The organism is Bacillus sp. FSL R5-0593 (assembly GCF_038603755.1).
GTDB classification, from domain to species: domain Bacteria; phylum Bacillota; class Bacilli; order Bacillales; family Bacillaceae; genus Bacillus; species Bacillus velezensis.
This window is the reverse complement of the sequence record NZ_CP152011.1, coordinates 3,172,501-3,230,171: the sequence shown is the minus strand read 5'-3', so window position 1 is coordinate 3,230,171 and position 57,671 is coordinate 3,172,501. Positions and strand designations below refer to the sequence as shown.

At 46.6% G+C, this 57,671-nt stretch carries 55 protein-coding genes, 1 tRNA gene, 2 rRNA genes, 1 pseudogene and 1 riboswitch (2 of these 60 only partly in view); of the genes and pseudogenes, 36 read left to right on the top strand and 23 right to left on the bottom strand.

All coding sequences use genetic code 11. From position 1 onward, the window contains the following. From NYE36_RS16040 to malK, 3 genes are all read right to left on the bottom strand, one after another. Positions 1-70 carry the 5' portion of a BMP family protein gene (locus NYE36_RS16040; protein ID WP_047936073.1) on the bottom strand. The gene continues 1,004 nt to the left of window position 1, outside the view, so only the first 70 of its 1,074 coding nucleotides appear in the window; the start codon lies at positions 68-70; the stop codon falls past the left edge of the window. Positions 71-471: 401 nt separating this feature from the next. Further along, the gene (locus tag NYE36_RS16035; protein WP_003152077.1) at positions 472-1,179 is read right to left on the bottom strand and encodes a response regulator; all 708 of its coding nucleotides are present in this window, start codon (positions 1,177-1,179) and stop codon (positions 472-474) included. Beyond that, the gene (malK, locus tag NYE36_RS16030) at positions 1,172-2,773 is read right to left on the bottom strand and encodes a malate sensor histidine kinase MalK (protein ID WP_047936071.1); all 1,602 of its coding nucleotides are present in this window, start codon (positions 2,771-2,773) and stop codon (positions 1,172-1,174) included. Before malK ends, NYE36_RS16035 begins: the two co-directional genes overlap by 8 nt. Before the next feature lie 174 nt (positions 2,774-2,947). On the opposite strand from malK, the gene NYE36_RS16025 reads away from it, so the two are divergent. Beyond that, positions 2,948-3,505, top strand: a complete 558-nt coding sequence (locus tag NYE36_RS16025; protein WP_007408662.1) for a YufK family protein — start codon at positions 2,948-2,950, stop codon at positions 3,503-3,505. 14 nt (positions 3,506-3,519) lie between these two features. Here the strand turns inward: NYE36_RS16025 and NYE36_RS16020 are convergent, their stop codons facing one another. The 3 genes from NYE36_RS16020 to NYE36_RS16010 all read right to left on the bottom strand — a co-directional run bounded on the left by NYE36_RS16020 (position 3,520) and on the right by NYE36_RS16010 (position 7,163). Next, positions 3,520-3,933 (bottom strand): thiol-disulfide oxidoreductase DCC family protein, encoded by a 414-nt coding sequence (locus tag NYE36_RS16020; RefSeq protein WP_007408661.1) that lies wholly within the window; start codon positions 3,931-3,933, stop codon positions 3,520-3,522. A gap of 21 nt (positions 3,934-3,954) precedes the next feature. Next, entirely contained in the window at positions 3,955-5,829 is a 1,875-nt protein-coding gene (locus NYE36_RS16015) for a transglycosylase domain-containing protein (protein WP_012118304.1), read from the bottom strand. 89 nt (positions 5,830-5,918) lie between these two features. Further along, entirely contained in the window at positions 5,919-7,163 is a 1,245-nt protein-coding gene (locus tag NYE36_RS16010; RefSeq protein WP_007408659.1) for a multidrug efflux MFS transporter, read from the bottom strand. Between the two features lie 151 nt (positions 7,164-7,314). On the opposite strand from NYE36_RS16010, the gene kapD reads away from it, so the two are divergent. Next, complete coding sequence (gene kapD, locus NYE36_RS16005) at positions 7,315-7,932, top strand: 3'-5' exonuclease KapD (RefSeq protein WP_003152084.1); 618 nt, start codon at positions 7,315-7,317, stop codon at positions 7,930-7,932. 24 nt (positions 7,933-7,956) lie between these two features. Here kapD and NYE36_RS16000 read toward each other — a convergent pair whose 3' ends face one another. From NYE36_RS16000 to NYE36_RS15990, 3 genes are all read right to left on the bottom strand, one after another. Beyond that, complete coding sequence (locus NYE36_RS16000) at positions 7,957-8,343, bottom strand: kinase-associated lipoprotein B (RefSeq protein ID WP_015240473.1); 387 nt, start codon at positions 8,341-8,343, stop codon at positions 7,957-7,959. Positions 8,344-8,390: 47 nt separating this feature from the next. Then, the gene (locus NYE36_RS15995; protein WP_015240472.1) at positions 8,391-9,674 is read right to left on the bottom strand and encodes a HAMP domain-containing sensor histidine kinase; all 1,284 of its coding nucleotides are present in this window, start codon (positions 9,672-9,674) and stop codon (positions 8,391-8,393) included. A 122-nt stretch (positions 9,675-9,796) separates the two neighbouring features. Next, positions 9,797-10,960, bottom strand: coding sequence for a MalY/PatB family protein (locus tag NYE36_RS15990; protein WP_094032823.1), 1,164 nt, complete (start codon positions 10,958-10,960; stop codon positions 9,797-9,799). A gap of 86 nt (positions 10,961-11,046) precedes the next feature. Here NYE36_RS15990 and NYE36_RS15985 point away from each other — a divergent pair, with 86 nt between their 5' ends. Continuing rightward, positions 11,047-11,307, top strand: coding sequence for a DUF1871 family protein (locus NYE36_RS15985; RefSeq protein WP_113766678.1), 261 nt, complete (start codon positions 11,047-11,049; stop codon positions 11,305-11,307). Positions 11,308-11,331: 24 nt separating this feature from the next. Here NYE36_RS15985 and NYE36_RS15980 read toward each other — a convergent pair whose 3' ends face one another. Next, positions 11,332-12,153, bottom strand: a complete 822-nt coding sequence (locus tag NYE36_RS15980) for an alpha/beta hydrolase (RefSeq protein ID WP_007408654.1) — start codon at positions 12,151-12,153, stop codon at positions 11,332-11,334. Positions 12,154-12,305: 152 nt separating this feature from the next. Between NYE36_RS15980 and NYE36_RS15975 the strand changes: the two genes are divergently transcribed. The 3 genes from NYE36_RS15975 (at position 12,306) to yugI (ending at position 14,565) form a co-directional block, all read left to right on the top strand. Continuing rightward, on the top strand, positions 12,306-12,806 hold the full coding sequence (locus NYE36_RS15975) for an Lrp/AsnC family transcriptional regulator (protein ID WP_003152098.1): 501 nt from the start codon (positions 12,306-12,308) through the stop codon (positions 12,804-12,806). Continuing rightward, positions 12,807-13,976, top strand: coding sequence for an aminotransferase (locus NYE36_RS15970; RefSeq protein ID WP_072589508.1), 1,170 nt, complete (start codon positions 12,807-12,809; stop codon positions 13,974-13,976). A gap of 196 nt (positions 13,977-14,172) precedes the next feature. Continuing rightward, positions 14,173-14,565 (top strand): S1 domain-containing post-transcriptional regulator GSP13, encoded by a 393-nt coding sequence (gene yugI / locus NYE36_RS15965; RefSeq protein ID WP_007408653.1) that lies wholly within the window; start codon positions 14,173-14,175, stop codon positions 14,563-14,565. A 47-nt stretch (positions 14,566-14,612) separates the two neighbouring features. Here the strand turns inward: yugI and NYE36_RS15960 are convergent, their stop codons facing one another. Continuing rightward, positions 14,613-14,849, bottom strand: a complete 237-nt coding sequence (locus NYE36_RS15960; protein WP_003152104.1) for a DUF378 domain-containing protein — start codon at positions 14,847-14,849, stop codon at positions 14,613-14,615. 231 nt (positions 14,850-15,080) lie between these two features. Between NYE36_RS15960 and NYE36_RS15955 the strand changes: the two genes are divergently transcribed. Together NYE36_RS15955 and NYE36_RS15950 are read left to right on the top strand one after the other, a co-directional pair. After that, a complete protein-coding gene (locus tag NYE36_RS15955; protein ID WP_007408652.1) occupies positions 15,081-16,244 on the top strand; it encodes an iron-containing alcohol dehydrogenase in 1,164 nt (387 codons plus the stop codon). 86 nt (positions 16,245-16,330) lie between these two features. After that, positions 16,331-17,503: an iron-containing alcohol dehydrogenase gene (locus NYE36_RS15950; protein ID WP_015418091.1), complete on the top strand. Its 1,173-nt coding sequence runs from the start codon at positions 16,331-16,333 to the stop codon at positions 17,501-17,503. 280 nt (positions 17,504-17,783) lie between these two features. Here the strand turns inward: NYE36_RS15950 and ycaC are convergent, their stop codons facing one another. Together ycaC and NYE36_RS15940 are read right to left on the bottom strand one after the other, a co-directional pair. Next, the gene (ycaC, locus tag NYE36_RS15945; protein WP_014418745.1) at positions 17,784-18,428 is read right to left on the bottom strand and encodes an isochorismate family cysteine hydrolase YcaC; all 645 of its coding nucleotides are present in this window, start codon (positions 18,426-18,428) and stop codon (positions 17,784-17,786) included. A gap of 124 nt (positions 18,429-18,552) precedes the next feature. Further along, complete coding sequence (locus NYE36_RS15940) at positions 18,553-19,119, bottom strand: NADPH-dependent FMN reductase (protein ID WP_094032825.1); 567 nt, start codon at positions 19,117-19,119, stop codon at positions 18,553-18,555. Between the two features lie 397 nt (positions 19,120-19,516). Here NYE36_RS15940 and NYE36_RS15935 point away from each other — a divergent pair, with 397 nt between their 5' ends. The 3 genes from NYE36_RS15935 to NYE36_RS15925 all read left to right on the top strand — a co-directional run bounded on the left by NYE36_RS15935 (position 19,517) and on the right by NYE36_RS15925 (position 21,715). Then, a complete protein-coding gene (locus NYE36_RS15935; RefSeq protein WP_007408647.1) occupies positions 19,517-20,869 on the top strand; it encodes a glucose-6-phosphate isomerase in 1,353 nt (450 codons plus the stop codon). 65 nt (positions 20,870-20,934) lie between these two features. Beyond that, on the top strand, positions 20,935-21,288 hold the full coding sequence (locus NYE36_RS15930; RefSeq protein WP_033574923.1) for a hypothetical protein: 354 nt from the start codon (positions 20,935-20,937) through the stop codon (positions 21,286-21,288). Between the two features lie 22 nt (positions 21,289-21,310). Then, positions 21,311-21,715, top strand: a complete 405-nt coding sequence (locus tag NYE36_RS15925; RefSeq protein ID WP_015418088.1) for a YugN-like family protein — start codon at positions 21,311-21,313, stop codon at positions 21,713-21,715. Here NYE36_RS15925 and NYE36_RS15920 read toward each other — a convergent pair. Both NYE36_RS15920 and NYE36_RS15915 read right to left on the bottom strand, forming a co-directional pair. Continuing rightward, positions 21,712-22,698 (bottom strand): potassium channel family protein, encoded by a 987-nt coding sequence (locus NYE36_RS15920; protein ID WP_094032826.1) that lies wholly within the window; start codon positions 22,696-22,698, stop codon positions 21,712-21,714. The genes NYE36_RS15925 and NYE36_RS15920 overlap by 4 nt on opposite strands. Further along, positions 22,695-22,949, bottom strand: a complete 255-nt coding sequence (locus NYE36_RS15915; RefSeq protein WP_094032827.1) for a protein mistic — start codon at positions 22,947-22,949, stop codon at positions 22,695-22,697. Before NYE36_RS15915 ends, NYE36_RS15920 begins: the two co-directional genes overlap by 4 nt. Positions 22,950-23,081: 132 nt before the next feature. Here NYE36_RS15915 and NYE36_RS15910 point away from each other — a divergent pair, with 132 nt between their 5' ends. The 7 genes from NYE36_RS15910 to NYE36_RS15880 all read left to right on the top strand — a co-directional run bounded on the left by NYE36_RS15910 (position 23,082) and on the right by NYE36_RS15880 (position 28,992). Then, a complete protein-coding gene (locus tag NYE36_RS15910) occupies positions 23,082-23,345 on the top strand; it encodes a hypothetical protein (protein WP_015418085.1) in 264 nt (87 codons plus the stop codon). A gap of 46 nt (positions 23,346-23,391) precedes the next feature. After that, positions 23,392-24,069, top strand: coding sequence for a zinc metallopeptidase (locus tag NYE36_RS15905; RefSeq protein ID WP_003152125.1), 678 nt, complete (start codon positions 23,392-23,394; stop codon positions 24,067-24,069). Positions 24,070-24,111: 42 nt separating this feature from the next. Continuing rightward, positions 24,112-25,401 (top strand): hemolysin family protein, encoded by a 1,290-nt coding sequence (locus tag NYE36_RS15900; protein WP_052827778.1) that lies wholly within the window; start codon positions 24,112-24,114, stop codon positions 25,399-25,401. 89 nt (positions 25,402-25,490) lie between these two features. After that, on the top strand, positions 25,491-27,149 hold the full coding sequence (locus tag NYE36_RS15895) for an alpha-glucosidase (RefSeq protein ID WP_094032828.1): 1,659 nt from the start codon (positions 25,491-25,493) through the stop codon (positions 27,147-27,149). A 121-nt stretch (positions 27,150-27,270) separates the two neighbouring features. Beyond that, positions 27,271-27,687, top strand: coding sequence for a secondary thiamine-phosphate synthase enzyme YjbQ (locus tag NYE36_RS15890; RefSeq protein WP_061861492.1), 417 nt, complete (start codon positions 27,271-27,273; stop codon positions 27,685-27,687). After that, positions 27,684-28,715: a nitronate monooxygenase gene (locus NYE36_RS15885; protein WP_061860823.1), complete on the top strand. Its 1,032-nt coding sequence runs from the start codon at positions 27,684-27,686 to the stop codon at positions 28,713-28,715. The genes NYE36_RS15890 and NYE36_RS15885 overlap by 4 nt, the downstream gene beginning before the upstream one ends. A 25-nt stretch (positions 28,716-28,740) precedes the next feature. Then, positions 28,741-28,992 (top strand): hypothetical protein, encoded by a 252-nt coding sequence (locus NYE36_RS15880; protein WP_094032829.1) that lies wholly within the window; start codon positions 28,741-28,743, stop codon positions 28,990-28,992. A gap of 17 nt (positions 28,993-29,009) precedes the next feature. On the opposite strand, the gene NYE36_RS15875 is transcribed toward NYE36_RS15880, so the two are convergent. Beyond that, entirely contained in the window at positions 29,010-29,747 is a 738-nt protein-coding gene (locus tag NYE36_RS15875; RefSeq protein ID WP_007408635.1) for a protein-glutamine gamma-glutamyltransferase, read from the bottom strand. Between the two features lie 141 nt (positions 29,748-29,888). Between NYE36_RS15875 and NYE36_RS15870 the strand changes: the two genes are divergently transcribed. The 5 genes from NYE36_RS15870 to NYE36_RS15850 all read left to right on the top strand — a co-directional run bounded on the left by NYE36_RS15870 (position 29,889) and on the right by NYE36_RS15850 (position 38,872). Beyond that, on the top strand, positions 29,889-31,874 hold the full coding sequence (locus NYE36_RS15870; RefSeq protein WP_061581469.1) for a methyl-accepting chemotaxis protein: 1,986 nt from the start codon (positions 29,889-29,891) through the stop codon (positions 31,872-31,874). Positions 31,875-32,058: 184 nt separating this feature from the next. Further along, positions 32,059-34,047 carry a methyl-accepting chemotaxis protein gene (locus NYE36_RS15865; RefSeq protein WP_265451012.1) on the top strand — a complete coding sequence of 663 codons (1,989 nt, stop codon included), beginning with the start codon at positions 32,059-32,061 and terminating at the stop codon, positions 34,045-34,047. Positions 34,048-34,174: 127 nt separating this feature from the next. After that, positions 34,175-36,160, top strand: a complete 1,986-nt coding sequence (locus NYE36_RS15860) for a methyl-accepting chemotaxis protein (RefSeq protein ID WP_007408632.1) — start codon at positions 34,175-34,177, stop codon at positions 36,158-36,160. A 115-nt stretch (positions 36,161-36,275) separates the two neighbouring features. Beyond that, a complete protein-coding gene (locus NYE36_RS15855) occupies positions 36,276-38,282 on the top strand; it encodes a methyl-accepting chemotaxis protein (protein ID WP_039254117.1) in 2,007 nt (668 codons plus the stop codon). Positions 38,283-38,347: 65 nt separating this feature from the next. Beyond that, positions 38,348-38,872, top strand: coding sequence for a type 1 glutamine amidotransferase domain-containing protein (locus tag NYE36_RS15850; protein ID WP_003152143.1), 525 nt, complete (start codon positions 38,348-38,350; stop codon positions 38,870-38,872). Between the two features lie 31 nt (positions 38,873-38,903). Here the strand turns inward: NYE36_RS15850 and NYE36_RS15845 are convergent, their stop codons facing one another. After that, on the bottom strand, positions 38,904-39,890 hold the full coding sequence (locus NYE36_RS15845; RefSeq protein ID WP_015240454.1) for a Gfo/Idh/MocA family oxidoreductase: 987 nt from the start codon (positions 39,888-39,890) through the stop codon (positions 38,904-38,906). 179 nt (positions 39,891-40,069) lie between these two features. Between NYE36_RS15845 and NYE36_RS15840 the strand changes: the two genes are divergently transcribed. From NYE36_RS15840 to NYE36_RS15825, 4 genes are all read left to right on the top strand, one after another. Next, positions 40,070-41,230, top strand: a complete 1,161-nt coding sequence (locus NYE36_RS15840; RefSeq protein ID WP_007613339.1) for an AI-2E family transporter — start codon at positions 40,070-40,072, stop codon at positions 41,228-41,230. Between the two features lie 91 nt (positions 41,231-41,321). Further along, positions 41,322-42,152 (top strand): undecaprenyl-diphosphate phosphatase, encoded by an 831-nt coding sequence (locus tag NYE36_RS15835; RefSeq protein WP_007613337.1) that lies wholly within the window; start codon positions 41,322-41,324, stop codon positions 42,150-42,152. Positions 42,153-42,280: 128 nt separating this feature from the next. Continuing rightward, positions 42,281-42,353: transfer RNA gene (locus NYE36_RS15830), tRNA-Ala, on the top strand. A gap of 112 nt (positions 42,354-42,465) precedes the next feature. Beyond that, on the top strand, positions 42,466-42,786 hold the full coding sequence (locus NYE36_RS15825; protein WP_039254122.1) for a hypothetical protein: 321 nt from the start codon (positions 42,466-42,468) through the stop codon (positions 42,784-42,786). 186 nt (positions 42,787-42,972) lie between these two features. On the opposite strand, the pseudogene NYE36_RS15820 reads toward NYE36_RS15825, so the two are convergent. Continuing rightward, positions 42,973-43,488, bottom strand: a pseudogene (locus NYE36_RS15820) (cupin domain-containing protein); the annotation flags it as partial. Positions 43,489-43,707: 219 nt separating this feature from the next. On the opposite strand from NYE36_RS15820, the gene hmpA reads away from it, so the two are divergent. Continuing rightward, positions 43,708-44,883, top strand: coding sequence for an NO-inducible flavohemoprotein (gene hmpA, locus NYE36_RS15815; protein WP_094032834.1), 1,176 nt, complete (start codon positions 43,708-43,710; stop codon positions 44,881-44,883). Between the two features lie 141 nt (positions 44,884-45,024). Further along, positions 45,025-45,870 carry a glucosaminidase domain-containing protein gene (locus NYE36_RS15810; protein ID WP_007613332.1) on the top strand — a complete coding sequence of 282 codons (846 nt, stop codon included), beginning with the start codon at positions 45,025-45,027 and terminating at the stop codon, positions 45,868-45,870. Positions 45,871-45,903: 33 nt separating this feature from the next. Here the strand turns inward: NYE36_RS15810 and NYE36_RS15805 are convergent, their stop codons facing one another. The 3 genes from NYE36_RS15805 to NYE36_RS15795 all read right to left on the bottom strand — a co-directional run bounded on the left by NYE36_RS15805 (position 45,904) and on the right by NYE36_RS15795 (position 47,988). Next, positions 45,904-46,572 (bottom strand): TrkA family potassium uptake protein, encoded by a 669-nt coding sequence (locus NYE36_RS15805; RefSeq protein ID WP_007613331.1) that lies wholly within the window; start codon positions 46,570-46,572, stop codon positions 45,904-45,906. A 163-nt stretch (positions 46,573-46,735) separates the two neighbouring features. Next, entirely contained in the window at positions 46,736-47,275 is a 540-nt protein-coding gene (gene bslA / locus NYE36_RS15800) for a biofilm surface layer hydrophobin BslA (protein WP_015240450.1), read from the bottom strand. 158 nt (positions 47,276-47,433) lie between these two features. Next, complete coding sequence (locus tag NYE36_RS15795; RefSeq protein WP_265451011.1) at positions 47,434-47,988, bottom strand: GbsR/MarR family transcriptional regulator; 555 nt, start codon at positions 47,986-47,988, stop codon at positions 47,434-47,436. Positions 47,989-48,188: 200 nt separating this feature from the next. On the opposite strand from NYE36_RS15795, the gene betB reads away from it, so the two are divergent. The 3 genes from betB to NYE36_RS15780 all read left to right on the top strand — a co-directional run bounded on the left by betB (position 48,189) and on the right by NYE36_RS15780 (position 51,540). Next, a complete protein-coding gene (gene betB / locus NYE36_RS15790; protein WP_144463953.1) occupies positions 48,189-49,661 on the top strand; it encodes a betaine-aldehyde dehydrogenase in 1,473 nt (490 codons plus the stop codon). 17 nt (positions 49,662-49,678) lie between these two features. Further along, entirely contained in the window at positions 49,679-50,887 is a 1,209-nt protein-coding gene (gene gbsB, locus NYE36_RS15785) for a choline dehydrogenase (protein ID WP_053574148.1), read from the top strand. A gap of 71 nt (positions 50,888-50,958) precedes the next feature. Continuing rightward, the gene (locus NYE36_RS15780) at positions 50,959-51,540 is read left to right on the top strand and encodes an MOSC domain-containing protein (RefSeq protein ID WP_265451010.1); all 582 of its coding nucleotides are present in this window, start codon (positions 50,959-50,961) and stop codon (positions 51,538-51,540) included. 1 nt (position 51,541) lies between these two features. On the opposite strand, the gene NYE36_RS15775 is transcribed toward NYE36_RS15780, so the two are convergent. Beyond that, a complete protein-coding gene (locus NYE36_RS15775; protein ID WP_144463954.1) occupies positions 51,542-52,030 on the bottom strand; it encodes a DinB family protein in 489 nt (162 codons plus the stop codon). Positions 52,031-52,176: 146 nt separating this feature from the next. Between NYE36_RS15775 and NYE36_RS15770 the strand changes: the two genes are divergently transcribed. Beyond that, positions 52,177-52,707: an NfeD family protein gene (locus NYE36_RS15770; protein ID WP_007410165.1), complete on the top strand. Its 531-nt coding sequence runs from the start codon at positions 52,177-52,179 to the stop codon at positions 52,705-52,707. A gap of 19 nt (positions 52,708-52,726) precedes the next feature. Then, a complete protein-coding gene (locus tag NYE36_RS15765) occupies positions 52,727-54,256 on the top strand; it encodes a flotillin family protein (RefSeq protein WP_060675302.1) in 1,530 nt (509 codons plus the stop codon). Between the two features lie 29 nt (positions 54,257-54,285). Here the strand turns inward: NYE36_RS15765 and thiT are convergent, their stop codons facing one another. Next, entirely contained in the window at positions 54,286-54,867 is a 582-nt protein-coding gene (thiT, locus tag NYE36_RS15760) for an energy-coupled thiamine transporter ThiT (RefSeq protein WP_012118271.1), read from the bottom strand. 100 nt (positions 54,868-54,967) lie between these two features. Next, a riboswitch (TPP riboswitch) is annotated at positions 54,968-55,068 on the bottom strand. A gap of 365 nt (positions 55,069-55,433) precedes the next feature. Here thiT and NYE36_RS15755 point away from each other — a divergent pair. Together NYE36_RS15755 and NYE36_RS15750 are read left to right on the top strand one after the other, a co-directional pair. Then, positions 55,434-56,983: ribosomal RNA gene (locus NYE36_RS15755) — 16S ribosomal RNA — on the top strand. 233 nt (positions 56,984-57,216) lie between these two features. After that, positions 57,217-57,671: ribosomal RNA gene (locus tag NYE36_RS15750) — 23S ribosomal RNA — on the top strand; it runs 2,475 nt beyond the window's last position. Together the 16S and 23S rRNA genes form the textbook arrangement of a ribosomal RNA operon.

Genomic DNA, 57,671 nt, shown 5'->3' with positions numbered 1-57,671 from the left:
CGCATGCGCTTAATATGGTTCCGGCCGCCGCGATGAGCGCCATCGCCATTCCGATTTTGCGTTTTTTCAAAGATATAACCCCCCTGTAAAATATGGCTGTGCCGTTCAATTCAGACTTGAGTCCCCGTACCGGATGCAGAATCGAAAAAACTTTCTGATAATAATGATGAGACGTCTCTCTTTTTCCCGCCTTGAGCGGCTGTCTCTTCCGGGTTCGGGACTTATGACTTATCTGAAAAGATCTGCTAACCAATCATAATTTATCATTTTACCCGCCATAAATAAATAGAAATTTGCTTATTTTTTAAAAAATATCAATTTTATGAATCGGCTTCCTCATCTGGATAAAACAGAGGAGGAACAGCCGGGTCATTATCCTTATATAGCATACAAAAAAGGAATCTCAAGCCTTTTGTCACGGGATATGACAGTAAAAAAGCACCGTTCACAGCGGAACGGCGCTTTTTGACATTATAAATATTGTTTGATGCTGCTGACATTGCCGGTGTTGATATGATATTGGAAGACGGGTCTGCCGATCGTGCCGTACGCCATTTCTACATTCAGCACTTGTATGTCTTCCAGAAATTTAAGGTATTTCCGGATGGAGACTTGCGAGATTTCAGTATGCTTGGCGAGATCTTCTGTGGTAAAAGAGCCGTCACCGAAAGACTCAATGCTCGCCCAGATGAGTTTAAGCGTGCTTTTTGTCAATCCCTTCGGAAGGTGAACCTTTTCTGCCGCTTCTTTCTTTTGAAAAAGCTCGGCATCCAATTCTTTCTGTGTCATGCTTCTGTGTGATTGATAAACTTTCTGCTTGCGTCTGTAGTCGGAAAGAGCGGTTTGAAAGCGGTCAAATTCAAATGGTTTGATTAAATAATCGACGGCGCCGTACCGAAGCGTTTTTTTGATGACGTCCAGCTCGCTTGCGGCCGAAATGACGATGACATCAACCGATTCATTTTGTTTGCGGATTTCCGTTAAAAGCTCAAGCCCGTTTTTTCCCGGCATGTAAATGTCAAGAAGGATGAGATCGATATGATGCTCGCTCAGCACGTGCAGCGCGCTTTGAAAGGATGATGCGATCCCTTTCAGCTGAAATCCTTCAATCTGGCTGAGATAGCGTTTATTTAATTCACCCACCATGGGGTCGTCTTCAACTATGAGTACATTAATCATCATTTTCCTCCTTCGGTTCATACGGAATGCGAAGACTGAAAGTCGTTCCTTCATTCTTTTCACTTGTCACAATCATATGGCCTTTTAAATTTTCTGTTGCCTGCTGGGTGAAATAGAGGCCGAACCCCCGGTTTGTCCCTTTCGTGGAATAACCTTGTTCAAAAATACGGGCTTGGTCTGCCGCAGACATTCCGGCTCCCGTGTCCGTAATCTCTATATCAAGCTGGCGATCCTGAAACCGCATCGAGCACGTAATGTTTTTTTTCGGCATCTGCGCCACTGCATCGAGCGCGTTGTTTAACAGGTTTCCGATAATCGTAATGAGCTCATGGATGACGGCCGGATCTGCCGCATTCGGGATCAGGCTGCCGAGCTGAATGTCCAGATCAGCGCCCTGTTCGCGTATGTAGCTTTGTTTTCCTAGAAGAAACCCTGCGAGAACCGGACTTTTGACATCACTTATAATCTCGCTTGTTTCCGTCTTCTGCTGAATGGCAATGTCTTTAATGTAAGTGCCGAGATCATCGTATTCTTTTAACTGGACAAGCCCTAAAATAACATGAAGCTTATTCATGAATTCATGAGACTGGGCTCTTAATGCGTTTGCATACATTTTAACACCGGACAGCTGTTCTGCTAAATGTTTGACCTCCGTTTTGTCCCTGAAAGTGGCGATCGCTCCGACAGTTTGTCCTTTCAGATGAATCGGAACCTCATTAAAGACCAGCTCAAGCCCGTTAATGCGGATATCCCTGTCCTGAAGCGGTTTTTTCGTTTCAATCACTTGTTTCAGCCGGCTTTTCGGGAGAATATCGTTCACATCTTGATCGACCGGATTAGTCGGAATACCCATTTTAATAAAAAGCCGTTTCGCTTCCGCATTGGCAAGCTTGATTTTTCCCCGCGCGTCAACCGCCAGGATGCCTTCCTTCGTTGATTCGAGCATGGCGCTCCGCTCTTCGAGGAGGGTGGCGATTTCATAAGGCTCAAGACCGTACATAATGTTTTTGACGGTGCGGGCGACAATGACTGCTCCGATGACGCCGACAAAAATACTTACGCAGATGATGAAATAAAGCGGTCTCAAACTGTGGCTGACGACATCCTGTATTTTGTTAAGCGAAATTCCGACCGAGACGACGCCCACTTGTTTTTTATCTTTTCCATAGATCGGTACGAAGGCTCTCATGGATTTTCCGAGAGTTCCCGCTGATGTGCTCGTTTTGATATGCCCGTGCATCGCCGGCTGTTCATCTCCGCCGGTGAATTTCTTCCCGATTTTATTTACGTCGGGGTGGGTGAGGCGGATGCTGTTCATATCCATCACCACGACAAATTCGGTTCCTGTCGTATGCTGGACGTCTAATGTATAATCCCGGAGCTCTTTCAGCCCTTTTCTTGTTTGCAATGCCCGCGCGACACTCGGTGTTTCCGCGACCAGCTTTGCGGTGCGCAGCGCGGTCGTCCGTTCTTCTTCTTTCACGCGGTCTGCTGTTTGGACGCTGATCGTGAAAAAGGTGATACAAAGTGCGATAAGGACGACAATACAGACGAATATCGTTAATCGGGTTTGCAATTTTAATGTTTTTTTCATAACAGCCTTCCTTACGTTTATCATTCCCGCGTTCTACTTTACTCCGAAAAAGCCGGTTTGTGAAGATCAGGCCCTTATTTCGTAAAAGTGAGGAAAAATGGTATTTTTTATCTTGTCAATGTGTTTTAAGTCCTCCATAATAAGTGAGGTAGATTACAGAAAGGGACTTTTTATATGAAAAATACTTATTGGACGGGTTATTTTCCGCTCGTTGCGATTCTGCTTTTTAGTTCGTCATTATCCATTTCTACCTCGCTTTATGTCATGAAGATACTTCAGACGCTCGGCATGTATCAGGGGATGCTGGATTATTTCTCTGAGAAAGGGATCAGACTGGCGCTTTTTGCAGCGTTCGCCCTTGTGTATTTTATGCTCTTTTCGGCTTTGAAGCTGATTGCAAACACAGTGACAGAGCTGTCTCTTTTGTTTTTCACAAATGACCCTGAAGGGGACAATCTGAAAAAAATCAGATTAGGCTCTTTAATTTATGTAGGCGGAGGAATTCTTTCCTTTGCGCTCGTGCAGAATGGTTTTTGGATTGCGGCGTTATTTGCCGTTGTTACGCTCGTTTATTTGATTTTCATGGTGTACAGAATCTATTCGACACTCTCGATCGTTTCGCTGATCGGTTTTATATTGCTTGAGATTCTGTTTTGGTTTACTTTTGTTATCGGTATTTTGTACATCTTTATCAAGCTTTATAATAGCATAATGGCTAGCTTACCTGTGTAAGCTAGCCATTTTTGTTAAGACAGAAATCTGTTTTTGATCTCAGGGGAGGGGAGCATGCATGCTTCCCTTTTTCCGAACCATTTGTAACGGCGCCGGGCGATGAAAGAATAGGCTCTGTCCCTGAGGGGGCGGGGCACTGCGAAAAAAACCGCTGACAGCCGCCAGGCTCCGCGGAGATGACGGGAAACCTTTAACACGGCTGCGGATTTTTTGTATATCCGCCCGTTTTCGATAAAAATCATGCTGTCAAATTGTTCTGTCGGAAGTCCTTCTGATGCCAAAAGCTCCCGGGCGGTATCTGATTGCAATGAAGCAAATGAGATTTTGCCGGCCGGATCGCGTTTAATGATGAATTGAACGGCGCCGTTGCATAAGTTGCAGACGCCGTCAAACAAAAGCACGCGGTCCGGAAGCTGAGCTGGTTTCAAAGCGGATCCCCTCCGTTATCTTTAATAAGCTGCCTGCAGCGTGTTTTTCCAGATCGAAAGCTGAGGGCTTGCGTCATGAAGGTATTCGACGCTTGACGGTGTATCCTTTCCGACCCATACCCCCATCGTATAAGCGTCCGTCAGGCCGACAAACCACATATCGTGATAGTCATTTGACGTTCCTGATTTTCCGCCGACGTACGGAGCTTTAAAGTTCGCTTTTTTTCCTGTTCCGCTTTTGACGACGGCTTTCATCATTTCTTTGATCTGCATGTTGGTCCGCACGCTGAATACCTGCGTCGGCTCATCTTTCCATTTTAATATCGTTTTTCCTTTTAAATCAGTCACTTTTGTAATCGCGTGACTCGGCGTATAAACGCCGTTGTTGCCGAACGTGGTGTACGCATTGGTCATTTCAAGCGGAGTCATGCCGTTTGTAAAACCGCCAAGCGCCGCAGGCAGACGGTAATCCGCGCTGACCAGCTTCGCGAAATGAAACGGTTCAAGGTAGCTGAACGCCTTATTGACGCCGACGCGGTCCATGATTCTGATGGCCGGTGTGTTGTACGAGTATTTAAACGCCGTTTCCAGCGTGACCGTACCGTACGTGCGGTTATTGTAGTTTTGCGGGCAGTAATCCGCACTGCAGAATTTGCTTGCGTCAATCTTGCTGTGTGGCGTTGCGCCGGTCTTTTCAATGTAAGGTCCGTAATCAAGCAGCGGCTTAATGGATGAACCGGGCTGTCTGTATGCCTGATAGGCACGGTTGAAATCATATTTATGATAATCTTTCCCGCCTGAAAGCGCGATAATCTGATGTGTCTGATGATTAATCACGGCCGCTCCGCCCTGGACGCCTGCATACGGCAGATTTTGATTCACTTGGGCGACGACCTGGTTTTGCATATACGGATTCAGCGCCGTATAAATCTTTACGCCGTCTTTTAACAATGTGCTGACTCTGTCTGAAAGCTCACTCTGTATTTTTTGTTTCGCCTTTCCGGAAGCTTTTTCAAGACGTTTGTCATAGCCTTCGGATGATGAAACAAGCTGTGTGAATTCATCATTTACATAGGAAACATAGTCAGGATATTTATTTGTTTTTTCGTTTATATCAAGCTTGATCTTTTCCTTTTCGGCTTTTTTCAGCTGTTTCCCGGATATAACGCCTGCTTTTTTTAATCCGTTAAGCAATCTGACTTGTCGTTTTTTCGTATAATCAAAATGCTTGAGAGGATCATATAATGTAGGGTTATTAGGGATGGCGCAGATAAAGGCCATTTCTCCCAAAGTGAGAGATTTCAGCGGCTTGCTGAAATAAAATTGTGCCGCCGAACCGACACCGTATACGCCGTTATTAAAATAAATCGTATTTAAGTAGCCTTCTAAAATCTCATCTTTGCTGTATTTTTTCTCAAGCTGATAGGAATAGGCCAGCTCCGTCAGTTTTCGGCTGAAGGTGCGTTCATGGCTTAAATACACATTCCTTGCCAGCTGCTGGGTGATGGTGCTGGCGCCCTGATCAATTTTATGATCTTTGAAATTGGAGGCGGCCGCCCTGACCATCCCCATAAAGTCAAACCCTTTATGCTCATAAAAATGACGGTCTTCAGAGGTTAAAAACAGTTGTTTTACCTCATTCGGTATTTTATTAAAGGGCACGATCACGCGGTTCTCATGATCGCTGACAATCTCAGAAACAAGGCTTCCGTCCCTGTCATACATGTAACTGTTTTGAACCAGGTTGATCGCTTTTAAATCAATATGTTTATCGAGCACCTGATCAAAAGGCTTGATTTGTTTTACCTCTTTGCCGGAAGCAATAACTGTAAATGCACACAACGGGATAATGCCGAGCAGCAAAATCCATCCGATTATTTTACGTACCATGGTCACTCTCTTTTCTCCTGATTTCTAGCCATATCGTATCATTCTTTTAAGAATACGAGAAGGTTAAATTTAGAAGAAATCGTGATCGCTGCCGGTCAGCCCGCATTTGACGCTGTATCCTTTTGCAGATGTCCCGCCATCCATAAGAGCCCCGCGCCTATTAAAAAGAGAAAGGCGGTGACGTAGAAAGCAGCCGAAATGGAAAAACCGCTTGAGACCGCACCTCCGAGCAGAGGGCCGAGCACATTTCCGAGAAAACGAAAGCTGACGTTATAGCCGAGCACCTCTCCCTGGATGCTGCCCGGCGCCCTGACGCGGATTGCGGCCGTAATGCAGGGGAGCGTGCCGCCCATGACCATGCCGAACAGAAATCTGAAGACTAACAGAATGGAGAGGGAGGAGGCGAGCGCCTGCGGAATGAAAAACACCGCTGAGGCAATCAAAAGCACGATTAAGATCCGGCTGTGGCCGAAGCGGTCGCCGAAGTCCCCCCATTTCCGGGCAAGCAGTAAGCTTCCGAGTCCGGTAGCTGAAAACGCCATTCCGGAGAAAAAGGCTAAATTAACAGGTCCGTGCAGCTCATTGACATATAAAGCGAGCAGCGGCTGGATGCTGAAATTGCCGGTCTGCACGATCATAGTAAGCACCATCATCGCCCAAAGCGCGGGCTGGTGAAAAATATAGGAGAGCACCTGTTTTCTGGAATAGGTTTTCCGCTTGTTTTGTTTCTCGCCGAGCGGCTGCTCATTGACCTGAAATAAAACGAGAAGCACGGATGCGAAAATGACAAAAGACGTAATAAAAAATGTGTACGTAAACCCGAAGCTGTCAGCGAGCAGCCCGCCCAGCATCGGTCCGAATAAAGTGCCTGACACCTGACCCATCTGCAGCGTGCCGAGCGTCTTCCCGGCAGTCTCTTTCGGCGTCTGCGCCGAAATCATGGCAAGCGATGTCGGAACAAAGCCTGTTACTAGACCCATAAGCAGCCGGAGGACAAACAGCTGATAAACGGATGTCACAAACCCCATCAATAAAATGCTGACGGCAATGCCGGTTCCTGTAATCAAGAGAATTTTTTTGTATCCGCGCTTATCGCCGAATCTGCCCCAAAACGGGGAAATCACAAACGCCATTAAAAACGTGACGCCGAACACATACCCGCTCCATCTCTGCACATACCCGCCCGAATGGGGGCTGATCGTTTCGATATATAACGAAAGAAACGGAACAATCATGGTCATGCTGGCGGAAATAAAGAAATTTGTAATCCAAATGACGACGAAGTTCTTCTTACGGACAGAAATAACATCACCTTCTTTACTTTTCGTGTATCTAATCATTAGTATATAGGAATGAATCCGGTATTTGTATTTTCGATGCGGATATAGGAAAATTCATTATTTTTAGAAAATGAAGAAAGTTTCAGAGGGGAAACTGATATACTATCATAAAATATCATTTTTGATCGGAGGAAAGGCAGGTGTAAAAAAAGTGGATCAGCGCAGTCTGCTCATTATTGATTTTGAATTTACAATGCCTGACGGAAAATACAGCCCGCAAAATTTCTTTCCCGAGATTATTGAAGCGGGGATTGTCAAGACAGTGAATGATGAAGTGACTGAAACGTTTTCGAGTTATATCAAACCGAAAAAATTTCCGAAGCTGACGAAACGATGCAAAACCTTTCTGAACATCACCCAAAAAGACGTGGACGGCGGAATCACGTTTAATGAATTCATCCGCAAATTAAATGAGCTTGATCCTGATAAAAACTGCACGATCGTCACCTGGGGCAATATGGATATGAAAGTGTTAAAGCAAAATTGCATGTTTAACCACATCCCTTTTCCGTTCAAAGGAGAACTTCGGGATCTGTCCCTTGAATACAAAAATTTCTTCGGCGACAGAACATTGACCGGCCTTTGGAAAGCGGCAGAAGAGTATGGCGATAAAGGGACGGGCACGCATCATAAAGCGCTGGATGATGCGCGGACGACATACAAATTATTCAAGCTTGTCGAGCGGGATAAACAATATCTTGAAAAACCGAAACCTCCGACGATCGGTGATCGCGTCGATCTGACTGAACTGTTTCGCCGGGCCACATAAAAAAACCCAATCATGCCGACTGGGTCAAGTTCTTTTAAAATAGTCACGCTCTAACGCGGCCAAGTTGTCGAGCGAACGTTCCGCCCATTCTGAGCCGTCCGCTGTAAGCTGATCTTTCAGCCGGGCAGACGCCGCTTGTAAGGAAGCCGTATAATCAGGCACCTCGCCATCAAACGGTTTGACCATCTGATGCGGTATGTTTGTCTGTTCCCCGAATGCAAGCGCTCTTCTTTCATGAAAAAACGGAACATCCGCCTGCTTCGGATGATGAAGATCTCCTTGAGCGGGATGCGTCAGAACGGCTTTAATTTTCACTAAATAGTGATTGGGCCTGACGTCTGTCACTTCCCCTATGTATGCTCCTGTTTTATAAAACCCTTTTACGATTGTGCCGATTTCAAACGTATTCATAGCGTTCACCTCTCTCTAGTTATTCTATAAAAGATCAACGCGGTTGGCTAGTGAACAGCTGCCGGAAGCCTGACTGAGGCCGTTGTGCCCGAGTGCTCCCCGCTGGTGAAACAGACGGAGCCTTCATGATGCTGAATAATCGAGAATGTCACGGTAAGCCCGAGCCCGGTGCCGTTCGTTTTCAGCGTATAATACGGCTTGCCGAGTTTCTGCAGTTCTTCATCGGACATGCCGATTCCGTTATCCGTAATCTGAATGAGAATCATCTCTTCCTGTTTTTGGACGGAGACCTCGATTCGGCCGTTTTCAGAGGGCACGGCTTCAATACTGTTTTTAATCAGATTAATGAAGGCCTGTTTCAGTTTTTTTACATCGCCGAACACATATAAATCAGGCTCGCTTCGAACCGTAACGGTCACCGATTTAAAATTGGCATAAGACTCCATTAAGGAACCTGTTTCCTTTACGAGCAGAGAAATATCAAACTTTTCTTTTTCATAGTCATCCTGCTTCGCCATATCGAGATAATTCGTAATGATCGTCTGAGCCCGGTCGAGTTCGGACAGCACAAGTTTCTGATATCCGGAGTGGGATTTGTCCTGAAGCTGCTCGCCGCTGAACAGCAGCTGCACAAAACCTCTGACGACCGTAAGCGGATTGCGGACTTCATGGGCGACGCTTGCCGCAAGCTCGCTGACGACGGCCATTTTTTCTGAGTGAATCAGCCTTGCCCGCATGGACGCATTCTCATCAATGATCTCAATCAAATAAATGCACAGCAAAAGGGCGCTGACTTGAAAAAAAACAGATACTGCCGCCTCATAATAAACGGAAGATAGATTTTGAAAATTGAAAATATTGGTCGCGGAATAGATGAAGACAGATGCGGTTAATAAGGCGGTTTCAGTGCAGCCGATGAGAAGAGCGAAAAGCAGTTTCTTCCGCTTTGAAAAAAAAGGCCATTTCGTTTGGAGCTGGATAGGGATGATGATTAAAAAAGGAATTAAGGATAAGAAAAAAAGAGCGGAAGGTTCAAACCATATGAGCTGAAAAAAAACGGATGCCGCCCCTGCGGCAAGTCCTGCGGCGGTACCGGAATAAAGCAGGCAGACGATAATGGGAATCAGCTGCAAACCGTAACGGACGGAATGAAGCTCCTGGATGGGAAAAGCCGTACATAATAAGGAAGATGACGCTGCAAATACGGCGACCAGCAGGCGGTTCGCTCTCGGCACAAGCAAATCGGGCTTGCTGAGCCAGAAGACTTGATAAAGAAAAATAGGGAATAAAATAAAAGAGAAGTGAAGCAGGTAATCCTTTACGATCTCCATTTATGCGAAATCCTTTCCTATGTAAATATGAATCTATTATAACATCTTTACCGGAAAAAAAAGTATATATTTCTCTAAAGCGAACGCCCTTATCTCATCTGATAAAGGCGTTCTTTCCGCTGCTAAGCGAGCGCTGCTTTCATTCTCTCAAGCCCTTCTTTTACGGCGGCGGCTGAACAGCCGACATTAAGTCTCATAAATCCTTCGCCGCCCGGTCCGTATTTTGTTCCCGGCTCTAATATGATTTTCCCTTTTTTGAGCATTCTTTCTTTGAGCTCGGTATCCGAAAATCCGTATTCGCTGAAATCCATCCAGATCAAATAGGAAGCGTCAGGCTTCATCATGCGGACTTTCGGCAATTCTTTTCTTAAAAAGTCCTCAGCCAATTTCATATTCCCTTCAATGTAAGGAATCAGCGCGTCAAGCCAAGGGCCTCCCTTTGTATAGGCCGCTTCGATTGCTGCAACCGCAAATGTGTTGAGGCTGGAAACCCCGTTCTGATGCAATGCGGCGGAGAATTTCGCCCGCTTGTACCGATCGGGAATGATAATGGCGGATGCCTGAATCCCGGCAATATTAAACGTCTTGCTCGGCGCGACACAAGTAACGGAAATCCGCGCAAACTCCTCAGACAGAGAAGCGAAAGGCGTATGCGGCTTTCCGTACAGCATCAAGTCGGAATGTATCTCGTCAGAAACGACGGTAACGTTATGGGCGGCGCACAGCGATCCGAGCTTCATAAGCTCATCCCGGCTCCACGCTCTGCCGGACGGATTGTGGGGATTACAAAGAATCATCAGCTTGACCTCAGAATCGTTCAGCTTTTTCTCAAGATCCTCAAAATCCATACAGTAGACGCCGCTTTCTTCCCGTAACGGGTTATGTAAAACATGCCGTTTGTTTTCCTTGATCATCTGATAAAAAGGCGTATACACCGGTGATTGAATCAACACCGGATCGCCCGGTTCGGTAAAGGCTTGTACGGCCATGCTGATTGCCGTGACAACACCGGGACTGAACGCTATGCTTGCGGGATCGGGCCGGTAGCCGTGCCGCGTCTCAAGCCATGAAGCGACGGCTTCTCTTGTGTTTTCGTCAGGAGACGTATAACCGAATATGCCGTGGTCAAGGCGGGCTTTTAAGGCGTCAGTGACCGCTTCGGGAGCGCGGAAATCCATATCGGCAACCCACATCGGAAGCGCATCCGATACGCCGAATAACGCTTCCGCCTTGTCCCATTTCACCGATTGTGTGCCAAGACGGTTTTCTCGAAGATCAAAGTTCATGTATGTCACTCCTGTAGTATCATTATTTTGCACAGCGTATCTATGATAAAATAGAATTGCAAACTTTATTATAAGCGGTGATGAAAATGGAAGAAAGCCAAGCGGTCATGGAAATGATGAATATCATTGCCAAGTGGGACCCGTTTAAATATGGAGAAGATTTTTATGAGACAGAAGCCGTCGATATCGTTCAGGCCGTCTACAGTGAAGACCGTGCCGACAAGCTGGCAGCAGCCATTCAGGATATCTTTGAAGCTTCATTTGAGCGAAAGCTTCCGATCGAAGGCTGCCAAAAGGCCGCCGAGCAGCTTCTGTTCATAAAAGAAAGCAGCTCCTGCACCCCTTAAAAACCGGCGGTTCCGCCGGTTTTTTTATTGAATAAATTCAAAAATCCGCTCCGAAACAAACTCCGGGCGCTCTTCGGGTACGAGGTGCCCCGTATCCTTGAGTGAATACAGAATGGAATCCGGCAGGTCGTCATGAAGCCGTTTTCCGACTGAGACCGGAACGACACGGTCTTCTTCTCCCCAGATTAAAAGAGCGGGGTTTTGCACTTTCTTCAAATCCTCGGGCTCTAAATCACCCTCCCTATGTCTGATAAACCTTGTCATCGCTTTGAAAATCTGGCGGTCTGTAAATGGTTTTTCGTAACCGTCAATCATTTCCTGATCGATAAGCGTCCGGTCGTGAACGACATTTAACAGGTTGTTCAGCACGCCGTCTTTTGAAAGCCAATACTTAAGATACAGGTCAAAACAAGGGAGATGCGTCCCGAATATAATCGACGGGTGCGAGCGCTTTAAATACCCCGAGCTGCACAGCAGGACGATTTTAGAAAAAAGCTCGGGTCTGAGAAGAGACGCGGATAAGGAAATCTGGCCGCCCATTGAATGGCCGATGAGTGCGGCCCGGCTGATACCGAGCTTTTCCAGAAGTCCGATCAGAAGCTTGGCGAGGTTTGCGTAAGTATATACGAATGTCCGTGACTTTTCCGATTGCCCGAAAGGAGGCAGGTCAACGGCGATAATATCATAATGGTTTCTGAGCAGCGGGATCAGTTTTCTGAAGCTGAATGCCGAAGATAAAAAACCGTGTACGCAGACGAGTGTCTGTCTGCCGGGATTTTCATAATGCTCGTAATACAGCTCAACTCCGTCTATCGCGGCCCGTTTAATCGGTGAAACAGCTTCCATGAGAGCCTTCGCCGTCCTTTCTTTGTTGTAATGTAAAGGCTTTTTTGATTGTCAGATTTTAGCTCTGGTTTCTTTCGGGTTTTTCTTAGCATTTGTCGAAAATCGTGATATAATGTCATGAAGATTTTTGATAATGCAAAGGTGTGAAACGTATGAAGCTGACCGAAAAAGAAACAGAAATATTAGAAATTTTAGACGAAAACAGCCGCGTTGATGCGGAAACGATTGCGAAAATGGCAAACATTCCCGCCGAAGAAGTCAAAAGCATCATTGAAAAGCTTGAAAAAGAAAAAGTCATCATTGATTATGCGGCGATGATCGACTGGCGCAAAGTCGACGGTTTGGAAGGCGTCACGGCGATGATTGACGTAAAAGTCACTCCGAAACGAAATGTCGGCTTTGATGAAGTCGCTGAGCGGATTTACAGATTCCAGGAAGTTGAATCAGTGTACCTGATGTCAGGGGTGTATGACTTATCCGTCGTTATTCGCGGCAACACGATGTCAGACGTGGCAAGCTTCGTGTCTGAAAAATTGTCCACCCTTGAGTCCGTCGTTTCCACGACAACGCACTTCATCCTGAAAAAATATAAGCATGACGGCAAAGTCTTTGAAAGCGGAGACGATGACAAAAGAATCGTGGTGTCTCCGTAAATGGAAACGAAGACTTCTTATTTATCTGACTACGTGCAGCAGATTAAACCGTCAGGCATCCGCAAGTTCTTTGATCTGGCCGCCACGATGGAAGGCGTCATTTCACTGGGAGTGGGAGAGCCTGACTTTGTGACGGCCTGGAACGTGAGGGAAGCGAGTATTCTTTCTTTAGAACAGGGTTATACGGCTTATACGGCAAATGCGGGTCTTTATGAACTGAGAGAAGAAATCAGCCGCTACTTAGATCAGCGGTTCGGCCTGAGTTATTCGCCTGACAGTGAACTGATCGTTACGGTAGGAGCAAGCCAGGCGCTTGATCTCGCTGTCCGCGCCATTATGAATCCTGGAGAGGAAATGTTAATTCCCGAACCGTGTTTTGTCGCATATGAATCACTCGTGACCTTGACGGGGGCGAAGCCGGTGCCGATTCAGACTGTCGCTGCAAAAGGTTTCAAAGCATCAGCCGCCGATTTTGAAGCGGCCCTGACGGACAAAACAAAAGCGCTGCTTCTATGCTCGCCGTCAAATCCGACAGGTTCCGTCTATTCGAAAGAAGAGCTTGAATTCATCGCTGCTTTCGCTGAAAAACACGACTTGATCGTGCTTGCCGATGAAATTTATGCCGAGCTGACGTATGATGAGCCATTCACGAGCATGGGGGCCATCCGCGGCATGAAGGAACGCACGATTCTTATTTCCGGCTTCTCCAAAGCATTTGCCATGACGGGATGGAGACTCGGATTTACGGCGGCGCCTCCCGTGATCAGGGATGCCATGCTCAAAATTCATCAGCACGCGATGATGTGCGCGCCTTCCATGGCTCAGTACGCGGCGCTTGAAGGGCTGAAAAACGGCCAGGAAGACGTCGAAAGAATGAAGAAAAGCTATCGGAGACGCCGAAACCTGATTGTGGAGACATTGAACGAAATCGGACTCGGCTGCCACCACCCCGGCGGAGCATTTTACGCCTTTCCTTCCATTCAGTCGACCGGCATGAGTTCAGAAGAATTCGCGGAACAGCTGCTCATTGAAGAAAAAGTAGCCGTCGTTCCGGGGAATGTATTCGGCCCGAGCGGCGAAGGCTACATCAGATGTTCCTATGCGACATCCATTGAGCAGATTCAGGAAGCGCTCGTCAGAATCAAACGGTTTGTTGAAAAAAGGGCATAAAAAAAGATACGAACCCGGTTCGCATCCAAATAAAAGGGGGGAATACTAGAAAGCCTTCGTAATCATAGTATACCCTTCTTTATCTGTGCTTAAACATGATGATGTAAAAAAGTTCTCTTTGCGAAAAACAAACTTGTATGATATAATTTTAAATTGCGTATAATCTGTATTTAATTTAACTTAGGAGTTGTTATGAATGGCAGCAAAATTTGAAGTGGGCAGTGTTTACACTGGTAAAGTAACAGGATTACAAGCGTATGGTGCGTTTGTTGCATTAGATGAAGAAACTCAAGGACTTGTTCATATTTCTGAAGTCACTCACGGTTTCGTAAAAGACATTAACGAACACCTTTCTATCGGTGACGAAGTACAAGTAAAAGTACTTGCGGTTGACGAAGAAAAAGGCAAAATCAGCCTTTCTATCCGTGCGACTCAAGCGGCGCCTGAAAGAAAAGAAAGCAAACCAAGAAAACCGAAAGCGGCTCAAGCTTCTGAAGAAACATCTGCTCCGCAAGGTTTCAACACATTGAAAGATAAGCTTGAAGAGTGGATTGAACAGTCCAACCGCAAAGACCTTATCAAAAAATAATCATTAAAAAAAGCACCGGATATGTATGTTCGGTGCTTTTTTTATGTTTATCTGACTTCCGGATTTGCCGCTTCCTCGCGGGATGTTTCTTCGTTCGGCTTAAACAGCAGGCCGAGATTGATCAGACCGGCGATGCCGACAAGGCCGTAAATAATCCGCGACAGAGCTGATCCTTGGCCGCCGAAGATGGCTGCTACTAAATCAAATTGGAAAAACCCGATCAGTCCCCAGTTAATAGCGCCGATAATCGTTAATACGAGACAGATACGCTGAATAACACTCATGTAAACAACCTCCTCTATGAATTCGTGAAACAGTTATAGATTGTGACAAAGCAAAGAATCTATGCATACTACATTCTCCGCCGTGTAAAATCACACACTGTCTCAGGCTGTACAAGTGCCTTTCCCTGGAATTCGATGTCTGTAAACCATGTGATGCGCCGTCAAAAAAGCGGATTGCTTTACATTGAACGTCATCTTTCTGCATAATATAAATCCAAAGGAGGAGATGTCATGCAAAACTTTACATATTGGAATCCGACCAAATTGATTTTCGGAAAGGGAGAGGTTGAAAAACTTCCTGAAGAAATCAAACCGTACGGAAAAAACGTGCTGCTCGTATACGGAGGAGGCAGCATTAAGCGCAGCGGTCTTTATGATCAAGTAACCGAACTTCTGAAAAAAGCGGGAGTTACCGTACATGAATTGGCAGGCGTAGAGCCGAATCCGCGTGTCTCAACGGTGAACAAAGGTGTTGCGCTCTGTAAAGAAAACAGCATCGATTTCTTATTGGCCGTCGGCGGCGGAAGTGTCATTGACTGCACGAAAGCCATCGCGGCGGGCGCTAAATATGACGGCGACGCGTGGGATATCGTCACGAAAAAACACCAGCCGAAAGAAGCGCTGCCTTTCGGAACAGTGCTGACACTTGCGGCAACCGGTTCAGAGATGAACTCCGGATCAGTCATCACAAACTGGGAGACACAAGAGAAATACGGATGGGGGAGCCCGCTCGTTTACCCTAAATTCTCTATTCTCGATCCGGTAAACACATTTACCGTTCCGAAAGACCACACTATTTACGGCATGGTCGATATGATGAGCCATGTGTTTGAACAATATTTCCACCACACGTCAAACACGCCGTATCAGGACCGGATGTGTGAATCGCTTCTGCGCACGGTGATTGAAACAGCGCCGAAGCTGATCAATGATCTGGAGAACTACGAGCTTCGTGAGACGATTTTATATACAGGCACGATCGCATTAAACGGAATGCTGTCAATGGGCGCAAGAGGGGATTGGGCCACACACAACATCGAGCATGCGGTATCAGCGGTTTACGATATACCGCACGCCGGAGGTTTAGCGATTCTGTTCCCGAACTGGATGAGACATGTGCTCAAAGAAAATCCGGCCCGCTTTAAACAGCTTGCCGTCCGTGTCTTCGATATTGACGAGACAGGCAAATCAGATGAAGAGATCGCACTTGAAGGAATCAGCAGGCTGTCTGATTTCTGGACGAGCCTCGGTGCTCCGAACAGACTCGCTGATTATGATATTTCTGATGAGAAGCTGGATACGATTGCAGATAAAGCGATGGCAAACGGAGCATTCGGACAGTTCAAGTCACTGCAGAAAGAAGACGTGCTTGCGATACTGAAAGCATCATTGTGATAACATAAAGGGGGCGGCCGGATTGGCAGCTCCTTTTTTTCTGTGTTATAGTAATTCCCTTACGATTTTTTTGGAGGTCATGATAAATGGAGAACTTTACGTACTACAATCCGACGAAACTGATTTTCGGAAAAGGTCAAATCGACCAATTGAAAAAAGAGCTGAAGCAATACGGGAAAAACGTGCTGCTTGTATACGGAGGCGGCAGCATTAAGCGTAACGGCCTGTATGACCAAGTAACAGGCATCTTAAAAGAAGAAGGCGCAGCCGTTCATGAGCTTGCGGGCGTTGAACCGAACCCGCGTCTGGAAACGGTAAATAAAGGAATTGAGCTGTGCAGACAGCATGAGATAGATTTCCTTCTCGCAGTCGGCGGCGGAAGTGTCATCGACTGTACAAAAGCGATTGCGGCCGGTGCGAAATATGACGGCGACGCATGGGACATTTACAGCAAAAAAGTAACGGCGCAGGACGCGCTCCCGTTCGGCACGGTGCTGACGCTTGCGGCGACAGGCTCTGAAATGAACCCTGATTCCGTTATCACAAATTGGGAAACAAACGAAAAATTCGTATGGGGCAGCAATGTCACTCATCCGCGTTTCTCCATTTTAGATCCTGAGAATACTTTCAGCGTTCCGGAAAACCAAACCGTATACGGCATGGTGGATATGATGAGCCACGTATTTGAACAATACTTCCACAATGTTGAAAACACGCCGCTTCAGGACAGAATGTGTTTTGCGGTCCTTCAGACGGTAATTGAAACAGCGCCGAAACTTTTGGAAGACCTTGAGAACTATAAGCATCGTGAAACGATTTTATACGCGGGTACGATCGCATTAAACGGCACGCTGCAAATGGGCTATTTCGGCGATTGGGCTTCCCATACGATGGAGCACGCCGTATCAGCGGTTTATGACATCCCTCACGCGGGAGGACTTGCGATTCTGTTCCCGAACTGGATGAGATACACGCTGGATACAAATGTAGACCGTTTTAAAAACCTGATGCTCAACATGTTTGACATTGATACTGAAGGCAAAACGGATAAAGAAATTGCGCTTGAAGGGATCGATAAATTGTCCGCGTTCTGGACAAGCCTCGGCGCACCGTCCCGCCTTGCGGATTATGACATCGGTGAAGACAAGCTTGAGCTGATCGCAGACATCGCCGCAAAAGAAATGGAATACGGCGGATTCGGCAATTTCCAAAAACTGAACAAAGATGACGTACTTGCCATCTTAAAGGCGTCACTGTAAGATACATTCCCGGCCGGGGTGAAGATGAAATAGATTTTCAAGCTGCAGATGTAACCGTTTTGGGAGTCCCTTCATTAGTGCATCAAGAGCAAGTGAAACACCCCTTGCCATGAGACAACTATGGAAATCTCACATGATGCGGATTTGACTCCCTGTTTCTGTACATTTAGCAGAAAAGGATCAATTAACTTTGCGATTGCCGATCATCTATTTACACAAAATCTAAATCATGAAGAGCCGCGAATTTAAAAAAGGGGCGCTGATTCAATCAGCGCTCCTTTTATGCATTTTGTGTACTAAGATCCCGCTGCGCCCCCATATAGCTTCCCATTAAGTTTTGATAACCGGGAAGATGACTGGAGATTAATGCGCCAAAACCTTCAACATCGTTGCGCCAATCACGCTGAAGCTCGCACGCTACGCTGAACCAGTTCATAAGCTGCGCGCCGCCATGAGCCATACGCGTTAATGATGCATCTGCTACTTGCTTATTAAACGTCCCCGAAGCATCTGTCACAACAAACACTTCGTAGCCTGCTTTAATGGCAGAAAGCGCAGGAAAAGCAACGCAGACGTCTGTTACCACCCCCGCGATAATCAGCTGTTTTTTGCCAGTCGCTTCAATGGCTTTAACAAAATCTTCATTGTCCCATGCATTAATTTGTCCGGGACGGGCTATTTTCGGCGCATCAGGAAAGAGATCAACGAGTTCTTGCATGAGCGGTCCGTTGGGTCCATTTTCAAAACTCGTTGTTAAAATAACCGGTAAATCAAAGAATTTGGCCGTATCACCGAGAGCCAATACATTGTTCTTAAATTCATCAACGCCATAGTCACGCACGAGACCGGAAATAAGGCCGGTTTGATGGTCAACTAAAAGCACGGCAGCATCATCTTTTGAAAGACGGGAATAAAGATCAGACATTTTATCATCCTCCTTGAATTAAGGCAAGTAAGTTTGTGAATTGAAAACGGTAAATCTATTCATATGCTGTATAGATAGAAAGTTATTTCTGAGGTGACTTTTCGTGAGGGAGATGATCCTTCAATTAATTTGGAACGGGAACCGGAGCATGATCAATCCAATGGATGAACTGTTGTAAATAGCGTTGAAGATAACGTTTTGTTTGTTCATCCGTAAGTATGTTTTGAGCGGAATCAATTTTCTCATGGACTTGCGAAATCAGCATTTTTTGAAAGGGCAAAACATTGACTTGCATAGCTTCGAGTACTTCTCTCATTTGCGTTTGGCCAAAGGCGGTACCGAACCCTCCGGGGGTTGCTCCGATTAAGCCAACCGGTTTTCTGTTTAAAACAGAAGAGGTCCGCGGTCTCGATGCCCAGTCCAATGCATTTTTTAATACCCCCGGAATTCCGGAATTGTACTCTGGACTTACAATGATGACGCCGTCAACGTCTTGTATATCAGCTCTAAAGGATGTTACGGAGTCTGGTGCTCCGGCAATTTCTAAATCTTCGTTAAAAAAAGGAAGACTGTCTATTTCAACCCAGCGAAATTGAGCCGCATTATCGAAGTCAATCAGTGATTGAGCAATTGCTCGATTATACGAGTTTTTTCGTAAACTTCCACAAATAAGACCAATGGTTTTAATCATAAAATCACCTCCCAGTTTAAAATCACTTTCATCTTAACACGTTACCCCAAATATAGACACTATTTTTAAAAATGTACATTTATGCCTTAATATCCCTTCGTGGCAGCCTCTCAAGAGGAGTACTATATAAAAAGAACCGGCCCATCGGGATTGGCGATGGATGTCATCCTGCTCCAAAGTAAAGGTGATACGTTCCTGGATCACCAACATTCGATTCGTTATCCCTCTCACGATCATTACAAATATAACCATATTGAATCCGGGATATTGTATAAAAAATGAACGCATCTTTAGCGCAAATCCCGTATTCATCATGCCTTCTTCATGACTTGATTTAGCGGGTGAGTTCATATAAAGTGAAAGAGAAAACAATTCACCGTGATGGAGGGACAAGCAAATGACGCATGTACGCTTTGATTACTCAAGAGCGTTACCTTTTTTCAATGAACATGAACTTACATACGCACGTGATTTCGTAAAAACGGCACACCATAATATCCATGAAAAAACAGGCGCCGGAAGCGACTTTTTAGGATGGGTGGACCTCCCTGAAAACTACGATAAAGAAGAATTCGCGCGCATTAAAAAAAGCGCTGAAAAAATCAAATCAGATTCAGACGTGCTTCTCGTCGTGGGTATCGGCGGTTCATACTTAGGCGCCCGCGCGGCGATTGAAGCGCTCAATCATTCTTTCTATAACGTTCTGCCGAAAGACAAGCGCAAAAACCCTCAAGTTATCTTTATCGGCAACAATATCAGCTCAACTTATATGAAAGATGTTATGGATCTTTTGGAAGACGCTGATTTCTCTATCAATGTCATTTCTAAATCAGGCACGACGACGGAACCTGCAATCGCTTTCCGGATTTTCCGCAAACTTCTTGAAGAAAAATACGGAAAAGAAGAAGCGAAAGCGCGGATTTACGCGACGACAGATAAAGAGCGCGGCGCTTTAAAAACGCTTTCTAATGAAGAAGGCTTCGAATCATTCGTTATTCCTGATGATGTCGGCGGACGTTTCTCCGTTCTGACTGCGGTAGGTCTTCTGCCGATTGCGGTAAGCGGGGCTGATATCGATGAAATGATGAAAGGCGCTCTTGATGCAAGCAAAGACTTTTCCAGCTCGGAATTAGAAGAGAACGCGGCTTACCAATACGCCGTCGTCCGCAACGTTCTGTATAATAAAGGCAGAACCATTGAAATGCTTATCAACTATGAGCCTGCGCTGCAATACTTTGCGGAATGGTGGAAGCAGCTCTTCGGCGAAAGTGAAGGAAAAGATGAAAAAGGCATCTATCCTTCTTCTGCTAACTTCTCAACAGACCTTCACTCTCTCGGTCAATACGTGCAGGAAGGCAGACGCGATCTGTTTGAAACTGTATTAAACGTTGAAAAACCGAAGCATGAGCTGACAATTGAAGAGGCGGAAAATGATCTCGACGGCTTAAATTACTTGGCCGGCAAAACGGTCGATTTCGTCAACAAAAAAGCGTTCGAAGGCACGATGCTTGCCCATACAGACGGAAAAGTGCCGAACTTAATTGTCAATATTCCGGAGCTTAATGCATATACATTTGGATATCTCGTCTATTTCTTTGAAAAAGCGGTGGCGATGAGCGGTTATCTGCTCGGAGTCAACCCGTTTGATCAGCCGGGTGTTGAAGCCTATAAGGTGAATATGTTCGCGCTTCTCGGCAAACCGGGCTTTGAAGAGAAAAAAGCAGAGCTTGAAAAACGCCTTGAAAAATAAAAAAAAGGGCTGGCCCTCAGCATGACGGGTCAGCCTTTTTTAAACCGTGAAAGGTGTGATGATGAATGATACGACTCTTATGTAAGCATGCCGTCATTTCCGTCTGTTCCGCCGCTATTGTCTATTCGGCACTAAAACTGTCTCCTGAATCCCTCTTACAAACCATCCTGTTTTTCGCTTTCCCTCTCGGCTTGTTTACGGACATGGTCCGGCTGAAACTGAAGATTGGCCGGATGCAGTCGCTGATCACGAAGTGCTGTCTCTATGCCGTCGTTTTCTATATTTCAACGGAAGCCGTTCTCTCCGCAATTGTGACGTATGTTCTGATTGAATGCGCCGTTATCTCTTTCCGGCGTCTGTCTGCCGCTCCCGATTCTTCCCGGGCGCCGTATGAAGATGCCGCAGAGCGGGGACGCTAAAGACAAAAAGGAGCATATGCACATGATCAGCATTCCATCTTCACTTGAAGGGCAATCGTTTTTACTCCGCGAACTGGAACAGGTGCTGAAACCGATCGGTTATACCATCGGAGGCGGTTGGGAGTATGACCGCGGGTTCTTTGATTACAAAATTTCCGATCAGGACGGCTATTTATTTCTCCGCATCCCTGTTGAAGCAAATAAGGGACACCTGGATGAACGGGGGGCCGCCGTTACAATCGGCACACCCTTTTTGCTGAGGCACGTTTATCAGCAGGAAACGGATGATCACGCAGGCGGCGGTGTTTTTGAGTCATTATTCAACCAATTCTCCGAGCCGAAACGGCGGGATGCGGCAATTGACCGCTCATATACAGATATCGGCATCTCGCTTGTGAAAGAGCTGGAAGACGTCCTGCTGCATTAAAGAGCCAAAAACAGATCAGTATCGAGCACCTGGTATGACAGGGGAGGGGTCAGCATCGGCCCCTCTTCTTTTTGTATGCCGATGATCGTGGTATTCCGTTTGAGATAATAGAGCGCACAGTCATGATAAGATGAGTCCTTTAATTCCTCGGGGACGGGAATGATGCGCACCTTTTTCTCCAGCGTCAGATCTGACAGCGTTTGCGGTTTGGCAAGCTGCAGCTTGACCCGGTAATGCTCAAACATCACCCGGCTCGACAGGCGTGATGTGCACAGAATCTTATTGGCTCCTGCGCGCTCGGCGTTTTTGACATACCGTTCCGTTAAAATTTCCACGATACAATAAACGGACGGATGCAGCCCTTTGATGGCGAGAAGCGTTAATACCGACAGCATATCAGCTTCGGATTCATTTTTCTGCTGGTCCGCTGTCAAAATGACGGTATCGGCTTCCGTAATATTCGCCTTATTGAGCGTACTGTCATCAGCGGCATGTCCGCGGATGAAATGGACGTTTTCAATAAGCGGCCCTTCCCTTAATGAATCATCAATCAGGACGACAGTTTTTGACGGCGCGATGTGCTGCAGTTCTTTCAGCAGCATATGCGACTTCTCATTCCATCCGATAAGAATGACGTGCCCCTTGCCTTTAAAGGCGACCTTCCCTTCGACATAGCGGTGCTGTTTGCTGAACACGGCTGAAGAAAGCGTGGCGAAATAGGCGGTCACAAAACTCGCTCCGCTTAATACAAGCACCATGCCGGCAATCTGCCCGAGCGGTGTCTGGGGAACGTAATCGCCGTAGCCGACTGTGGCCACCGTAATAACCGCCCACCAAACCCCTTCAAACACAGACGTGAATTGCTTCGGCTCAAGCATGTAAATGAGTTGGCCGAACAATAAAATCAAAGCGATAATGATCAGTCCGATCCGAACATATAACGGCCATCTCAGCCAGGAAATAAAAATACGGTTTGATTTCATTCGTCCGGCTCTTCTTTCGTCAGAGAGATGGATAAAATCTGCTTAATAATGGTGTTTAGTTTTTCGTCCAGCTGTTCCTGGCCGTATGAGTTACGCGCATGTCTGATTAAATCGGCCGTCTCATCTTCAAACTGTATGAGAGGTTCGTCGTTTTCCGCCTCATTATAGAGCTGGATAAAGGCGTCAAGCCCCTCGTTCATTCTGTCTATCGCATTGCTCAGCTGTTCTTTCTCGCCATTTGTCACTTTCATGTCGATCACACCTGTATCTTTTTTTATACAGTATGTCCCAGTTCGTTTGATGTCTTTCAAAAATCGCCGAAAACATATTCACCCTCATTTTTTCATATGATAAAGAAAGCGGACCGAAAAAGGGTGAGTCAAATGACAGTCATTCAAAAACTGCTGGCGGCGCTGGCCGGAGCGCAGCTGCTCGCTTCGGCGGCCGTATTGCTTATTTTCGATTTGAATGGATACAATCATATGTCCGGCGGATTTTCATGGCTTGTTTTTGCAAAAGAGACCGCAGGCACGTTTCCGTTTTACATCGGATTGGCCGGGTGTATCCTCATCATGCTCGGAGGATTGATTCCTGTCAGAAAAAAGAAGCGGATTTCTGTACAGGAAAGCGGACAATCATTAAAATAATATATAAGCAGATCGTACGATATAAGAGAAAAAGGAAGAGGATAATATGCTGTTTATCTTTTTAACAATTGCTGCATTGGGATTGTCGTTTTGGGCACAATTTAAAGTGAAAAGCAATTTTCAGAAATACTCAGACGTAGAAGCTTCCAGTCAGCGGACGGGGGCGGAAACGGCAAGACGGATTCTTGATATTAACGGTTTATATGATGTGCCGGTAGAACCGGTAAGAGGCACTTTAACAGACCATTACGACCCGACGGAGCGGGTGGTGCGTTTATCTGAGCCGGTATATTACGGCCGCTCCATTTCCGCCATTTCCGTCGCTTCCCATGAAGTCGGACATGCTTTGCAGCATCAGGAATCATACGGCGCGCTTGTGCTGAGGCACAAAATTTTTCCGGTCGTCAATTTTGCCTCCGGGGTTGCCCCTCTGCTTTTCTTGGGCGGGATGCTCCTGGGCAGCTTGAACTTAATCGGACTCGGCATTATTTTGTTTTCGGCCGCTGTTTTTTTCCAGCTTGTCACACTGCCTGTCGAGTTTAATGCCAGCGCGAGGGCGAAGCGGATTATCGTGTCGGAAGGATTCATTCGCAACAGTGAAGAACACGGCGTGAATAAAGTACTGAACGCCGCCGCGCTGACGTATGTGGCTGCGGCGCTCGTTTCATTATTCGAGCTGCTTCGTTTTGTGATGATTTTCTTAAATGGTCGTGATGAGAATTAACACGAAGGAGGTGGCCCCTTACCGTTTGCGGTAGGGGTTTTTTTGCTTATATTAAAACTGATTCTCATTATGCTGTTAATCGGATTAACGGCCATCTTTGTCGCTGCGGAATTTGCGATTGTCAAAATCCGCGGTTCAAAAATCGCGGAGCTGGTTGAAACCGGAGACAGCCGGGCGCTCGCGGCGCACAGGGTGATTTCAAATCTCGATGAATATTTATCAGCGTGCCAGCTCGGCATTACGATTACGGCGCTCGGACTCGGCTGGCTCGGTGAACCGACGATTCAGCGGCTTCTTCATCCTGTTTTCAGCCTGATCGGAATGCCGTCATCCATTACGCACGTCGTCACGTTTATTGCGGCGTTTATCGCCGTCACGTATCTGCACGTCGTCATCGGAGAGCTTGCGCCGAAAACGATATCCATTCAAAAAGCTGAAGCCGTCAGTCTGTGGACGGCGAAACCGCTCATTCTGTTTTATAAAGTGATGTATCCGTTTATTAAGCTGTTAAACGGTTCAGCCGGATTTTTGGTCAAGCTGTTCGGTTTTCATTCGGTGAAAGAACATGAGGTCGTGGTCAGTGAAGAGGAATTGCGGCTGATTTTGTCCGAAAGCTATAAAAAAGGTCAAATCAATCAATCTGAATTCCGTTACGTCAATAAAATATTTGAATTCGATAACCGGGTCGCCAGAGAAATCATGGTGCCGCGCACCGAAATCGCCGCCATCTCGCTTGAACAGCCAGTTGATGAAGCCATACATTTGATCATCAACGAACGGTATACGCGATATCCGGTTATTAAGGAAGACAAAGATCACATTCTCGGCATTATTAACAATAAGGATTTATTTAAGGCGTATTTTCTCGGCCGCTCCATTGAATTAAAAGAAATTATGCGTCCGGTCATCAGAGTCATTGAAAGCATCCCCGTTCAGGAGCTTTTGATCCGCATGCAGAAGGAGCGGATTCATATGGCGATTCTCGTTGACGAATACGGCGGCACGGCGGGACTTGTGACCGTCGAAGACATATTGGAGGAAATCGTCGGGGAAATCCGTGATGAATATGACCAGGATGAAATGCCCCACATCGTCAAAAAAGGCGAACACCACTATGTGATGGACGGCAAGGCGCTCATAGAAGAGGTGAATGATCTCCTTGATATCGCCATCGAAAATGAAGACATTGACACGATCGCCGGCTGGCTCTTAACACAAAAAATGGAGCTGAAAAATGGTGATGTGTTTCATGCCGAAGGGTGTGAATTTAAGGTGCTGGAAGCGGAAGACCATCATATCCGCTTCGTTGAAATTAAAAAAACTGATTTCTGAGCCTCCTGCTTTTGCAATGAGGCTTTTTTTATGGAAAAAATGCTTCTTCGTCCCGCTCCTTCATATAATGTAAAGAAAGGAGTGTCGGTATGAAAACGGATTGGTGGAAAACGGCGGCCGTCTATCAAATTTATCCTCGAAGCTTTATGGATTCGAACGGGGACGGAATCGGCGACATGAACGGCATCAGAGCAAAGCTTCATTACATAAAAGAGTTGGGGGCGGATGTGATCTGGCTTTGTCCCGTTTTTGACTCGCCGGGCGCGGACAACGGCTACGATGTTCGGAATTATAAACAAATTGCCGGCGAATTCGGGACGATGGAGGATTTTGACCGGCTCCTTGCGGATGTCCATGCGCTCGGCATGAAGCTGATTATAGACCTCGTCATCAACCATACAAGCGATGAGCATCCTTGGTTTATCGAATCACGCTCGGCGAAAGATTCCGAAAAACGGGACTGGTACATCTGGAGAGACGGAAAAAACGGCAAAGAGCCGAACAATTGGGAAAGCATTTTCGGCGGATCAGCGTGGGAATATGATCAAGAGACCGGCCAGTATTACCTGCACCTGTTTGACAAAAAACAGCCTGATTTAAATTGGGAAAACGAAGCGATGAGGCAGTCCGTTTATGAGATGGTCCGCTGGTGGCTTGATAAAGGCATAGACGGCTTCCGGGTGGATGCCATTTCTCACATTAAGAAAAAAGAAGGGCTCCCTGACATGCCGAATCCGGACGGTCTCCCGTACGTCCCGTCTTTCCCGTACCATATGAATGGGGAAGGCATAATGGATCTCTTAAAAGAGCTGAAACGGGAAACATTTTCACGCTATCCGATCATGACGGTCGGCGAGGCGAACGGAGTGGCGGCTTGGGAGGCGGCTGATTGGGCCGGTGAAGAAAACGGCGTCTTTCAAATGATTTTTCAATTTGAACATCTCGGCCTCTGGGATACGGAAGATGATCAAAGCATCTCCATTCCGGCGCTTAAGCGCGTCTTGTCCGGCTGGCAGAACAGTCTTGAAGGAAAGGGCTGGAACGCGTTATTTATGGAGAACCACGATCAGCCCCGTTCCGTCTCGGTATGGGGTGACGAACGGTTTTTGACAGAAAGCGCCAAGGCACTCGCCGCGATGTATATGCTGATGAAAGGCACGCCGTTTATTTACCAGGGGCAGGAGCTCGGGATGACCAATGTTTCGTTTCCGTCCATTGAAGATTATGATGACGCCGCAATGAAATATCTGTATGAAAAAGAGACGTCCCGCGGCGTTCCGCATGAAAAAGTGATGAAGATCATCTGGAAGAAGGGCCGGGATAATTCACGGACACCGATGCAATGGAGCGGTGAGGCGAACGGCGGGTTTTCTGATGCTTCTCCGTGGCTCGGAGTGAATCCGAACCACACATGGCTGAATGCTGCATCACAAATGCAGGATGAAACATCCGTATACCATTTCTACAGACGGCTGCTCGCCCTCAGAAAAGAACACGGCGTATTGATCAGCGGCACATATGAATTGCTGCTTCCGAATGACCGGCAGATTTATGCCTATCTAAGAAAAAACGGAACAAAAACCGCCCTGATCATCACAAATCTGTCCCGGACCCCCGCTTTATACAGGCATCCCGGTTATCCGCTTGACTCCGATACGCTCGTGCTCGCAAGCATGGAAACACCACCGCATCGGCATGTGACATCCTTTCTTTTAAAGCCTTATGAGGCCCGCGTATATATATGGTGAAAAACTTCAGTCCCGAGGCTGAAGTTTTTTGTGATCTGCGTTTATCATCGCGATCCGACAGGAAAAGACAAATACAGAAACGAATATGGGAAAGGAAGAGAAAAAGAAAGGAGGCATTCATATGCTGAAAAAAATGCAGATTCAAACAAACAGACGGGATGAAATGATCGACATCACACATGAAGCTGAAGCGTTTCTCCGCAAAACAGGCGTGAAAAACGGTTTGGCGCTCATATACTGTCCCCATACAACCGCCGGCATTACCATAAATGAAAATGCCGATCCGGATGTGAAGAGGGATATGCTCAGAAGGTTTGATGAAATGTATCCGTGGGAGCACGAACTGGACCGGCATATGGAGGGAAATACGGCTGCACATATGAAAGCGAGCACAACCGGCGCCTCCCAGCATGTCATCATAGAAGACGGCCGCCTGATACTCGGAACATGGCAGGGCGTTTATTTTTGCGAATTTGACGGTCCGCGAAACAGAACATGTTATATCAAAATACAGGCTGAAACGGAGGAAAACAAATGAGTGAGTGGATGAGTCCGTTATCATTAATAAAGCCCGTCATTCAGGCGCCGATGGCCGGCGGGCTGGTCACGCCGCGTCTGGCTTCGGCGGTATCAAATGAAGGGGCGCTCGGAAGCCTCGCTTCAGGATACGTCAGCCCGCAAGCGCTTGAAAAACAGCTTATCGAGATGAAAGAGCTGACGGACCGCTCCTTTCAAGTAAATCTTTTCGTCCCGGAAGAAAGACAGATGCCTGAGGCGGAACTTGTTGAAAAATGGAAAGCCCGCATTCCGAGGGCAAAAGACGCCAAGCCGTTCTCTGATCTGAAAGAAGAATGGAATGATTTCGAGGAAAAAGCGGAGCTTCTGATCCGTTACGGAGTCAAAGCGTGTTCATTCACCTTCGGCCTGCCGCCGGAAGAAACGGCGGAAAAGCTGAAGAAAAGCGGTTGTTTCCTTTTCGGCACGGCGACAACGCCGGAGGAAGCGAAGGCTTTTGAAGAACGGGGAATGGACGCCGTTATCCTTCAGGGAATAGAAGCCGGCGGACATCGCGGGTCGTTTCTGCCGGTTAAAGGAGAACCGGCTCTCGGCCTTATGGCGCTGATTCCGCAGGCTAAAGACGCGCTGAATATCCCGGTGATTGCGGCAGGCGGCATTTTTGACCGCCGCGGGGTGCAGGCGGCCCGATGTTTGGGTGCGGACGGCGTTCAAGTAGGAACACCGTTTCTCCTTTGTGAAGAAAGCAGCGCTTCACCGGCATATCAAAAAGCCATTGCCGAATCAAAAGGAGCCGATACGCGGCTGACCACCCTGTTTTCGGGAAAACAGGCGCGGGGAATCGTGAATCAGTTCATGAAAACATATGAAGCTGACGAGGGGAAAACGCTGCCTTATCCGCTGCATAATACGCTGACAAAGCCGATGCGCGGGCATGCGGCTCAATCAGGAGACGCGGAATATATGTCTTTATGGGCCGGCCAGTCCGCCGCGAAACTTGAAGGGCCGACAGACGTGAAAACCGTTTTGGACGGATTGTGCGAATCATAATCCAGAAATCGTGAGGTGATGGATGATGAAGATTCTTCAAATGTCCTATAAAAAAAGAGGAACTATTGAGTTTGTCTTTGAAGATTTTCCGCATTCCAAAGTCACCATGGCGCCGATTAAAGGGTATTACTTTGTCCGCACCATTAAATGGAGCAGACGGGACAGAGCCGTCACCCGCCATGATTTAGAGAAGTTTGAATGGGCTGCAAACCAAGCGCTCGGCACGACGGCTTTTTACCGGAAAAGAAAAGCATTCCGCATCCCATCGTCACAATGACAGACGATGGGATTGTTTTAATGCATGATCTGATAAAGCGCGGGTGCATCAAGCCTTGTTGCCTGGTTAAGCAGATAAGCCGGCTGCACGGCATTTTTTTTTCTTAAAGAATTCAATCTCTGGATGATTTGTTCAGCGGTCAGAATCCCGAGACCGTGGGCGAAATATTGATCATTCCCCATCACAATGACATTCTCTCCCCGCCACTGAGCCTTTGCAGGATTAAAATCAGGGTTTTTAAAATATAAACAATCTCCCCGTAAAAAGTGGCTGCCGGTTTCCGTGTAGATCGGCAGATGCTCATAGTGCCAGTCATACAAAGTGATATCCCGGAAACGCCGGTTAAACCGTTCTTCACCGATTGTCTTTAAGACGGCCAGATAATAAATCACAACAATGGCGGTAGCGCATTCAAATGCGTAAAACGCTCCGTTTTCAATAATGTCCCGAATCGCTTTTGAAGCGGGGATTCTGTACTTCAGCTCCAAGGCTCCTTCCGGCGTCACTCTCCAATAAGCCGTATTTCCGTATGTTTTGGCGAAAGTTGCAAATTTCACCCCTGATCCGTGCAGTTCTCTTGCGGCTTCCACAATATGGCGGCGCAGCCGCACCTCGAACATCAGTTCAGCAATCGACCCGTAATCGAATTGTACGGGAGAATTGAGCAGTTCATTTATATACGGAACAAGGCTTTCTTCCGTCTGCCAGTTCGCGATGTCCTGAGGCCGAAGCACTTGGCCGGATATGATAATCATCTGCGCGCCCCCTATCTTTTTTTATAAGATATGCAGGAAGCTTGGGCAATGAAAATCAAGACATAAAAAAGGAGGAAATGTTAACAAAATGTGAAGACTGAGCCGATATATAAGGTATCACACTTGAGGGAGCAGCTTAATATGAAAAAATTCATCAATTGGTGCACAAAGGCATCGATTTCACGTAAATTAATCATTTCATTTATCGTGATCTTAATCATACCGATTCTCGTGTTAGAATTCAGTTCATACCATACGGCGAGCAATTCGCTGGATGATCAGATTTCAGGCAACGCGAAAAATAACATCGAATCTTTTAACACAACCATTACAAATGATATCGGCGCAAAAGCAAAGGCGATTGAATTTTTCAGTGAAACGTTAAAAGGGTCATCCTTCTCAAAGAAAAACATGTCTGCTCTTGAAGAAAAGTTCGGGCAATACACGTCTATTCATAAGGACGTAGCCCGCGTTTACGGAGGAACCGAAGACGGCAGCTACGCACAGGCGCCTAAGGAGAATACTCCGGCCGATTACGATCCGAGAACACGCACTTGGTATAAAGACGCTGTGAAGGCCGGCGGCACGCTCGTTGTCACCGACCCTTACACCGCGGCAAGCGACGGCAGCATGGTCGTTACCGTGGCAAAGCAGATGCAGGACGGAACAGGCGTAGTGGCCATGGATATTACAATTGACCAGCTGCTGAAGCAGATGCAGGGAATCAAAATCGGGCAAAAAGGATTCGTGTTTATCACATCCAAAAATAAAACCTATGTCGCGCATAAAGACCACAAACCGGGCGACAAAGTTTCAACCCCGTGGCTGAATGAGGTATACAGCAAAGACAGCGGCATTATTTCATACAAGCTCGATGATCAAAATAAAAAAATGGCGTTTACGACAAATAAACTGACCGGATGGAAAATAGAGGGGAGCATGGAGCTCAACGAAATTAAAGACGCCTCACAACCGGTGCTGACGATGGGAATGATCGTCCTTGCAGCATCCATTATCATCGGGGGAATTTTAATTCTGTTGATTGTCAGATCCATTACGTCACCGCTGAAACGGCTTGTCCGCTCTTCTAAACAAATCAGCGGCGGAGACTTGACTGAAACCATTGATATCCGCTCGAAAGATGAATTGGGCGAACTCGGCGCGAGCTTTAATGAAATGGGAGAATCTCTGCGCGGACTGATCAGCGCGATCCAAAACTCTGTCGACAATGTGGCCGCGTCATCAGAAGAGCTGACTGCTTCAGCTTCGCAGACAAGCAAAGCGACGGAACATATTACAATGGCCATTGAGCAGTTTTCAAACGGAAACGAAGAGCAAAGCGAAAAAGTCGATTCAAGCTCAGCCAAGCTGAATCATATAAATGACGGACTCACCGCCGTTTCCCGCACATCATCATCCATTACGGAAGCATCTAAACAATCGAAGGAAGCTGCCGGCACCGGGGAAGAATATGTGCAGCAAACCGTCGGGCAGATGAATCTCATCAATCAATCGGTCCAGCAGGCGGAAGCGGTTGTAAAAGGCCTTGAGGCCAAATCAAAAGACATCACTCATATTTTAAGAGTCATCAACGGTATTGCCGATCAGACAAACCTGCTTGCTTTAAATGCAGCCATTGAAGCGGCAAGAGCCGGTGAATACGGGCGGGGCTTCTCAGTGGTAGCCGAAGAAGTGCGCAAGCTTGCCGTCCAATCCGCCGGTTCTGCCAAAGAGATTGAAAAACTCATTCAGGAAATTACGGCTGAGATTAATACATCACTTCACATGTTCACATCCGTTAATGAAGAAGTTCAATCAGGACTTGCCGTGACGGACCGCACGAAAGAAAGCTTCCAGAATATCTTCGGCATGACAAACGATATCGCCGAGAAGCTTCAATCGATGAACGGCACGGTTGAACAGCTGTCAGACAGCTCCCAGCACGTTTCAGCCGCAGTGACGGATATTGCGGACGTATCTAGGGAAAGCGCAGCAAGCATTCAGGATATTGCCGCATCCGCAGAAGAACAGCTTGCATCAATGGAAGAAATCAGCACATCCGCCGATACTTTGGCGCAAATGGCCGAAGAACTGCGGGAATTAACGAAACAATTTAAAATCAACTAGTAAAAAAGGACGCTTTCCGGAGGGAAGGCGTCCTTTTTTATAGTGACAGCCGGATAATTAAATAAAAAGTCTTGCATGCAAAGGGAGTACATAGAACTATTTTTCATTTATGACTTAATTTTCAATGTAATAAAAAGGGAGTCGGCCGATATAAACAGTAAATGATTGAAAGAGGTTTACAAAATTGAAAAAAACAGCAAAAAAAATCGCCAGAAAATCAATAGCCAAAAAACTGATCATTTCATTTTTACTGATCTTAATCATTCCGGTAGCAGTATTGGCTGCCGGCGCCTACCGTTCGGCGGCTTCATCCGTTGAAAAGCAAATGATGGAAAGCGCCGAAGGAAATGTGCAAATCTTAAACAATATGATTGATGACCGGATCGGAATGTTTACAAAAAGCTCAGCATATTTCAGCGAATGGGCGACAAGCGCTAAATTTAAAGAAAAAAACCAAACGGAAATGCAAGAAAGGTTCAAACAGTTTATTGAAAGCAATGATAAAGCGTCCGCCGTATTTTCAAGCAGCAAGGAAGGAACGTTTACCCGTTATCCGCATGCCGATATGCCGGCCGATTTCAATCCGCTTGAAAGAAGCTGGTATCAGGAAGCTATGGAGAATAAAGGCCAAACCATCATCACAGACCCTTATGAGTCCATCTCAAACAAAAAGATGGTCGTCACCATGGCCCGCGCGGCGCAAGACGGATCAGGCGTCGTCGCCATTGATATAAAAATCGACGATCTCATCACGATGACAAAAGAAGTGAACATCGGAAAAGAAGGATACGCCTTTATCCTCAGCAAAAATAAAAAAGCCGTTGCCTACAGTGATGAAAAAGCCGGCTCGGCGGTATCGGGAAAATGGGTTGATACATTATTCAGCGGGCAAAAAGGCGACTTTGAATATACGCTGAACGGGAAAGCGAAAAAAATGGCGTACGTGACCAATGAAGCGACGGGCTGGAAGATCAGCGGAACCATGTCCGTGGAAGAAATCAAAGATGCGGCAAGACCGGTTCTGACTCTGGCCGTTATCATACTGGCGATAGCCATTGCCGCAGGGATGATTTTCATTTATTTTGTCATCCGCTCAATTACCAAACCGTTAAAACGTCTCGTAGCTTCAGCGGAAAAAATCAGCGGCGGAGATCTGACGGAAACCATTGATGTCAGCTCTAAAGATGAGCTGGGCGTGCTCGGTAAAAGTTTTAATCATATGACAGATTCACTCCGTTCGCTTATTCAGGGAATTCAGGACTCTGTTGAACATGTCGCTTCTTCCTCAGAGGAGCTGACGGCTTCGGCTGAGCAGACGAGCAAAGCAACGGAACATATCACCCTTGCGATTGAACAGTTTTCTAATGGAACGGAAGACCAAAGTGAGAGTATTGATAAAGCGACAGCCCAAGTGAATGAGATGAAAGACGGGCTCAGTGATCTGGCGGAAGCGGCAGCCGTGGTGACGGAAACGTCAATTGAATCGGCGGAGATATCCGGCGCCGGTGAGCGGCTTGTCAAGAAAACAGCCGGCCAGATGGGCGCCATTGACCAATCCGTAAGTAAAGCGGAGCAAGTCGTACAAGGGCTTGAACTCAAATCGCAGGACATCACCAGCATTTTGCGCGTCATTAACGGCATTGCCGATCAAACGAATCTCCTTGCTTTAAATGCAGCCATTGAAGCGGCAAGAGCGGGAGAATACGGACGCGGTTTTTCAGTCGTTGCCGAAGAAGTGAGAAAGCTTGCCGTCCAATCCGCCGATTCAGCGAAAGAAATCGAATCCTTAATTCATGAAATCGTCAAAGAAATTCATACTTCGCTCGGAATGCTGGAATCCGTCAATCACGAGGTGAAAAGCGGACTTCAGTTAACGGACGAAACGGAAAAAAGCTTCCGGGACATTTCCGTTAAAACAAATCAGATTGCCGGTGAACTGCAAAATATGAATGCAACCGTGGAACAGCTTTCTGCCGGGTCTCAGGAAGTATCAAACGCTTCAGAGGATATCGCGGCCGTCTCCAGACAAAGCGCGGCCGGCATTCAGGACATCGCGGCTTCAGCTGAAGAGCAGCTTGCGTCCATGGAGGAAATCAGTTCCTCCGCCGTCACGCTGGAAAAAATGGCGGAAGAATTACGCGAACTGACAAAGCGTTTTAAGATAAACTCTTAATTAAGTCTAAAAGACTAATTTTAAGATAGGTAAAAAGTATGTTTCGTTATATTTCTTCTTTTTGGATGTGTATAATTACCCATAATTGCCGATATGAAGGGTAAACACGCAAGAGGAGATATAGCAGATGAAAAAAATTGTGCAAATCATCAAGCAGAGATCGCTTACAAGAAAACTGCTCATTTCTTTTTTGGCCATACTCATTCTTCCTATTTCAACGCTGGCTTTTATCGCCTATCAATCGGCGGTAAGCACGCTTGACAGGCAGATGATGGGAAGCGCACTAGATAATGTGCAGCAGATTAACGATATGATCAACACAAGCATCAGCCAAAAGGAAGACGGAACGGCATATTTCAGCGACTGGCTCACAAAGGATCGGTACAAGCCGAAAAACCAATCGCAAATTACCGATAAATTCACAGAGTACATGAAGATCAATAAAGACGTGGAATCCATTTATACGAGTGACACGGAAGGACATTTCACACGGTATCCGGATCTGCAGATGCCTAAAGGATATAATCCGCTTGAAAGAGACTGGTATAAAAAGGCCGTGGAAAATAAGGGGAAAGTTGTTGTAACAGATCCTTACCGCACGGCTTCCACCAATACGATGGTCGTGACGGTCGTTCAGCAGACGAAAGACGGCTCAGGAGTCGTCGCCATCAATATGAAAATCGATGAGCTTCTGAAAACGACAAAGAAAGTGAACATCGGAAAATCAGGCTACGCTTTTATCCTGACGAAAGACAAAAAAGTGGTCGCCCACCCGAACCGCACGTCAGGCACAGTATTAAACGGGGAGTGGGCTGAACAGCTGTTCACCAGCAAAAAAGGTGATTTTCAATACAAATACGACGGCCAGGAAAAGAAAATGGCTTATGATACAAACGGGCTGACAGGCTGGAAGATTACCGGAACGATGTATCTGGACGAAATTCATGAAGCGGCCCTGCCGATCCTTCATCTGTCCCTGCTCGTTCTCGTATTAGCGATTGTGATCGGAACCATCGTCATGGTGCTAATTATCCGTTCAATCACAAAACCGCTCAAGCAGCTTGTGACATCATCGAAACAGATCAGTGAAGGCGACTTAACAGAAACGATCGAGATTCAGTCAAAAGATGAATTAGGCGAGCTTGGCAAAAGCTTTAACAATATGGCCGCTTCGCTCAGGTCTCTCATCCATGCCATCCAGGATTCCGTGAATAACGTCGCATCTTCCTCAGAGGAGCTGACGGCTTCAGCGGAGCAGACAAGCAAGGCAACCGAACATATCACACTGGCGATCGAACAATTTTCTAACGGAAATGAAAGCCAAAGTGAAAACATTGAAAGCGCGGCGGAACATATTTACCAAATGAACAGCGGGCTTAAAGATATGGCGAAAGCATCTGCCGTCATTACCGAATCCTCCGCCACATCAGCGGAAGTCGCCAATTCAGGCGGAAAGCTCGTCCACCAGACGGTCGGCCAAATGAACGTCATTGACCGGTCAGTGAAAGAAGCTGAACAAGTGGTGCGCGGACTTGAAACAAAATCAAAAGACATTACAAACATTCTCCGTGTCATTAACGGAATCGCTGACCAGACAAACCTTCTTGCGCTGAACGCGGCAATTGAAGCCGCACGTGCGGGTGAATACGGGCGGGGCTTCTCAGTCGTCGCCGAAGAGGTCAGAAAACTTGCGGTCCAGTCTGCCGATTCAGCGAAAGAAATCGAAAGCTTAATCATAGAAATCGTCAACGAAATCAATACATCTCTCGGCATGTTCCAATCCGTCAACAAAGAGGTGGAGAGCGGACTGGATATTACGAATCAGACCGAAACGAGCTTCAAACGGATTTCTGAAATGACGAACCAGATCGCCGGAGAAATTCAAAATATGAATGCGACGGTAGAACAGCTGACAGCAGGCTCTCAGCAGATTTCAGGAGCTTCTGAGCAAATCGCGTCCATCGCAAAAGAAAGCTCCGCCAGCATTCAGGATATTGCGGCCTCCGCCGAAGAACAGCTGGCTTCAATGGAAGAAATCAGTTCGTCTTCGGAAACGTTATCCCAAATGGCGGAAGAATTACGTGATATGACGAAACGATTTAAAATAGATTAATAGGTCATAGAACACCCAAATGTGCTGTTTGGGTGTTTTTTTTAGTTTTTTTAATAAATCTTTTGTCCTATCTGACGATATTAGATTTAGCTTTTCAAAGAAGGAGACTGAAAAAATGAAACAACTGATACATTGGATCAAACAGCCATCCATCAGCAAGCCGCTGATCGCGGCATTTTTAGCCGTATTGGTGCTTCCGGTCGGCATACTCGCCTACTTCAGCTACCAAACGGCGGGGAGTACATTAGAAAGCGAACTGACCCACAGCGCCCAGGGAAATGTCAGCGAACTGAACAGCGTGCTGGAAAACATGCTCGAAGGCAAGCTGAAAGCGATTGACTACTACAGCGAATCAATCACTAAGGAAAAACTGAACACAAAAAATAAATCGGTACTGCTCGACAATATGAAGCAGTATGTCACCGTAAATGACGATGTCGCGTCAATTTACGCCGCGTCTCGCGACAAAGCGTTCGTGAAATATCCGTCCGTTGATATGCCGTCCGATTATAATCCGCTCACGCGCGAGTGGTACACAAAAGCGGTTGAAAAAAGCGGACAGCCGGTGTTTACCGAGCCTTATAAAGACGCTGCAACCGGACAGACGGTCGTTACGATTGCCCAGCAGACAAAAGACGGATCAGGCGTTGTGGCGCTTGATATTAATCTGGGCGACCTGCTGAACGCTTCCGAACGTGTGCAGATCGGTCATAAAGGATTTGCCTTCATTACAACGGGAGATAAAAAATACATCGCCCATCCGACTATAAAAGCGGGAACGGAGGGCTCCGGAGAGTGGATGAAAGAAGTATTTTCCAAATCAAGCGGATCGTTTGAATACATGTTTGAAGGACAGCAGAAGAAAATGGCCTTCACGACAAACAAACTGACGGGCTGGAAAATCGCCGGCACATTTTTTGTCAGTGAGATCCATGACGCAGCCTCGCCTGTCATGAAAATGGCGCTGATCATCCTGGCGGTTTCTCTTATCGTCGGCGGTATTTTAATCTTTTTTATCATTCGCTCGATTGCAAAACCGCTCAAAAAACTTGTTTCAACATCAGCTAAAATCAGTGACGGCGATTTAACGGAAGTCATTGACATCAAGTCAAAAAATGAATTCGGGCAGCTCAGCCAAAGCTTCAATGAGATGTCGGCATCACTCCGGTCTGTCATCGGCGTCATCCAATCATCCGTCGAACATGTCGCTTCTTCATCCGAAGAGCTGACGGCATCCGCCGGACAGACAAGCAAGGCGACAGAGCATATTACACTGGCGATTGAACAATTCTCAAACGGAAACGAATCACAAAGCGAGAAATTGGGAGAAAGTGCTGATCATCTTTCCCAAATGAATGCCGGCATTGCCGAGACGGCGAATGTATCGGCGGAAATCACTGAATCCGCCATCCAAACCTCTGAAACGGCCGGAAGCGGAGAAGAATTAGTGGCGAAAACGGTAGGCCAGATGAAAACAATTGATCGTTCCGTACAGCAGGCGGAAGCGGTCGTAAAAGGGCTGGAAACGAAGTCGCACGACATTAAGAGCATTCTCAACGTCATTAACGGCATTGCCGATCAAACAAATCTGCTTGCCTTAAACGCTGCCATTGAAGCAGCCAGAGCAGGCGAATACGGGCGGGGCTTCTCCGTCGTTGCGGAAGAAGTGAGAAAGCTTGCCGTACAATCAGCCGGCTCCGCGAAGGAAATCGAAACGCTGATTCAGGAAATCGTCAAAGAAATCGCCACATCGCTTTCCGTATTCCAAGCGGTGAATCAAGATGTGAAGGAAGGCCTCGATATTACGGATCAAACGGCCGAAAGCTTCAAAAAAATCTCAGAAATGACGACTCAGATTTCAGGCGCCTTGCAGCATATGAACGGAACGCTTGAGAAGCTTGCAGCCGGGTCGCAAAATGTGACAAACGCGGTGGAGGACATTACCTCAGTCGCCAAAGAAGGGTCCGCCGGCATTCAAGACATCGCCGCCTCAGCTGAAGAGCAGCTGGCCTCCATGGAAGAAATCAGTTCATCCGCCGAAACGCTTGCGCATATGGCTGAAGAACTGCAGCAGGTCACACGGAAATTTACGATTCAGTCTGAAGACGAAGAACAGCTGTAGCGAGCTGTTTCTTTTCCTCATTTAAAAAAAGCGATACACTAATATAAAAGAAGGGAGTGGCAGTGATGAGATTAGAAGGCAAAAAAGTCATAGCGCTTGTCAGTGACGATTTTGAAGACTTAGAGCTTTGGTATCCCGTCTACCGGCTGAGAGAGGAAGGCGCGATCGTTCATTTAATAGGAGAAGAAGCGGGCCGTTCATACAAAGGAAAATACGGCGTGCCCGCGACGGCGGATTACGATTTTAAGAGCCTGATTATCCAGGAGTATGACGCCGTGCTCGTGCCCGGCGGCTGGGCTCCTGACAAACTGCGAAGATATCCCGAAGTTTTGGACATCATCCGTACGATGAACGAGCAGAAAAAGCCGATCGGCCAGATCTGCCATGCGGGCTGGGTGCTCATATCTGCCGGAATTCTCGCAGGAAAAAAAGTAACGAGCACGCCCGGCATCAAAGACGACATGACAAATGCAGGGGCACAGTGGCTGGATGAAGCTGTCGTAACTGACGGACACATTGTATCAAGCCGCCGCCCGCCCGACCTTCCGCAGTATGCAAAAGCGTTTGCTGACCTGTTAGCGTCCAAATAAAAAACATCCGCCCGAATCCGGGCGGATGTTTTTAGTTTTGATCGGCGGGAAAGACAATTCCGATTTGTTTTCTCGCTTCTTCCATAATGCTTGCCGTAATGAAAGAACGTTCAAATGTATTTTCGGAAGACTCCCGCTGTCCGTTTCGAAGAAGATTGATGAATTCAGCCGTTTCGTAGTACATCGATGGTTTCAGATCAGGGACTGAAATGTCTTCCGTCCGGCCGTCACGATAGCGGATTTCCGCCCGTTCCGGTCCGTGAATGCTGTCCAGAACGATCGTGCCGTCTTCACCCTGAATTTCCGCCGGGGCAAACGAATTTGAGATTTTCGAATGCATCAGCACCGCTTCAAATCCGTCGTATGACAGAATGACCGTGCCTTCGCCGTCAACGCCGGATGCTAGTTTATGACCGGTCGCAATGACGTTTTTCGGTTTGCCGAACAGGACGACTGCCGGATAAATGCAGTACACGCCGATGTCCATTAACGAACCGTTCGATAATTCAGGCTTAAACGCGTTTAGCACCGTACCGTTCTTATATGCATCATATCGTGATGAATATTGGCAGTAGCTTGCCGTGAATCTCCTGACGGGTCCGATTTTATGTAAGTGGTTTTGAAGCATGCTGAAGTTCGGCAGGAACGTTGTTTTCATGGCTTCCATCAAGAGAACGCCGTTCGTTTTGGCTGCGTGAATCATTTCATCCGTTTCCCTTGCGTTAGACGCAAACGGTTTTTCGCACAGTACATGCTTGCCGTGTTCCATAAAAAGGACCGCCTGCTCTTTGTGAAATGCATTCGGGCTGGCGAGATACACCGCGTCATAGGCTTTGCTTTCCGCCATTTCTTTCAGGCTGGTAAAATAATGAGCAGCGCCGTGTTTGCCGGCGAATTCCGCCGCGCGTTCCTCAGTTCTGGAATAAACCGCCGTTAATTGAAAATCATCAATAGCAGAAGCCGCCTCCAGAAATCGTTCTGTAATCCAATTCGTTCCGACTGTTGCAAATCGAATCATTGCTATCGCTCCTTCTATGTATTGGCTTACATTATAGCTTTTTTTCTGAGAAACATAAATGGAAAAAAGGCTGCCGGCTAAAGGGATAGGAAAAATTCCCATAGAGACCGGTTATTATTTTTCATTACAGGAACGATAGTGTACAATTTAAGTAAAATACATATGATGGAGGAACAATAGTGGAAACATTGCAAACATGGGGCGGCAGATTTAAACAGTTTTTCTTAGACAATAAATTTGTCTTGTTTTTGCTTGTATTGCTGCTCATCGGTCTCAATATCCTTGTCTTTATGAAGACATCATTTATTTTCACACCTATTATCGTCCTGCTCAAAACGATTGCGCTCCCCGTCATTTTGACAGGAATTGTTTATTATCTGCTTAATCCGATCGTAGATATATTGGAAAAAATAAGAGTGAAAAGAGTCTATTCCATCCTGCTCCTTTACCTCATTATTATAGGGCTGATTACGATTACGGTCGTTTCAATTATTCCGTTTTTAAAGGAACAGATCATGAGCCTGATCGACAATCTGCCGAAATATGTGGACATCGTTGAAGATCAGACGAAAAGCCTGATCGGAAGCGATTTTGTAAATCAGGCGCAAAAGACGATGAATATCAACATTTCCGATCTTGCTAATAAAGTATCGGCGCAGGCGGCGACAATTGCAAACAGCACATTTACCGGAGTCGGGAATTTTATCGGCGCGCTGACGGAAGTGATTATTTCAATTGTGACCGTGCCGTTTATTCTGTTCTATTTGCTGAAAGACGGCAAAAAACTGCCGATTTATATCTTAAAGTTTGTGCCCACCCGTCTGAAAGAACAAACGTATACGATGCTTAGTGAAATGAACCACAGATTAAGTTCCTATATCAGAGGACAGGTCATCGTCAGCTTCTGCATCGGGTTTTTATTATTTATCGGCTATCTGATTATCGGACTTGATTATGCGTCACTGCTTGCGGTCATTGCCGCTTGTACGAGCGTTGTTCCGTATTTAGGGCCGACCATTGCCATCACGCCGGCGATTATTATCGCGTTGGTCACTTCGCCCCTTATGCTGCTGAAGCTTGCGATTGTATGGACCGTTGTCCAGCTCGTGGAAGGGAAATTAATTTCGCCGCAGATCATGGGGAAAAATCTTCACATTCACCCGATTACCATCATCTTTGTTCTTTTAACCGCCGGAAAGCTGTTCGGGGTTGTCGGCATTATTTTAGCCATCCCGGGGTATGCGGTCATCAAAGTGGTCACGACCCATCTGTTTGATTGGTTCAAAATGCGTTCGCATTTATATGAAGAAGAAAAAAATGATGCTGTATCGAAGTCATAAAATCGGAACGGACATGATATTTATTATAAGACAGGCTTTCCTTCAGAGGAGAGCTTCTCTTTTGTAAATGATGAATGAAGGGAAGAATGGGATGACACTATGGGAGATGTTCACAGCAGCCGTTTTGGGAATCGTGGAAGGGCTGACGGAGTACGCGCCGGTTTCTTCCACGGGACATATGATCATAGCGGATGACATCTGGCTGAAATCCGGAAGCCTGATGAATCCGGAAGCCGCCAATTCCTTCAAAGTGGTGATTCAGCTCGGTTCGATTCTGGCGGTGGCCATTGTGTTTAAGGATCGGATATTACATTTACTCGGCCTCAAAAAAAACGTCACGCGCGATCAGCAGAAGGGATACAGGCTGACCATCGCGCAAATCGCCGTCGGTCTTGTTCCGGCGGCGGTGCTCGGCTTTTTATTTGAGGATTTCATTGACCGCTATTTATTCTCCGTCAGAACGGTCGCTTACGGATTAATTGCCGGAGCCGTGCTTATGCTTATAGCGGACTGGATCAATAAAAGGAAAGAAACGATCGATACGGTGGACAGAATCACCTACAAACAGGCTTTCTGTGTCGGATTATTCCAGTGTCTCGCCTTATGGCCCGGATTTTCCCGCTCAGGCTCAACGATTGCCGGAGGTGTCATTGTCGGCTTGAATCACCGGGCAGCCGCAGACTTCACATTTATTATGGCTATTCCGATTATGGCGGGCGCAAGCCTTCTGAAGCTGGTGAAATACTGGAGCAGTCTTTCTTATGACATGATTCCGTTTTTTCTTGTCGGCTTTATCTGCGCCTTTGTCGTCGCCCTCTTAGTCGTCAAATTTTTTCTTCGGCTCATTAACCGGATTAAGCTTGTCCCGTTCGCCATTTACCGTGTCATCCTCGGCATCATTTTAATCATGCTCGTGCGATAAACGAAGAGGCCCCCCGGAGGGTCTTCTTTTTATGTTCGAAAAACGTCTCAGGAAAATATGAGCAAACTGAATTTTCTGCTTGAAATTCATAGAAGACTCGTCTATAATAAAACATGACGTTACAGCACGGGGCCATAGCTCAGCTGGGAGAGCGCTACGCTGGCAGCGTAGAGGTCAGGGGTTCGAGCCCCCTTGGCTCCATACCTTTAAACCCTTATTCTATAAATAAGGGTTTTTTTGTTTTTTCATCTTCTGCGGCAGCCTCTATGTTCTGCTTCATTTCTAACAATTCAAAATAAAGGAAAGAGAGAAAATGAAAAAGAAAATCTATCTTATATTATCTCTGTCAGCGGCACTGGCACTTCTTTTAACAGCGCTCCCGGCTCTTTCTCCCGTCGTCTTCACGTCTGCTTCAGAAAAAGGAGCCATCAGGCATGACATTTATAAAAAAGGATATCCGTATCAAAGCTACTTTGCGATTCTTCGAAAAGAAGAAGGCGGCGGAGAGGCCGGGAACCTTTATTATGTAAATTGGTTCAATTGGAAAGATGAAACCGGACAGACGCCGCACGTATGTTATTCAAAAAAATCGTCCGAAGGCGAGTACAAAGTAAGCTGCGGAACCGGACCGTGATGATCAAGAGCCCCTCTTCAATGAGGGGCTCTTTCTGTCAATGCCGCTCTGGCTCTCCGTTTAATATCCCCAATATAACGGCGTATCATAATGCCGATACGGATCATTCGGATAATGCGTATTTGGCTGATAAGGCTTATTCATATCATGAATACCCGTGTTTTCAGACTGTCCGCAGTATTTATCGGGACCTATCACAGTTGATTGCCGGATCGGTGAAACGGCTTTTTCCCACTCATGCTCATTCAGACAGTACGTATGCGCCATGATCTCAGGCGGCGTCAGACGGAGAATATCCGAGCCGTATATCACTTCAGGCGAAGGGGCGTCAAATATGGCCAAAAGGTGGGTTTTGTCTGAAGTGGCGACTTCATAATGCCACCACCCCTGCGGAACATTCGCCACTTGTCCTGAAGAGATCGGATAATTCCGTATTTTCTGGGTGAACGGATTCAGCATCGACACCACCGCGGAACCCGAAATACAGTACACCAATTCAGCGGCGTTTTGATGGGTATGCGGTTCAATCACATTTGTTTTGCTCAGAAAGATATCTAATAATGAAATATTTTCAAGCGTGTTTAACTGTTTAATCCCCAATACATTGATAAAGTTCCGAGCATCTTTCGTAAAAAAACGGCTCTCATTCACATCATAAGTGAATTGTGTATTCGGAGACGTGTAATCGATATCGGAAACCATGCACTCCCCCGCTTTCATCTTTAAACGTATATTCCCAAATATATGTGTCCCTGTTTCACCGGGTGATAAAAAAAAGGAGGTGAAATCCATAAATTCCAAATCCAACACAATATTGTGACGACTTTTTTAAAGATTCATTTTCAATATATCTTTTATTCGAAATATCTCTTACTATAAAGATATATTGAAAATACATCTTTAGAAGGGTTGAGGATTAACATGCTGGATGAGAGAACAATAGACATCATCAAAAGCACAGTACCCGTATTGAAAACACATGGAGAAAACATCACCGGACGCTTTTATAACCTGATGTTTCAAGATCATCCCGAACTGTTAAATATGTTTAACCAAACGAACCAAAAGAAACAGACTCAGCGCGCAGCATTGGCAAATACAGTCATTGCGGCTGCGGCGAATATTGATCAATTAGAACAAATCATTCCGGCGGTCAGACAGATCGGCCATAAACACACAAGCATCGGTGTAAAACCGGAACATTATCCGATTGTCGGAAAGTATCTGCTTCTGGCAATTAAGGATGTGCTGCAGGATGCCGCAACTCCTGAGATTATACAGGCATGGGAAAAAGCTTACGGTGTTATTGCGGAGGCTTTCATCGGCATTGAAAAAGACATGTACAATGAAGCCGGATGGCAGGGGTATAAAGAATTTACGGTTATACAGAAAACGAAAGAAAGCAAAGATATCACATCATTTTATATCAAACCGAGTGACGGCTCTTCGCTTCCTGGATTTGAAGCGGGACAATATATCAGCATTAAAGTGCTGATTGCGGATTCTCCTTATACGCACATTCGCCAGTACAGCCTGTCTGATGCTTCTCAAAAAGGGGCATATCGGATTTCTGTGAAAAAGGACGGAGTGGTTTCTTCTCATCTCCACAATGAAGTTCAAGAGGGAGATAAACTTGAAGTCAGCGCACCCGCTGGGGATTTCAAGCTGTCTTCTTCCGAAAAACCGGTTGTTCTTATCAGTGCCGGTTCCGGAATCACGCCGATGATGAGCATGCTGAAAACAGCCGCCGAAAAACAGCCGGAGCGTGCCGTTACTTTTATTCATGCCGCGAAAAACGGAGTGTACGCCGCGTTCCGCAAAGAGGCTGAACAAGCTGCGGAGAATCATCCGAATATTAACGTCATTTATGTATACAGTGAACCGGCAGAACAAGACCGCTCAGGAGACAAGCCTTTTCACAGGGGCAGGATTGATCAAACCTTTCTGGAGCAGCTTCATCTGAATCAAGATGCTGAATTTTACTTGTGCGGATCAGCACAGTTTATGACGGAAATGAAAGACATGATTCTTGCTCTCGGGTTTGACACTGATTCCATTCAATATGAATTGTTCGGCCCTCAGCTGAGCATGGCATAACAAAAAAGACTCCTCAAAGAGGAGTCTTTTTTATTTGCACAATGTGTTCTTTCTCCGTCTTTTTCCCTATTTTATTGAAATTTTCATCAATGACCAGTAAAATTATAAATCTAGTGATTCCGGAATTAAAGGAAGGTTGATATGAAAAAGAAAGCAAAGACCAAAAGGGTGCTTGGGTGCCTTTTTGCTGTATCTCTTATATTCGGATTATTTCTGGTATCAATGGTGTTTTCGAAATTCATAGTGACGGAAGAAAAACCGCCTGAAGAGGTGGACGAGCAGCAGGTCTTTATTGACAGCCTTTCGGGGCATGCTCAAATTTTATATGAGAAATATCATGTCCTTCCGAGCATCACCCTCGCACAGGCCATTCTCGAATCGGACTGGGGGAACAGTGAGCTTGCGGGGAAAGCGCGCAACCTGTTCGGTGTAAAAGGTGATTATAAAGGAAAACACGTCACGATGAAAACGGATGAATTTGAAAAAGGAAAAAGAAAAACGATTCGGGCAAAATTCCGTAAATACAGCACGTTTTTTGAATCAATGGATGACCATGCCAAATTATTTGTCAACGGAACGTCTTGGAATAAAAAGAAGTATAAGCCTGTCATTGAAGCGGACAATTATAAAACAGCGGCGGCTGCCCTTCAAAAATCCGGCTACGCCACAGACCCCGGCTATGCTGAAAAAATTAAAGATGTCATAGAAACCTATAACCTGAATGAATATGACAAAATCAATGCCTCTCTTAAAGCAGTTGATATGAAAGGCGCCATCAAAGACCACGCCATTGAAGACGTGTGGTCCAAGCCGTCAAAAGAGCGGCATTCTATTAAACTGGCATCGGCGCAAAAGTTTACCGGCGAGCATATTAAAGTCGTATCTGAAAAGCAAAACGGAGAATCCGTCTGGTACCAAATCCAAGTGAAAGATGAGCTGATCGGCTGGGTTGACCAAACCGCCGTCCAGTTAAGTGAAGAAACATAAGCATCAAAAAAAGCCGGCAGCCCGCCGGCTTTTTTACATTCCTTCAGTTTCAAACCTTTTAATATCACGTTTATGCCCCATCAGCACAAGGCAGTCACATTCATGAATGACAGTCTCCGGAGAAGGGGACAGCTGAATGTCGCCGTTATGTTTCAAGGCGAGAATGGTGCAGCCGAATCTGGCCCGGACGCCGAGATCAAGAATGGATTTTAAATGCAGCTTTTTCGTGGCTGAAAGCTCCACGATGCTGTATTCATCTGACAAATCAATATAATTTAAGACGTTTTCATCCGAAAGGCTTTGCGCAATCCGCACGCCCATATCCTTTTCGGGATGGATAATACGATCAGCACCGATCTTTTCAAGCACTTTGTGATGATAATAGTTTTGCGCTTTCACCCAAATATTAGGGATGTTCAGCTCCTTCAATAACAGCGTCGTCAGCGTGCTTGCCTGAATGTTGGCGCCGATTGCTACGATGACATATTCAAAATTTCTGATGCCGAGCGACTGAAGCTCGCTTTCTTCCGTTGAATTTGCCCGCACAGCATGCGTGGCATAAGAGGAGTATGCGTTGACCCGCTCTTCGCTGATATCGACCGCAAGCACCTCATGCCCCATTTTAAAAAGCTCTTTACAGATGCTTCCGCCGAAACGTCCGAGTCCGATGACGGCAAATTGTTTATTTTTGATTTTTCCCAATCCTCATAACTCCTTAAGAAACTGTTTTCGTCACTCCAAATACAACAAACAAGAATGTACTCCTGTTTCAAGGGTTTGTCAATGCGAGGGCTGGAAGAAAGAAAACAGCACGAAAAAAGACCGGCTGACAAGCGATGGGCTTGTGCCGGTCCGTTTTTCGCAATTATTTGCAGTTGCAAGGCTGTGTCGGCGGTGTGCTGCGTTTTTGAACAACAATTGTGTCCTCAGCATAGAATTTAGAGCCGATGCTTAATGATTTATTTTCTGCACGGAACTTATATGTACCTGCAGCAGGCAATGTTTTATTATTAAGAGAAAGCTTGAATTCCGCTGCGCCGAGCAAATCAATGTTTAACGGAAGTCTGACTGTTTTGCCGTTATTCAGAATCTGTCTTTCACGCAAAGCGTGTCCGTTGACTGTATCTTTTGTTGTAGCCGCAAATCCGCTAGGAAGGGTAAATTCCATAACGCCTAAGCTCAGGATCGTGTTCGGACGGTACGTCAATTCGATATCAGAAAATGACCATTCCTGCTGGCTGGCACCTGTATATTTTGCAAATAAGGTAGCAGTCGCTTTCGTGGACATTTCCGGTTCGTGAACGGTTGAGCCTGACTCAGCGGCGAATGACGCTGTCGGCAGAGAAAGAAGCAAAACCAGGCCGAATAAACTTGCCATGACAGTTGAGAAAAATTTCTGTTTCATTTTCATAAATCCCCCTAAAAAAATTTGTTGATTGTTCTTAAAAAAGAACGACCATACCTATAAAAATTTACCATCAATTTTAATGGAAGTAAATGGGGTTATGTTCCTATATTTTCTCAAAAATAATCAAATCACGACAAAAAACGCCTGATTTTGATTCAGGCGTTTTTTTCGTCCGTTTCTATCGGAATAAATTTAAAAATTTCCCCGCTCTGAACCGAGTCAGCGAGACGCTGCAGCCAATGATAATAAGCTTTCGAACTTTCAAGCTGATCATATAACTGCCGCGCTTCTTCCTGTAATTCCGTGTTGCCTTCCTCGGCCAGCAAAACGGACTGCAAATCCGCCTGGGCCTGTTCGATGGCGGACAAATTCACCTGAACTTCACGATCCCATTTCGGCGGGAAGAAATTCGTGAAAAACGTAAAGAAATCTTTTTCCGCTACAAACGTATGCTTCCGTGTGCCGCGGTGAAAGGTTTTTTTGACCACATTTAAATCCTGCAGCTTTTTTACGCCTGTGCTCATACTCGGTTTGCTCATCTGCAGTTCCTCACGCATTTCGTCAAGCGTCATTTCATCCCTCATATACATTGTTCCGTATAAAATCCCGACACTTCGAGTGATTCCGTAAAGATCCATCGTCTCTGCAATGGAATCAATGACAAGATCCCTAGCTTGTTCTATAGCTGCGAATTCTGGATTCTCATCCATACTGTCCCTCTTTTCCTCTTGAAGTTTAAATTTGTTAAGTCATTTCTTTATGTTCTTAATCTTAACGAATCATGACAAAATGTCAAAATCTAAACGGACTGACCGGGTTTTGACAGGCAAAAAAACATATGTTAAATTAATATTGTTAAAAACATTAAATTTTTATTTAACAAACTTACTTTTCGGTAAGGAGGACTCTTATGAGCAAAACGCTTTATATCGGCGGCGAATGGATCAGTGCAGAAAAAAAACAGACCCGCCGTATCATTAATCCATTTAATCAAGAAGAAATTGCAACGGTATGCGAAGGAGACCGGAACGATGCGGTGAAAGCCATCGCCGCAGCCAGAAAAGCATTTGATGAAGGGGAGTGGCCGGTGCTTTCCGGGCTCGAGCGCGGACAATTTGTTCTGAAAATTGCGGAATTAATCAGACGCGATCTGAACGAATTAGCTGAGCTGGAATCGCTCGATACAGGAAAAACGATTGAAGAAAGTAAAGCCGATATGGATGATATCGCAAATGTATTTCAATATTATGCCGGTTTGGCGGATAAAGACGGAGGCGAGGTCATTTCATCTCCGATTCCCGATTCCGTAAGTAAAATCGTCAGAGAGCCAATTGGCGTATGCGGACAAATTACGCCGTGGAACTATCCGCTCCTTCAGGCGAGCTGGAAAATCGCTCCCGCTCTTGCGGCCGGAAACACGATCGTTTTAAAGCCGAGCGAGATTACTCCGCTGACAACCATTAAAGTCTTTCAATTAATAGAAGAAGCCGGTATTCCGAAAGGGGTCGCCAATCTTGTGCTGGGGCCGGGCGCCTCTGTCGGCGATGAGCTGGCGAGAAACCTCGACGTCGATTTGGTCTCTTTTACGGGCGGAATTGAAACAGGCAAAAAAATCATGCAGGCGGCAAGCGGCAATGTGAAAAAGATTGCCCTGGAGCTTGGCGGCAAAAATCCGAATATCGTATTTCAAGATGCAGATCTCGAAACAGCTGCAGATCAAGCGCTGAACGCCGTGTTTTTCCATGCCGGCCAAGTTTGTTCGGCAGGGTCACGTCTTTTGGTGGACGAAGCCATTCATGATGAATTTTTAGCCGAGCTGATCAAGCGCACGAAACGCATCAAATTAGGAAATGGTTTTCATGAAGATACGGAAAGCGGTCCGCTGATTTCCGCCGAGCATCGGGCCAAAGTCGAAAAATACGTAGAAATCGGTATCGAAGAAGGGGCAAAACTGGAAACAGGCGGCAAACGTCCTGATGATCCCGCCCTTCAAAACGGTTTCTTCTATGAACCTACTATTTTCTCACACTGCAAGTCTGGTATGCGGATAGTCCAAGAGGAGATTTTCGGCCCCGTTTTAACAGTTGAGTCATTTTCATCTGAAGAAGAAGTGATCAGACTTGCCAACGATACCATTTACGGGCTGGCCGGAGCGGTATGGTCAAAGGATATTGAAAAATGCGAACGCGTAGCCGCCAAACTGCGGATGGGAACGGTATGGATCAATGATTTCCACCCGTATTTCGCGCAAGCGCCATGGGGCGGGTACAAACAATCGGGCTTCGGCCGCGAACTCGGCAAAATCGGTCTGGAAGAATACACGGAAATCAAACATATTTACCGCAACACGAAACCAGCGGCTGTGAACTGGTTTCAAGCATAACGAGGAGGAGATACAATATGACATTAAATATGAAAGTAGAAAGCATGCATAAATTCCATACATTCGAAATCCCGACAGTCATTAAACACGGAATCGGTGCGATTCAGCAAGCGGGAAGTGAAGTCAGAGCGCTTGGCGTCACAAAAGCGCTGCTCGTAACAGACCCGGGAATTTATAACGCGGGAGTGGCAAACCCGGTCATTGAATCTTTACAGGAAGCGGGCATCGAAGTCGTCCTGTTTAACAAAGTGGAGCCGAACCCGCCTGTACGTCTTGTAAACGAAGGATCAGAACTGTATAAAAAAGAAAACTGCAACGGCCTTGTGGCTGTCGGCGGCGGAAGCTCCATGGATACAGCGAAAGCGATCGGGGTAGAAGCGACACACGAAGGAAGCGTGCTTGATTATGAAGCCGCGGAAGGCAAAAAGCCGCTGGAAAACCGTATTCCTCCGCTGACAACGATCCCGACGACTGCGGGAACAGGTTCAGAGGTCACACAATGGGCGGTCATTACAGATGAGGAAAGAGAATTTAAATTCAATACGGGCGGACCGCTTATCGCCGCGCATTTAACGGTCATTGACCCTGAGCTGCACACGTCCATGCCTCCGCATGTGACGGCCATGACAGGTATTGACGCACTTGCGCACGCCATCGAGTGCTATACGATGAAATTCGCGCAGCCGATCACTGATGCCGTCGCTTTAATGGCCATTGAATATGCGGCGCATTATATTAAGCGCGCGTTTGCGGACGGAGAGGATTTGGAAGCAAGATACGGCATGGCGCAGGCGGCGATGCTTGCCGGCCTTTCATACGGCAGTGAATCAGCAGGCGCGGCGCATGCGATGAGCCAGACGCTCGGCGGCATCATCCCTGTCGCTCACGGACAATGCGTCGCAGCTATGATGGGGCCGGTAATGGAATACAACTGGAAAGGCTACCCGGAAAAATTCGCCCGCATCGCCAAAGCATTCGGAATCGATACAAGCAACATGACAACCGAAGAAGCGGCAAAAGCGTCCGTCAACTGGATGTATGATCTTGTAAAAGATTTAGAGGTGCCAAGTTTAGAAGAACAAGGTGTGTCTCCGGACATGATTGAACGTTTATCAAAAGAAGCCATGAAAGATCCGCAAACTTTCGGAAATCCAAGAGATTTGAATGAGAAAGCATACAACTGGATTTACAAACGCTGCTTTGATCTAACGCCGAAAACGGTATAATAAATGAACCCCGCTCCTTTACAGAGCGGGGTTTTTTAAGGATAATGTCAAGAAAAAGGCGGTGGCGGCTGATGTGGAAACGCATAACAGCAAAGACGGAAGGCGTATATATAGCGGATACCGAACAATTTGTTACCAAAAAGATGGACAAGCTTCGTGCGGAATACGGCGGGTTTCCCGGTGACCTGCATTTCGGACTGACAAAAAAGGCCGGCGCGCGTGAGCCGATGTATGAAAGAGGAACAGAGATTTTTAACCGGAGACAGATTTCAATCGTGTCCATGGAGGAATGTGATGACATTGCGGAGAAGATGGGGATTTCTCATATCTTTCCCGAATGGCTCGGCGCTAATATCGCAATCAGCGGTTTTTCTGCACTGACGCCGCTTAAAGAAGGAAGCAGAATGATATTTCCGAGCGGTGCGTCTCTGTTGTGTGAGGGAGAAAATGATCCGTGCATTCAGCCGGGAGAAGTCATTCAATCCTTTTATCCGGATCAGCCAAAACTCGCCGCGGCGTTTGTGAGGCACGCGATGGGCAGAAGAGGAATTGTCTGTATTGTTGAACGCCCGTGTGATATATGCACGGGCGATGCGGTCACCATCCATTCTTATGAACCGAAACGCGCCAAGAAAAAAATCGAGAAGGTCTGACTCAGACCTTTTCGATTTTTTGTTTGATTTCTTTTATTTGATTAATGTGACGCTTTTCATGATGGCCGATAAAATCAATCCACTGGCGGATCGTCAGTTCTTGAAAAACAGGATGCGGAAGCACACGTTCAAAGTCTTCCTCGTTTAATGATGAAATGACGGCGGTCAGCTGCTGTCTTGCTGTATCTAATTCTTGTTTTGCTTCAATGACTGATATTCGGTTTTGCTCAGGTTCGAGGTGTGACGGAGCCGGCCGTTTATTTGTTCTGTCCTCTATAAACTCCATCGGTTGTTCTTCTATTTCTTTTAACGGTGCGTCTTTTGCCTGCTTTGATAAAAGGGTCTGCGCTGTTTCGTCAATTTTCTTTAAATGGTCAAGGACTCCCCGCACGCTCCACTCATCAGCCGCGGGCTTTCGGTTGAATTCCTCATCAGAGAGTCCTTTCAGTTCTTCCCAGATCTGCTGTCTGGCTTCATTAAAAATGCTCATCCTATCTCCTCCTTTAGAGTAAACATATCATATCCGGATTGGATAATCATGTAATCAGCCTCCCTTATCAGAAAATTGAAACCATTTACCTTTACATCCGTATATAAAGTAACACTCCGACACATCGGCTGAAAGGAGGATAGAAGATGGACATATTTCATCTGCCGCTTGAAACGGTCTATCTTTACACATTGATTATTTCGGGAAGTCTCACGCTTTTGATTCTGTTTTTTCAAGATGTGTTTCACGGCCTCTCGGAAGCCATTCCTGTTTCATTTTTAAACCCTGCATTGATTCTGTCTTTTTTAACAATCTTTTCAGCCTCAGGTTATATCGGCGAAATCGCCGCTCCGCTATCAAGTTCTGTCATTGCGTTGCTTTCATTTGTTCTTTCGGTTCTTTTGGTCAGCCTGCTTCACTTCTTCGTCCTTGTCCCGCTTTCATCAGCGGAAGAATCGCTCGCTTATCGAGAGACGGATTTAAAGGGCAGAGTCGGCAGGGTCATTACTTCCGTCCCGAAAGACGGCTATGGAGAAGTGATCATAGAGGGAATAGGGGGCGCCATTTCTAAATCAGCCGTCAGCTTTGATCAAGAACAGATCAAGTACGGAACTGCCGTATTAGTGATTGACGTGAAAGACGGAGTGCTTTTTGTGACGCCGCATGAACCAATCTGATATCTAAGGGGGAACTGTTATGACTATGCCGATTATCATCGTTATCGGAATCGTATTCTTTTTACTCATCGCACTTATTGCTGTATTTATTACGAAGTACCGGACGGCGGGGCCGGACGAAGCCCTTATCGTGACCGGAAGTTATTTGGGAAATAAGAACGTCCACATTGATGAAGGCGGAAATCGTCTGAAAATCGTCCGGGGCGGGGGAACGTTCGTGCTCCCGGTATTCCAGCAGGCAGAACCTCTCAGTTTACTGTCAAGCAAACTTGATGTCTCTACACCTGAAGTCTATACAGAGCAAGGCGTGCCGGTAATGGCCGACGGAACCGCCATTATTAAAATCGGAGGCTCCATCGGTGAAATCGCCACAGCAGCTGAACAATTTTTGGGGAAATCCAAGGACGACCGTGAGCAGGAGGCGCGGGAGGTGCTGGAAGGCCATCTGCGCTCCATCCTCGGCTCCATGACCGTTGAAGAGATTTATAAAAACAGGGAAAAGTTTTCTCAGGAAGTCCAGCGGGTCGCGTCTCAGGATCTTGCTAAAATGGGGCTTGTGATCGTTTCTTTTACGATTAAAGACGTCCGCGATAAAAACGGCTATCTTGAATCATTAGGTAAGCCGAGAATTGCCCAAGTCAAGCGGGATGCGGACATTGCCACGGCAGAAGCGGATAAAGAGACGAGGATTAAACGCGCGGCCGCTGATAAAGACGCAAAAAAATCAGAGCTGGAGCGGGCGACGGAAATAGCTGAAGCGGAAAAAATCAATCAGCTGAAAATGGCGGAATACAGAAGAGAGCAGGATACAGCAAAAGCCAATGCCGACCAGGCATATGATCTTGAAACAGCAAAAGCCCGCCAGCAGGTGACAGAGCAGGAAATGCAAATTAAAATTATTGAGCGGCAAAAGCAGATTGAATTGGAGGAAAAAGAAATTCTGCGCCGTGAGCGCCAATATGACTCTGAAGTGAAGAAAAAAGCCGATGCTGACCGTTACTCGGTGGAACAAGCGGCCGCGGCCGCAAAAGCGAAGCAGCTCGCAGAAGCGGATGCCGAGCAGTACAGCATCGAAGCGATGGCCAAGGCGGAAGCGGAACGCGTGAGAATTGACGGTCTTGCTAAAGCGGAGGCTGAAAAGGCGAGAGGAGAAACCGAAGCGGAAGTCATCCGCCTGAAAGGTCTCGCAGAAGCGGAAGCTAAAGAAAAAATCGCCGAAGCATTCGAAAAATACGGGCAGGCTGCAATCCTTGATATGATTGTGAAAATGCTGCCTGAATATGCGAAGCAAGTCTCAGCGCCTCTTTCCAACATTGATAAAATAACCGTCGTTGATACGGGAGGAAGCGGTGAAAACGGCGGGGCCAATAAAGTCACAGGCTACGCAACCAATTTAATGGCCGGTCTTCAGGAAAGCTTAAAAGCATCTTCCGGAATCAATGTAAAAGAGCTTATTGAGAATTTTTCAGGCAAAGGAAACATAAAACAAAGTATAAATGAACTTACAAAAGAACTGAGTGATTCAAACGAACAGCACAGCCAGGAATAAAAAACAGCAGGCGTAAACCGCCTGCTGTTTCAGTTCGTCCGCTTAGCTTCAAGAAGCCGCGGCGCAGTCATGAATAATAAGATAAGGACAATGGCCGAAAGGATAAAAGAAGGAATCATATAAGTCGCGTTATAGACGGACGAATAAATCCATACCGGCGTGCCTTTCGGAGCATAGCTTCCGAAAAAGACCGCTCCGGAGACCACATGTGCCGCATAGCGCAGCACACTGCCGATGAAAACACCGCCTATAACATACATCGTTAAAGCGCCTCTTTTTTTATTCAATGCCGATTCTCGTACACCGGAAGCAAACAAGCCGCTGAAACCGAGAACTGCAAATGCCGCGATGTAATCAAGAAATAGCTGCACCGGGTGCTGCAAAAACAAATTGCCGATGGCGATCTGGACAATCCCTGTCAAAAAGCCTGTCGTAAGCCCGGCTTTCACTCCCCAGCGGAATGAAATCAAAAAAATCGGAATCATCATAATAGAGACCGAACCGCCTTGGGGCATCCGGAGAAACATACCTGAGACAATGTCCAGAATGACAGCCGCCCCGGTCATAATCGCTATTTCAATTAAGCGCACAAGCCGTGTTGAATGATTCATAGTTTTCCCCCTGGTCAGACAACCGTAACAAGGATAAACAAAAAAGCAGCGCGGGGAAGGATGGGAAAAGGCCCGCGCGCTGCTTACATAAACTGCAAATCATTTGGCTTTGCCACATCCCTACGCCAGCGTTAACTAACAGGTTCAAAGGGTCAGAACAAAACGTTCACTCTCAGCTTTAATGCTCCCCTTGTGGTCATCAAGTATTTAGTTCAATCTTACTATACAAGAAAATATGCCAATCCACAAGACAGCTTATCTTTCTATAGAAGAGAAACTGAAATAAGTATGAAAGAAAATAATTAATGATTTTTTTAAAAAAACTATTGTCATATTTTCAAAAGGGTGTTATATTATTAAACGTCGCTGATGAACAGCAGACAACAACGAAAAGCTTCGGAAACAACTTGAAAAAAGTTGTTGACATAAAAGAAGCTGAGTGGTAAGATAATAAAGCTGCTTCAACAAGCGGTAATGATCTTTGAAAACTAAACAAGACAAAACGTACCTGTTAATTCAAAGTTTTAAATAAATCGCACAGCGATGTGCGTAGTCAGTCAAACACTTTATCGGAGAGTTTGATCCTGGCTCAGGACGAACGCTGGCGGCGTGCCTAATACATGCAAGTCGAGCGGACAGATGGGAGCTTGCTCCCTGATGTTAGCGGCGGACGGGTGAGTAACACGTGGGTAACCTGCCTGTAAGACTGGGATAACTCCGGGAAACCGGGGCTAATACCGGATGGTTGTTTGAACCGCATGGTTCAGACATAAAAGGTGGCTTCGGCTACCACTTACAGATGGACCCGCGGCGCATTAGCTAGTTGGTGAGGTAACGGCTCACCAAGGCGACGATGCGTAGCCGACCTGAGAGGGTGATCGGCCACACTGGGACTGAGACACGGCCCAGACTCCTACGGGAGGCAGCAGTAGGGAATCTTCCGCAATGGACGAAAGTCTGACGGAGCAACGCCGCGTGAGTGATGAAGGTTTTCGGATCGTAAAGCTCTGTTGTTAGGGAAGAACAAGTGCCGTTCAAATAGGGCGGCACCTTGACGGTACCTAACCAGAAAGCCACGGCTAACTACGTGCCAGCAGCCGCGGTAATACGTAGGTGGCAAGCGTTGTCCGGAATTATTGGGCGTAAAGGGCTCGCAGGCGGTTTCTTAAGTCTGATGTGAAAGCCCCCGGCTCAACCGGGGAGGGTCATTGGAAACTGGGGAACTTGAGTGCAGAAGAGGAGAGTGGAATTCCACGTGTAGCGGTGAAATGCGTAGAGATGTGGAGGAACACCAGTGGCGAAGGCGACTCTCTGGTCTGTAACTGACGCTGAGGAGCGAAAGCGTGGGGAGCGAACAGGATTAGATACCCTGGTAGTCCACGCCGTAAACGATGAGTGCTAAGTGTTAGGGGGTTTCCGCCCCTTAGTGCTGCAGCTAACGCATTAAGCACTCCGCCTGGGGAGTACGGTCGCAAGACTGAAACTCAAAGGAATTGACGGGGGCCCGCACAAGCGGTGGAGCATGTGGTTTAATTCGAAGCAACGCGAAGAACCTTACCAGGTCTTGACATCCTCTGACAATCCTAGAGATAGGACGTCCCCTTCGGGGGCAGAGTGACAGGTGGTGCATGGTTGTCGTCAGCTCGTGTCGTGAGATGTTGGGTTAAGTCCCGCAACGAGCGCAACCCTTGATCTTAGTTGCCAGCATTCAGTTGGGCACTCTAAGGTGACTGCCGGTGACAAACCGGAGGAAGGTGGGGATGACGTCAAATCATCATGCCCCTTATGACCTGGGCTACACACGTGCTACAATGGACAGAACAAAGGGCAGCGAAACCGCGAGGTTAAGCCAATCCCACAAATCTGTTCTCAGTTCGGATCGCAGTCTGCAACTCGACTGCGTGAAGCTGGAATCGCTAGTAATCGCGGATCAGCATGCCGCGGTGAATACGTTCCCGGGCCTTGTACACACCGCCCGTCACACCACGAGAGTTTGTAACACCCGAAGTCGGTGAGGTAACCTTTATGGAGCCAGCCGCCGAAGGTGGGACAGATGATTGGGGTGAAGTCGTAACAAGGTAGCCGTATCGGAAGGTGCGGCTGGATCACCTCCTTTCTAAGGATTTTAACGGAATATAAGACCTTGGGTCTTATAAACAGAACGTTCCCTGTCTTGTTTAGTTTTGAAGGATCATTCCTTCAAAACATAGGAACACCTGCTAAATGCGCCACTTCCTGTGGCAACGCATGTGTTAGCATGTCCTATGCGTTGTTCTTTGAAAACTAGATAACAGAAGTAATTCACATTCAATTAGTAATGCAAGATATCACGTAGTGATTCTTTTTAACGGTTAAGTTAGAAAGGGCGCACGGTGGATGCCTTGGCACTAGGAGCCGATGAAGGACGGGACGAACACCGATATGCTTCGGGGAGCTGTAAGCAAGCTTTGATCCGGAGATTTCCGAATGGGGAAACCCACCACTCGTAATGGAGTGGTATCCATATCTGAATACATAGGATATGAGAAGGCAGACCCGGGGAACTGAAACATCTAAGTACCCGGAGGAAGAGAAAGCAAATGCGATTCCCTGAGTAGCGGCGAGCGAAACGGGACCAGCCCAAACCAAGAGGCTTGCCTCTTGGGGTTGTAGGACACTCTGTACGGAGTTACAAAGGAACGAGGTAGATGAAGAGGTCTGGAAAGGCCCGCCATAGGAGGTAACAGCCCTGTAGTCAAAACTTCGTTCTCTCCTGAGTGGATCCTGAGTACGGCGGAACACGTGAAATTCCGTCGGAATCCGGG

Bases quoted from the DNA above. Each gene is read 5' to 3' on its own strand.
- NYE36_RS16035 (WP_003152077.1), bottom strand. From the start codon at position 1,179: ATGATTAATGTACTCATAGTTGAAGACGACCCCATGGTGGGTGAATTA.
- malK (WP_047936071.1), bottom strand. From the start codon at position 2,773: ATGAAAAAAACATTAAAATTGCAAACCCGATTAACGATATTCGTCTGT.
- NYE36_RS16025 (WP_007408662.1), top strand. From the start codon at position 2,948: ATGAAAAATACTTATTGGACGGGTTATTTTCCGCTCGTTGCGATTCTG.
- NYE36_RS16010 (WP_007408659.1), bottom strand. From the start codon at position 7,163: ATGATTAGATACACGAAAAGTAAAGAAGGTGATGTTATTTCTGTCCGT.
- NYE36_RS16000 (WP_015240473.1), bottom strand. From the start codon at position 8,343: ATGAATACGTTTGAAATCGGCACAATCGTAAAAGGGTTTTATAAAACA.
- NYE36_RS15995 (WP_015240472.1), bottom strand. From the start codon at position 9,674: ATGGAGATCGTAAAGGATTACCTGCTTCACTTCTCTTTTATTTTATTC.
- NYE36_RS15990 (WP_094032823.1), bottom strand. From the start codon at position 10,960: ATGAACTTTGATCTTCGAGAAAACCGTCTTGGCACACAATCGGTGAAA.
- NYE36_RS15985 (WP_113766678.1), top strand. From the start codon at position 11,047: ATGGAAGAAAGCCAAGCGGTCATGGAAATGATGAATATCATTGCCAAG.
- NYE36_RS15980 (WP_007408654.1), bottom strand. From the start codon at position 12,153: ATGGAAGCTGTTTCACCGATTAAACGGGCCGCGATAGACGGAGTTGAG.
- NYE36_RS15975 (WP_003152098.1), top strand. From the start codon at position 12,306: ATGAAGCTGACCGAAAAAGAAACAGAAATATTAGAAATTTTAGACGAA.
- NYE36_RS15970 (WP_072589508.1), top strand. From the start codon at position 12,807: ATGGAAACGAAGACTTCTTATTTATCTGACTACGTGCAGCAGATTAAA.
- yugI (WP_007408653.1), top strand. From the start codon at position 14,173: ATGGCAGCAAAATTTGAAGTGGGCAGTGTTTACACTGGTAAAGTAACA.
- NYE36_RS15960 (WP_003152104.1), bottom strand. From the start codon at position 14,849: ATGAGTGTTATTCAGCGTATCTGTCTCGTATTAACGATTATCGGCGCT.
- NYE36_RS15955 (WP_007408652.1), top strand. From the start codon at position 15,081: ATGCAAAACTTTACATATTGGAATCCGACCAAATTGATTTTCGGAAAG.
- NYE36_RS15950 (WP_015418091.1), top strand. From the start codon at position 16,331: ATGGAGAACTTTACGTACTACAATCCGACGAAACTGATTTTCGGAAAA.
- ycaC (WP_014418745.1), bottom strand. From the start codon at position 18,428: ATGTCTGATCTTTATTCCCGTCTTTCAAAAGATGATGCTGCCGTGCTT.
- NYE36_RS15940 (WP_094032825.1), bottom strand. From the start codon at position 19,119: ATGATTAAAACCATTGGTCTTATTTGTGGAAGTTTACGAAAAAACTCG.
- NYE36_RS15935 (WP_007408647.1), top strand. From the start codon at position 19,517: ATGACGCATGTACGCTTTGATTACTCAAGAGCGTTACCTTTTTTCAAT.
- NYE36_RS15930 (WP_033574923.1), top strand. From the start codon at position 20,935: ATGATACGACTCTTATGTAAGCATGCCGTCATTTCCGTCTGTTCCGCC.
- NYE36_RS15925 (WP_015418088.1), top strand. From the start codon at position 21,311: ATGATCAGCATTCCATCTTCACTTGAAGGGCAATCGTTTTTACTCCGC.
- NYE36_RS15920 (WP_094032826.1), bottom strand. From the start codon at position 22,698: ATGAAATCAAACCGTATTTTTATTTCCTGGCTGAGATGGCCGTTATAT.
- NYE36_RS15915 (WP_094032827.1), bottom strand. From the start codon at position 22,949: ATGAAAGTGACAAATGGCGAGAAAGAACAGCTGAGCAATGCGATAGAC.
- NYE36_RS15910 (WP_015418085.1), top strand. From the start codon at position 23,082: ATGACAGTCATTCAAAAACTGCTGGCGGCGCTGGCCGGAGCGCAGCTG.
- NYE36_RS15905 (WP_003152125.1), top strand. From the start codon at position 23,392: ATGCTGTTTATCTTTTTAACAATTGCTGCATTGGGATTGTCGTTTTGG.
- NYE36_RS15895 (WP_094032828.1), top strand. From the start codon at position 25,491: ATGAAAACGGATTGGTGGAAAACGGCGGCCGTCTATCAAATTTATCCT.
- NYE36_RS15890 (WP_061861492.1), top strand. From the start codon at position 27,271: ATGCTGAAAAAAATGCAGATTCAAACAAACAGACGGGATGAAATGATC.
- NYE36_RS15885 (WP_061860823.1), top strand. From the start codon at position 27,684: ATGAGTGAGTGGATGAGTCCGTTATCATTAATAAAGCCCGTCATTCAG.
- NYE36_RS15880 (WP_094032829.1), top strand. From the start codon at position 28,741: ATGAAGATTCTTCAAATGTCCTATAAAAAAAGAGGAACTATTGAGTTT.
- NYE36_RS15875 (WP_007408635.1), bottom strand. From the start codon at position 29,747: ATGATTATCATATCCGGCCAAGTGCTTCGGCCTCAGGACATCGCGAAC.
- NYE36_RS15870 (WP_061581469.1), top strand. From the start codon at position 29,889: ATGAAAAAATTCATCAATTGGTGCACAAAGGCATCGATTTCACGTAAA.
- NYE36_RS15860 (WP_007408632.1), top strand. From the start codon at position 34,175: ATGAAAAAAATTGTGCAAATCATCAAGCAGAGATCGCTTACAAGAAAA.
- NYE36_RS15855 (WP_039254117.1), top strand. From the start codon at position 36,276: ATGAAACAACTGATACATTGGATCAAACAGCCATCCATCAGCAAGCCG.
- NYE36_RS15850 (WP_003152143.1), top strand. From the start codon at position 38,348: ATGAGATTAGAAGGCAAAAAAGTCATAGCGCTTGTCAGTGACGATTTT.
- NYE36_RS15845 (WP_015240454.1), bottom strand. From the start codon at position 39,890: ATGATTCGATTTGCAACAGTCGGAACGAATTGGATTACAGAACGATTT.
- NYE36_RS15835 (WP_007613337.1), top strand. From the start codon at position 41,322: ATGACACTATGGGAGATGTTCACAGCAGCCGTTTTGGGAATCGTGGAA.
- NYE36_RS15825 (WP_039254122.1), top strand. From the start codon at position 42,466: ATGAAAAAGAAAATCTATCTTATATTATCTCTGTCAGCGGCACTGGCA.
- hmpA (WP_094032834.1), top strand. From the start codon at position 43,708: ATGCTGGATGAGAGAACAATAGACATCATCAAAAGCACAGTACCCGTA.
- NYE36_RS15810 (WP_007613332.1), top strand. From the start codon at position 45,025: ATGAAAAAGAAAGCAAAGACCAAAAGGGTGCTTGGGTGCCTTTTTGCT.
- bslA (WP_015240450.1), bottom strand. From the start codon at position 47,275: ATGAAACAGAAATTTTTCTCAACTGTCATGGCAAGTTTATTCGGCCTG.
- NYE36_RS15795 (WP_265451011.1), bottom strand. From the start codon at position 47,988: ATGGATGAGAATCCAGAATTCGCAGCTATAGAACAAGCTAGGGATCTT.
- betB (WP_144463953.1), top strand. From the start codon at position 48,189: ATGAGCAAAACGCTTTATATCGGCGGCGAATGGATCAGTGCAGAAAAA.
- gbsB (WP_053574148.1), top strand. From the start codon at position 49,679: ATGACATTAAATATGAAAGTAGAAAGCATGCATAAATTCCATACATTC.
- NYE36_RS15780 (WP_265451010.1), top strand. From the start codon at position 50,959: ATGTGGAAACGCATAACAGCAAAGACGGAAGGCGTATATATAGCGGAT.
- NYE36_RS15775 (WP_144463954.1), bottom strand. From the start codon at position 52,030: ATGAGCATTTTTAATGAAGCCAGACAGCAGATCTGGGAAGAACTGAAA.
- NYE36_RS15770 (WP_007410165.1), top strand. From the start codon at position 52,177: ATGGACATATTTCATCTGCCGCTTGAAACGGTCTATCTTTACACATTG.
- NYE36_RS15765 (WP_060675302.1), top strand. From the start codon at position 52,727: ATGACTATGCCGATTATCATCGTTATCGGAATCGTATTCTTTTTACTC.
- thiT (WP_012118271.1), bottom strand. From the start codon at position 54,867: ATGAATCATTCAACACGGCTTGTGCGCTTAATTGAAATAGCGATTATG.